We start from the raw sequence: 56000 nt of genomic DNA on the forward strand, positions 1-56000 counted from the left end.
GCGGCGTCATCGCGACCGCGGCGGCGACGTCGCCACCGGCGCGATCATCGGCGGCATCGTCGGGCTGGGCGTGGGCGCGGCGATCGCGTCGGCCAACCGCGACCGCTGGGACGACCGCCGCTTCCGGCGCGGTTGGCGCGGCGGCTACGACCCGCGCTTCGGCTACGACCCACGGTTCGGTTACGACCCGCGCTTCGGCTATGATCCGCGCTTCCACGACCCGCGCTTCGGCTGGAACAACGGTTGGGGCGGCGGCTGGGGCCAGCGCTGCTATACGGTGCGCGACCGGGATCCCTGGACCGGCCGTCGCATCCGCTACCGGGTCTGCGACTAAGCATCCGGACGGCGCGGGGGCTGAGGCTTCCCGCGCCGTTCTTTTCATGGCAGGGGCGTGGCGATGACCGACACCATGCCCGACCGCCTCTCGACCGACCCGAACAGCCCCTATTTCGACGAGGAGCTGCTCCGCCGCGGCATCGGCATCCGCTTCAAAGGCCAGGAGCGCCGTGACGTCGAGGAGTATTGCATCTCCGAGGGCTGGATCCGCGTCGCGCTCGGCAAGAAGGTCGACCGCCACGGCCGCCCGCTTACCCTCAAGCTGACCGGCCCCGTCGAGGCCTGGGTCGAGAACCCGGCTCCGACCGAGGGCGGTCCGAGCGAGGACGAGGTCGAAGCCCACCCGTCCTAAGCCGCTTCCAGCGCTTCGCTCGCCTCCATCCAGCGCGCCTCCGCCGCGTCCAGCTTCGCCTGGACGTCGGATCGCCGCCGCATAAGCTCGCTCATGGTCAGCTTCGCGAAGCGTGGCTCGGCCCCGGCCGGGTCGAACGTCGCGCGGTCGATCGCGCTGCGCTCGGCGGTGAGCCGGGTCACCTCGGCCTCCGCGTTGCGCACCGATTGGCGGAGCTGCTTGTCCCGCTCGCGTGCTTCGGCGACGGCGCGCTTGTCTTTCTTCCGGTCCGATTTGGATCCGGGACCGCTTCCGGCCTTGCTCCCGTCACCGCGCAGCACCAGCGCGATGTAGTCGTCCAGGGACCCGTGGAACTCGCGCGCGGTGCCGTCGTCGACCAGCACCAGCCGGTCCGCCGTCAGCTCCAGCATGTGCCGGTCGTGGCTGACCAGCACCACCGCGCCGGTGTAGTCGTTCAACGCCTGCACCAGCGCCTCGCGCGCGTCGACGTCGAGATGGTTGGTCGGCTCGTCCAGGATCAGGAGGTGCGGCGCGTCGCGCGTAATGAGCGCCAGCGCCAGCCGCGCCCGCTCGCCGCCCGACAGCTTGCCGACTTTGGTCGTTGCTTTGTCGCCTGAGAAGCCGAACCGCCCGAGCTGCGCGCGCACCGCGGCGGGCGTGCTCCCGCGCATGGTGCGCGTCATGTGCTCGAGCGGCGTGTCCTCGGCATCCAGTTCCTCGACTTGGTACTGGGTGAAGTAGCCGACCTTCATCTTGCCCGAAGACGTCATCCCGCCCTCCATCGGGGCGAGCTGCGCGGCGAGCAGGCGCGCCAGCGTCGTCTTGCCGTTGCCGTTCCGCCCTAAGAGCGCGATCCGGTCGTCGGGGTCGAGCCGCAGATTGAGGCGCTTGAGGATCGGCGTCTCGTCATACCCCACCGCCGCCATGTCGAGCGTGATCAGCGGCGGCCGGAGCTCGGACGGGTTAGGGAAGCCGAAGGACAGAGACGGGTCGTTCGCCAGCTCGGCGATAGGCTGCATCTTGGCCAGCAGCTTGAGGCGGCTCTGCGCCTGCTTGGCGGTGGACGCACGGGCGGAGTTGCGCGCGACGTAATCCTGCAGCTTGGCGCGCTGCGCGTCCTGGTTGGCCTTGGCGGCGGCGATCTGCGCCATGCGCTCGGCGCGCTGCCGCTCGAACGCGTCGTAGCCGCCGGGGTAGAGCGTCGTCTTGCCGGCCTGGAGGTGCAAAATGTGGTCGACGACGTTGTTGAGGAAGTCGCGCTCGTGGCTGACGACGACGATCGTCGCCTTGTAGCCGCGCAGAAACTCCTCCAGCCACATCACCGCCTCGAGGTCCAGGTGGTTGGACGGCTCGTCGAGGAGCAGCAGGTCGGGTTGCGAGAAGAGAAGGGCGGCCAACGCCACGCGCATCTTCCAGCCGCCGGAGAAGCTGTCGAGCGGACGGCCCTGCATCTCCTCGTCGAAGCCCAAGCCCACCAGGATCTCCGCCGCACGCGCCGGGGCGGTATAAGCGTCGATCGCGATCAGCCGCTCATAGATGTCGCCGAGCTTGTCGGGATCCTGCTCGGTCTCGCTTTGGAGCATCAGGCTTGCGCGCTCGGCATCGGCGGCGAGCACCGTCTCGAACGGCGTCGCGGTCCCGTGCGGCGCCTCCTGCGCGATGTAGCCGATGCGCGCACCCCGCGGCATCTCGGCCGAGCCCTCGTCGGGGTCGAGCTGTCCCGCGATCACGCGCACCAGCGTCGATTTGCCCGCCCCGTTGCGCCCGATCAGCCCGACGCGCGATCCCGGCGGCAGGCTGGCGGAGGCGCGATCGAGAATGGTGCGCCCGCCGAGGCGGACGGTGACGGCGTCGAGGGTGAGCATGACGCGGCCCTCTAGCAGAGGCGCATTGTCCGGCCAACGCGCCGGACCATGCGCGCATGACACGCCCGCGTCGCCGCAGTAGGACCCGCCACGTGTCCACCTACTCCTTTTGCCGCGTCGCGCTCGCGCTGCCGCTCGCTCTCGCGGCGACGCCCGCGCTTGCGCAGCAGCAGGACGAGCAGCTCTGGCTGCAGGTCAACACCAACGTGCCGGTCGCCCCGCGGGTGCGCCTGACGCTGGAGCAGATCGCGAGGCTGGGCGACCGTCCGGACGGACTGTACCAGACCGAGTTCGGCGGCATCCTCGGCTATCGCGTGTCGCCTGCGGTCGAGCTCGGCTTCGGTTATCGCAAAGTCGGCGCACACAACGGCAACGCCGCCGCGAACGAGGACCGGCTGCGCCAGCAGGTCGTCGCGACCTTCGGCCCGGTCGCCACCCGCTTCCGCGTCGACGAGCGTTTCCACCCGCGAGGCGACGAGATCGGTTTCCGCATACGCCCGCTCGTCCGCTACAACCACAGGCTGGCGTCCAAGGGCTGGGCCGTGTTCGCCAGCCATGAGAGCTTCTACCTTCCGAACGGCACCGTCTGGGGTCAGCGGCGCGGGTTCGAGCGGATGCGGAACATCGCCGGCCTGACGCTGCCGCTAGGCAGGACGGTGAGCGCCGATATCGGCTACCTGAACCAGTACCGCTTCGCGCGCGGCGGAGCGCGGGCGCAGATGGATCACGCGCTCAACGTCCAGCTGACGGTCAACGCCGGCTCGTCGCCCGCCTTCGACGACTGACCGCGCCGGTCCACCGGCGCGGCGTCAGGCGCGGTCGTGCCGGCCGGAGGCCGCCCTGATCGCGCCCTCCGTGTCGCCGCGCTCGACCGCGCGGTCGATGGCGGCGAGCAGGTCGTCGAACTGCGCGTCCGGATCGATCGGGAACGCCCGGCGAAAGCCGGTGCCCAGCATCTCCAGGTCCCGCGCGGTCAGCAACCCGACCGCGACGATGCGATCCGACATGCCTTCTCCTTCCAGTAACGCAGGCTAACGCATCCGGTCGGGAAAGGTGCCGGGCTAGTCGGACGCGGGGTAATCCTGTGATGGAAAACCGAGCGCGTTCCGGACTTTAACGCTCCTCGACCCAGCCGAGCGGCAAGTGGCGGGCGGCCACACGCTTGATCGCTGCGGCGTCGCCGGCGCGCAGCGGCACCAGCACGGCGCGGGCCGCCGCCTGCAGGTGGCGATCGAGCCCGGTCGGCGCCGAGCCGCGCGCGGCGGCCTCGGCGAGCGCGCGGGCCCCGGCGTCCTTGGGATCCTGCTGCAGACGCAGCAGCGCCGCAAGCCCGGAGAATAGCGCCCGGTCGCCGCCCAGCGCCACAGCACGGTCGAGCGCCGACAGGCCGACGGGCTTGCTCGCGCCCAGCACCGCGCGGCCCATGATGCGGCCAAGTCGGTGCACCGCGCCCATGTGCCACGCGCCGAGCAGGAGGTGGCGTTCGGGATCGCGGGGATGCGCGGAGACGAGCCGCTCCATCGCCCGGCGCGCGGCCACGGCGTCGCCGCGGCTGCCCGTCAGCTTGGCGCGATAGCCGAGCGCGGTAGCCTGCATCAGCGCCGCCTCGCGGTCGTTGGGGTTGCGGGCGAGCGCGGCGGTCGCGAGCCCGTGCGCCTGCACCACGCGCCTGAGCGCCGCCGCCTTGTCACGGTCCTGGAACGACGCATGCGTCAGCATCTCGCGCGGCGTCTCTGCGAAGGCGGGCGCCGCGGCGAGCACGAGCAGCGGCGCTGTGAAAGCTAGTATTTTCATGCGTTTACGCGACCTCTCCGTTTGCGGGGAGGCTAGCTGGTCCGCGCGTCGATGTTTAGCCCCGAAATGGCGTCAATGGACGAAGCGCGCCACCACGTCGCGATAGGAGCGCGACACCTTCACCTGCGCGCCCGACCCCAGCACCAGGAAGCACTCGCCGTTGGTGTGCGGCTTCACCTGCTTGACGAGGTCGAGATTGACGATGGTCGAGCGGTGGACGCGCTGGAAACGGCGCGGGTCGAGGCGCTTCTCCAGGTCCTTCATCGTCTCGCGCAGGATCAGCGTGTTGTCGCCGGTGTAGATGCACATGTAATCGCCGGCGGCATCGATGCGCTCGATCGTGTCGACGTCCACGCGGAAGATCTGGCCGCGATCCTTGATGTTGATGAGCTTCTCGAAGCGCCCGGCCGAGGGCTCGGCGTCGCCGGTCGCCATGCCTTCGGCCGCGTCGGGAGCGACCTCGGCGAGCACCTCCTTCAGCTTCTCCGTCTCTTCCGCGCCGCGCTTCTGCGCGATGCGGCTGCGCACGCGGTCGAGCGTGTCCGCCAGACGGGCCTCCTCCACCGGCTTCATGAGGTAATCGACGGCCTGCGCCTCGAAGGCGCGGAGCGCGTGGTCGGAATAGGCGGTGACGAAGACGAACAAGGGCGGTTCGACCTCCATCAGGCCCTGAACGACGGAGAAGCCGTCGAAGCCGGGCATCTGGATGTCCAAGAACACCAGGTCGGGCTTATGCGTCTTGATGGAACGGATCGCCTCGCGCCCGTTCTGGCATTTATCGACGATCTCGACGTCGGGGTGGCTCATCAGGCGGAGCTCCAGCCCCTGGATCGCGAGCGGCTCGTCGTCGACTAGGATGGTACGGATGGTCATGCGGCCTCTCTGTTCACGTCCTCCAGCTGGAACGGGATCTCGATCTCGACCGAGAAGCCGCCGGCGGGCGCGGATCGTGTCTCGAAACGGTGGTTCGGCCCGTAAGCCTGGGCCAGTCGCTCCCTGATGTTGGCGAGCCCCACTTGGGTCGACGGGGCGTGCACGGCAAGGCTCTGCCGATTGCCGCCGTCCTGCAAGCCGGGTCCGGTGTCGGATACGGCGATCCGCACCCGATCCCCGGCGAGTTGCGCGGAGACGCGGATCTCGGCACCCTCTTCCTGCGGCGTCACCGCATATTTGATCGCGTTCTCGACGAGCGGCTGAAGGAGCAGCGAGGGGAGCCGGGCGCGCTCGATGCGGGCGTCGATCTCGAACTCGGGCCGTAGCCGCTCCTCGAAGCGCATCTTCTCGATCTCGAGATAGAGCTTCAGCGTCTCCACTTCTTGGGCCACGGTGACGTGCGCGGTGGGCTCGTTCGCCAGCGTGTAGCGGAGGAACGAGGACAGGCGCGACAGCATCGCGTTGGCGCGTTCCGTCTGCTTCAGCAGCACCAGCGTCGAGATCGAGTTCAGCGTGTTGAACAGGAAGTGCGGGTTGAGTTGGTAGCGCAGCATGGCGAGCTGCGCGGAACTCGCCTGCATCTCGAGCAGGCGCAGCTCGTCGATCTGGTCCTCGACGATCAGGTAGAAGTTGATCGCGAAATAGAGCGCCGACCAGCCGGCGAGCACCACGAAGTTGAGGAACAGGTAGCCCACCACGGGCCCCAGGCTCAGCCCCGGCTCCGGCGCGTTGATGAACGAGAAGGCGAAGGCGGTCAGCGTCGCGTAGAGCAGGGTCGCGCCGAGCAGCGTCAGGATCGAGAGCAGCACGCCCCACACGCGCGGCAGGCGGCGGCAATAGCCGTACAGCGTCGAGAGCAGCAGCGTGATGCAGTAGCCGACGATGGACTCGATCACCACGGGCACGAGCACGTCGAGCTGCACGCCGTTGCCCATCGACGCCACGCCGCGCAGCAGGAGATAGCCCGTCCAGCCCGCCGCCTGGAGCGTCCAAAAGGCGCGGGCCTTGTCCTCGAAGAAGGGGCGGACGTTGAGCGCGGCGGCTCGGCTCGGCTGGGCGGTCGGGGAGAGAAGGGTCGCCATCCTGCGGCGGGCTTATAGGCAGGCCGGCGCGCCCGCGAAAGGCTCCCGCCCCGAAACGACGAAGGCCGCCGCCCCGATAGGGCGACGGCCTGGCCGTGATCGCTGGGGAAGCGCGCTTAGAAGGAGAAGCGCGCGCCCACGCGGATCAGGTACACCGAACGGTCGAGCTGGGGCACGGCTTCGTTAGGCGTGGTGAAGGTCGAGTAGCGGTACTGGGCGCAAGGCTGCGACGTGTTCGCCGTGGTCTGCGCCGCCGTCGGGGCGGTGCCGGTCGCGACCGGGGCCTGCAAGCACTGCACGTTCACCACCGACGCCGACTGCGGGAAGCCGAGCTGGCGCAGGCCGCCCCAATCCTTGTCGATCAGGTTGGGCAGGTTCTCGATGTCGGCGAACAGCGACACCTTGGAGTCGCCGATGCCGGTCGGCACTTCCTGCTCGACGTGGAGGTCGATGCGGGTGAAGGCGCGGCTGCGGGCGATGTTCTTGCCCGCGACGCGACCGCGATAGTCCTTCAGGCTGGTGTTCTGGATCAAGCTCTCCAGCGAGTCTCGCGTCGCCGTGCTGTCATAGCTGACGCGCGCGTCGTCGATGCCGGTCGGCACGTACAGCAGGTGCTGCGACTGGTTCAGGATCGTGCCGAACACCGAGGAGCGCGTGTTGGTGTTGTCGCGCATCGTGAAGCTGTAGCGACGTCCCGCGCGGGTTTCGCCGAACAGCTGAATGATGGTGCGATAGTCGCCGAAGAACGCGCGGTTGAGCCCGACGGCATACTTGAACTGCCAGGTGATCTCGTCGTTCGACGTGCCATAGGCCGGAAGGTCCGGGTCGGCGCCGAAAATCTGGTTGCCGTAGTTCGAGTTGATCGTCGACGAGCTGGCGTTCGACACGTCCTTCACGTCTTGGAGCGTGTAGCTGCCGAAGATGTTGATGCCGTTGTCGAAGTCGCGGTTCACGCGGACCACGCCGATGTGCGAACGGCCCCGCGTCGCGTTGGTGGTGAGGATGTCGTAGTTCTGGTCGCCGAACCCGGCCGCGGCCGAGGTATAGCGCGGGCGGCCGTCCGGGGTCCGCAAGCCCGTCCGGACCGCGCGCTGGTCGGTGAAGATGACCGAGTAGATGTTCTCCGTGTACAGGTAGTCCGCGCCCACGGTGAAGCCGAACAGGTCGTACTCGGCCGACAGCGTCGCCTTGAGCGAGGACGGCAGCCGGAAGTCGGGGTCGAGCGCCCCCGTGATGGTGTTGGCGAGCTGACGCGTGTCCGACTGCACGAAGTTCGCCACCGCCGCCGGGATCTGGCCGGTGACGTTGTCGAGCGCCGCGGAGACCACGGCGGCCGGAATGCCGGCGTTGGCGAGGCCGCGGGTGATGACCACCTGGTTCGACAGCACGGTGTTCGAGAAGCTGTTCGACAGGTAGATGTCGGGCGAGCCGCCGCCGAACACGCCCACGCCGCCGCGCAGCCGGACGCCGTAGGGCGAGTTCCAGTTGAAGCTGATGCGCGGCTGGAAGTTGTCCAGGCCCTTGTAGGTCTGCGTGTTGGCGAAGCCGTAGCGCTGGAGGAAGAACGGGTTCAGCGTCGGCGTGTCGCGCATGCCGAACAGGTCGTAGCGGACGCCGTAGGTGAAGTTGAGGTTGTCGGTGATCCGCCAGTTGTCCTCGAAGCCGAGCGTGAACTGGCCGTACTTGAAATCCGCCGCCGCGCCGTTTGGCTGTCCGTTGACCGGCACGCGCAGCGTCAGCTGGGTCGCGCGCCGGTTCTGATAGTCGGCGAGCGAATCGAAGTAGAAATTGCCCAGCGAGTTCTGGAGGAAGTTGTTGAACGTGCGGTTCTCGTTGTACTCGCCGAGCAGCCGGACCTCGTGGTCGCCGAGCTCGATGCGCGCGAGCAGCGAGCCGCCCCACGTGTCGAAGAACAGCTCATTGGTCTGGCGGCTGATGTCCGGGCCGAAGAACACGCGCGGCGCGGTGCCGCAGCTGGTCGCCGTGTTGTTGCCGCCCGTATTGACCGAGGTCGGCTCCGTGCAGACGCCGAACTGGGCGAAGCCGCGGCCGCGCAGCGGCTCTTGGCCGCGCTCGCTTGATCGGTACAGGAAGCGCGCCTCGGTCGAGAAGTTGTCCGTCCAGTCGGAGTTGAGCTGGACGATACCCGCGCGGAGCAGCTGGCTCAGCGCATAGGCGTTCGACTCGAGGCCGTACTGCGGCGTCGCGTTCGACTGGGACGTGTTGTTTTGGCTGTCCAGCGTGTCGAACGCGTTGATGTAGCTCAGCGATAGACGCTGGCCGTCGGTGACGTTCCAGTCGAGCCGGCCGACGATCTTCTCGTCCTTGCGGTTGTTGATGACCAGGATGTTGCCCGGATCGAAATTGTAGGTGCCGGTCGCGGTTGCGACGATCTGGTCGATCGTGGACTGGGTCAGGCGCGGGATGTTCTGGAGCTGGGTCCCGAACGGGCGGGGATCGGTGTTGCGCTCGGCCGACACCATGAAGAACAGCTTGTCGGGGATGATGGGCCCACGGATCGTCGCGCCGTAGGTTTCCGACAAGTAGTTCGGGACGGTGAGGCGGTCGTCCTTGGTGCGCTTGCCCTGCAGCTCGTCGCGCGACTGCGAGTAGAAGCCGGTGCCGTGGAACTCGTTGGTGCCCGACAGCAGCACCGCGTCGATCACGCCGCCCTGGAAGTTGCCCTGGCGGATGTCGTAGGGCGCGATGGAGACCGAGACCTGGCCCAGCGCGTCATAGGGCACGGGGCCGCGGCCGGTGGGGCTCGCGTCCTGGTTTAGGCCGAACGTGTCGCCCACCTGCACGCCGTTGATGGTGAAGCGGTTGAAACGCGGATTGACGCCTGCGAACGACACGGCGCCGCCGCGCTCGCCGTTGTTGGACAGGTCGAGCGACGCGAACGGGTCGCGGCGCTGGATGTCGCGGATGTCGCGGTTGACCGACGCCACGCCGCGGATGTCGGCCTGGGTCAGCACCGTCTGCGGGCCGTCGGACGACGTGCCCGCGCCCGCGATGGACGAGGCGGTGACGACGATGTCCTCGCCGACCGCGCCCGCGTCGGCGGCGCCGGTCGCCGACGCCGTCAGGTCGATCGGCAGCTGGAACTCCTGCTGCACCACCGTGAAGATGTCGGTGACGGTGGTGTTGCCCTGGGGGCTGGTGACCTCGACGGTGTAGGGGCCGCCGGGGCGCAGGCCGCTGAAGTTGAAACCGCCGTCCGCTTCGGTGGTCGTCTGCGACCGGGTGCCCGACGCGACGTCGGTGGCGACCACGGTGGCGCCGACGACCGGCTGGTCGTTGGCGGTGACCGTGCCGCGGATGCGGGCGGTGGTCTCCTGCGCGCTGACGGCAGCCGGAGCGATGAGCGCGACCGCAGCCACGCCGGCGAAGAGCATGTTACGCATGTAATTCCCCTAGGAGCAGGTAAGCTCAAACGCGGCGCACTTCCTCGGCACCGTCCGAGCGCGCCCCTGCGCTGCTAATATGTCGCTTCCATGACAACCAGCGGCCAGGTTCCCGCCCGGCTAAACTCTTTGTCGGGCGTTGCAAAAAGGCATCACCGCGCGGCGGCTACGATCCGCGCCCACTCCGCTTCGTCCACCACGCGGACGCCCAGCTCCGCGGCCCTTTTCAGCTTGGAGCCCGCGCCGGGACCGGCGACGACGAGGTCGGTCTTGGCCGAAACCGAGCCCGAGACCTTGGCGCCGAGCGCCTCCGCCTGCGCCTTGGCTTCGTCGCGCGACACCGTCTCCAGCGAGCCGGTGAAGACGACCGTCTTGCCCGACACCTCCGAGTCGCGCGTGTTCGCGGCGAAGGGGAGGGGGCGCACCTCGCTCAGGAGGTCGGTCCAGGCGTCGCGGTTGTGCTCCTCGCGGAAGAAGTCGGTGAGCGCCTCGGCGACGATGGGACCTACGCCCTCCACCGCCTCGATCTCGGCGCGCGCGGCCGGGTCGTCCACCGCGGCGGTCGCGACCTCGGCCAGCCGTTCCACGGTGCCGAACGCCTTCAGAAGGTCGCGCGCGGTGACCTGGCCCACATGGCGGATGCCGATCGCGAACATGAAGCGGACGGGGTCGGGCTCGCGCCGGGCCTCGATCGACTCGATCAGCTTGGTCGCCCAGACCTGCCCGTCCTTCTTGCGCGGCGCGAGCTTGTCGCGCGTCAGCCGGAAGATGTCGGCGGGGCTGCCGATCAGGCCGTCGCGGAAGAAGTCCTCGATCTGCTTCGCGCCCAGCCCCGCTATGTCCATCGCGTTGCGGCTGACGAAGTGGCGCAGCCGCTCGACGCGCTGCGCGGGGCAGATGAGGCCCCCTGAGCAGCGGCGGTCGACCTCGCCCTCCTCCTGCTCGACGAGCGAACCGCACTCGGGACAGTGGTCGGGAAAGGCGTACGGGTCGCGCGGCTCGTCGGGGGTGAGGTTCTCGACGATCTGCGGGATCACGTCGCCCGCGCGCTGCAGGAGCACGCGATCGCCGGGGCGCACGCCCAGCCGCTCGATCTCGTCGGCGTTGTGGAGCGTGGCGTTGGTGACGACGACGCCACCCACCGTCACGGGCTCTAGGCGAGCCACGGGGGTGAGCTTGCCCGTGCGCCCGACCTGGATGTCGATCTGCCGGAGCGTCGTTTGCGCCTGCTGCGCGGGAAATTTGTGCGCGATCGCCCAACGGGGCGCGCGGCCGACGATGCCGAGGCGCCCCTGCCAGTCGAGCCGGTCGACCTTGTAGACGACGCCGTCGATGTCGAAGGGGAGGTCGGCGCGGATCGCCTCGATGCGGCGGTACACCTCCAACGCGGCGTCCACGTCCTCGCAGCGCGCGAAGCGCTCGTCGACGGGGAAGCCCCAGGCGCGCCAGCGCTCGACGAGTTCGGCTTGCATCTGCGCGGGCACATCCGACGCTTCGCCGAGCCCGTGCGCGAGGAAGTGGAGTGGGCGGCTCGCGGTGACGTCCGGGTCCTTCTGGCGGAGCGACCCCGCCGCGGCGTTGCGCGGGTTGGCGAACTGTCGCGCCTTGGCGGGGTCCTCGGCCTCCGCGAGCAGGCGGCCGTTGAGGTCGGCGAAGTCGGGCTTAGTCATATAGACCTCGCCGCGCACCTCGAACACGTCTGGCGCATTGCCGTTGAGCGTGTTTGGGATGTCGGCGATCGTGCGGACGTTCCCCGTCACGTCCTCGCCCACCGCGCCGTCGCCGCGGGTCAGCGCCTGGACGAGCCGCCCGCGCTCGTAACGGAGCGAGCAGGACAGGCCGTCGATCTTGGGCTCGGCGGTCAGCGCGACGGGCTCGTCGTCGGGGAGCTTGAGGAAGCGGCGGACGCGGGCGACGAACTCGCGCACGTCGTCGTCGCTGAACGCGTTGTCGAGGCTCGTCATCGGCCGGGCGTGCGGCACCTTGGCGAGGTGTGCGGCGGGCGCGGCGCCGACGCGATAGGAAGGCGAGTCCTCGCGGACGAGGTGGGGGTACTTGGCCTCGATCGCCCCGTTACGGCGGACGAGCGCGTCGTAGTCGGCGTCCGAGATCTCCGGCGCGTCCTCCGTGTGGTAGAGCCGGTTGTGGTGCGCGATCTCGGCGGCGAGCGTCGCGAGCTCGGCGGCCGCCTGGTCCTCGGTTTCGGGCAGCGGGGTCATGGCGCCCACGCCTAAGCGGCGGGCCCGAGTCGCGCCAGCCACCATCCCGGAAATAGCGCGGCCACCGCCGCCCAGATCGCCAGCGCGTCGAGAAGCCTGCGCCACCAGAGCTGGCCCAGCGCCTCGATCGAGACCCAGGCGGCGCGGAACATGGCGAGCGCGCCTATCACGCCCCACGCCGCCATCCACAGATCCCGGTCGTTCGCGCGCCACACCAGCCGGATCACGCCGAAGCCGCCGAGCAGCGGCACCGCCAGCGCCGAGGCCACGAACATCACGACGCCCGCGATCAGCGTCCACCAGGCGGAGCGCGTCTCCAGCCGCCCGCGCCAATCCATCCGGCCCTTAGGCGAGGGCGGCATCCGCGCCCATCAGCTTGGGGAAGAAGCCTTCGTGCGCCTCGCGCAGCTGGTCGAGCGTGACGACGTAGTCACCCTGCGGCAGCTCGAAGATGATGCGCTTGCCCGCGGTGCGGCCGATGGGGATCACGTCCACGCCCGCCGCGTCCGTCGAGAAGAGGAAATCGAGCAACGCCGTGTCGCGGATGGTGACGACGTAGAGACCTTGGTCCTCGGCGAACAGCGCCTCGTGGACGGGCCGGATCAGCGGCTTGTCGATGATCGCGCCGATGCCGCCCGCCAGCGCCATCTCCGCAAGGGCGACTGCGACGCCGCCGTCCGACACGTCGTGGACGGCGGTGAGGCACTTGGTGTTGATGCGGTGGCGGATCAGGTCGCCGACGCGCTTCTCAATCGCGAGGTCGACGGGCGGCGGCGGGCCGGCGTCGCGGCCTTCGATCCCGTGCACCTCGCGAAGCCAGAGCGACTGGCCCAAATGCCCGCCGCGGTTGCCGACGAGCAGGATCACGTCGCCCGGCTGCTTGAAAGCGATGGTCGCCGAGCGCTCCCAGTCGTCGAGCAGGCCGACGCCGCCGATCGCGGGCGTGGGCAGGATCGCGGAGCCGCCGCCGGTCGCCTTGCTCTCGTTGTAGAGCGACACGTTGCCGCTCACGATGGGGAAGTCGAGCTGGCGGCAGGCGTCGGCCATGCCCTCGATGCAGCCGACGAACTGGCCCATGATCTCCGGCCGCTGCGGGTTGGCGAAGTTCATGCAGTCGGTCGCCGCCAGCGGCTTCGCACCGACCGCGGTCAGGTTGCGCCACGTCTCCGCGATCGCCTGCCGCCCGCCCTGCACCGGGTCGGCATAACAGTAGCGCGGCGTGCAGTCGGTGGTGATCGCCAGGCCCTTGCTCGTCCCGTGCACGCGCACGACCGCCGCGTCGCCGCCGGGGCGTTGGACGGTGTCGGCGCCGACCATGTGGTCGTACTGCTCCCAAATCCAGCGCCGCGACGCGAGGTCGGGCGAGCCGATCAGCTTGAGGAGGTCGGCCGCGGGATCGGCGCATTCGGGGATGCTCGCGAGCGGGGCCGGAGGCTCGGTCGGCACGTGCGGGCGGTCGTACATCGGGGCGTCGTCGGCCAGCGGCCCGAGCGGGATGTCGCACACCGTCTCGCCGCGCCAGCGCAGCACCATGCGGCCCGTATCGGTAACGCGCCCGATCACCGCGAAGTCGAGCTCCCATTTCCGGAAGATCGCCTCCGCCTCCGCCTCGCGGCCGGGCTTCAGGACCATGAGCATGCGCTCCTGGCTCTCCGACAGCATCATCTCATAGGGCGTCATGCCCTCCTCGCGCTGGGGCACGTCGTCCATCACCAGCTCGATGCCTACACCGCCCTTCGAAGCCATCTCGACGGACGAGGAGGTCAGGCCCGCCGCGCCCATGTCCTGGATCGCGACGATCGCGTCGGACGCCATCAGCTCCAGGCACGCCTCGATCAGCAGCTTCTCCGTGAAGGGATCGCCGACCTGCACCGTGGGGCGCTTCTCGTCGGCGTCCTCGCCGAAATCGGCGGACGCCATGGTCGCGCCATGGATGCCGTCGCGGCCCGTTTTGGAGCCGACATAGACGATCGGGTTGCCCACGCCGCTCGCGGCCGAGAGGAAGATCTTGTCCTGGTCCGCAACGCCCACGCACATCGCGTTGACGAGGATGTTGCCGTCGTAAGCGGGGTGGAAGTTCACCTCGCCGCCCACCGTCGGTACGCCCACGCAGTTGCCGTAGCCGCCAATCCCGCGCACCACGCCGGAGATGAGGTGGCGCATCTTGGGATGGTCCGGCCGCCCGAACCGGAGCGCGTTCATGTTAGCGACGGGCCTGGCGCCCATGGTGAACACGTCGCGCATGATCCCGCCCACGCCCGTCGCCGCGCCCTGGTACGGCTCGATATAGCTGGGGTGGTTATGGCTCTCCATCTTGAACACGACGGCCTGACCGTCGCCGATGTCGACCACGCCCGCGTTCTCGCCCGGTCCCTGGATCACCTGCGGCCCCGTCGTCGGCAGCTTCTTCAGGTGTATGCGGCTCGACTTGTAGGAGCAGTGCTCCGACCACATCACCGAGAAGATGCCGAGCTCCACCAGATTCGGCTCCCGCCCGAGCGCGTGCAGCACGCGCTCATATTCTTCGGGCGACAGGCCGTGCTCGGCGACGATCTCGGGGGTGATGGGGCTCATGGGCGCGCAGATAGCGACGCCGGACGCGCAAGTCAGCCTCGCGCGAACAATCGATAGTCGAGCTCGGTCCTGATCCGAAAGCCGAGCGACTCGTACAGCGCGATCGTGGCGCCGTGGCCCGCATAGGCGTGAAGGAACGGTCGGTCGCCAGCGGCGGCGATCGCGCGGGCGACATGGGCCGACAGGATGCGGGCGTAGCCGCGCCCGCGGTGCTCGGGATCGGTGCATACGCCGCTCAGCTCGACGTGACCGGGCACCGCCAACCGCCTGCCGGCCATCGCGACGAGCCTGCCGCCCTGCTTCACGCCGACAAAGCCTCCGAAGCGGTGCGTCGCAGCCCGGAACGGGCCGGGTTCGGTGCGGGTAGCGAGGTCCAGCATGGCGGGCGCGTCGCTTTCGTTCAGCGGCACAATGTCGGCGCTCGCCTCGAATACGGGCACTTGGTCCGCGACCATCTGCACGCATCGTGCATCCCGTATGGGCGTGAGGCCGGGCGCCGCGGGCCAACCGGCGGGTTCGACGGTGCCGACGATCTCGCCGGGGCCGACGAGCCGGGCGAGCGCCGCGAGCGCGGGCTGCGACGCGTCGGCGGCGGCGGCGAACAATCCCATATCCGGCGACAGCCGGTGCGCGAGCGGGCCGCCCGTCGCGAACTCCGCCCGTCGCGTGGTCAGCGCCGACCAGACCGGCCGGTCGAGAAGGTGCCGGTCACCCACGCGTGACGGTTCGCTCGCTCAGGGCGCCTCGACGAACTTATACTCGTGCTGGCTGTCGCGGACGATCAGCGCGCGCTTGCCGCCTTCGGTCGCGACGACGAAGGGGAAGCCCAGCACCGTCGGCTCCAGCGTGACGAAGCTCGTGGTGCCGTCGTCGTTGCGCCTGGTCGCCATCGGCGATCCGAAAGAGGCGAAGCGGAACGAGGGTCGCCCGTCCGATCCGCGCGCCACCGTGATGCGCCCCAGGTCCGGGTTGACATAGGCCGGCGCGAGCGCGGCCACCGCGGCGGGGTCGGCGGGCAGCGTCAGCTTCTTGCGCTCGGTCGCGTATTCCGCCTTGATCCGCGCGGCCGACGCGGCGATGTCGCCCGCGGCCTCCGGCTTGCCGTCGTACAGGATCTCGAGCAGCCGCCGCATAAAGGGCCTGAGCAGCATCTGGCCCTGGTCCGAGTTGGTCAGGATCACCGCGCCGACGCCCGCGTCGGGCACCAGCATGATGTCGCTTTTGTAACCGCCCATGCTGCCGCCGTGATGCACGACGGGCACGCCCCAGTAGCTGTTGGTGAACAGCCCCATGCCGTAGGTCGAGTCCTCCCCCGTGGGCACGAAGGGCTGGCGGCGCGCGAGCAGGTTGGGCTTGGACACCCACTGACGCCCGTCGTCGAGCTTGCCCTCGTTCAGCTCGAAGCGGACATATTTGATCAGGTCGTTCGCAGTGGACCACGCACCGCCCGCCGGGCGGTAGGGGTGGATGGAGCGGTTGAACGCCATCGCCTCCGTGACGGACGCGACCGGCCTGCCGTCGATGTTATAGGCGTGCGGCCGGGCCCAGTTGCCCGCCATCGCCCGATCGAAGTCGAAGGTGGTGGCCGTCATGCCGAGCGGGCGGAACACCTTCTCGTCCATCGCCCGGTCGAACGCCGTCCCGACATCGGTCCCGGGATAGGCCAGGTGCCCCCCGACATAGCCCGCGGCGGTGGCCATGAGATTGTTGTACTGGAACACCTCGCCGAAGCCGCTGGTCGGCTGTGTCGCCGCGAGCTGCACGAACGTGTCGGCGGCGGGCGTCTTCGGCGTGCCGGTGAACAGCCATTGCAGGTCTTTCCGCGGCAGGCCCGTGCACGCGCACACCAAGTGCCGAACCAGCGTGCTGTTCGTCGTTTCCGGGCTCCCCAGCTTAAAGTCGGGATAGACTTGCGCGACCGGCTGATCCCACCTCAGCTTGCCCTCGTCCACCAGCTTGGCGAGCAGCAGCGTCGCCATGCCCTTGGTGTTGGACGCGATCATGAACTGCGTGTCGGCGTCGACCGGCTCCGGCCTGCCCAGCTCGCGTACGCCCAGCCCGGCCGAGTAGATGGTGCGGTTCCGGTCGGTGATCGCGAAGGACGCGCCCGGCACGCCCAGCTCGCGCATCGAAGTCTCCACGAAACTCCGGAGCATCGCGATGCGCTCGGGGGTCATGGCGTGCGCTTGTCTGCCCGCGAAGCTCTCGCGCGTATAGCCGGCCGGGCGCAGGCTCTGCGCGACGAGGTTGGCCGCGGCCGCGCGCTTCTCCGCGGTCGCCTCCGCGCCGTCGAACAGCAACACCGTCCAGCGGTCCTTGGCGCGCAGCGCGGTGGCGAACAGCGCGCGCTTCTCGTTCGGCGAGACCTCGTAGTCGACGACGTGGCGCTCGTCCCAGCCGTTGCGCGGCGGCCTGGCGGTGACGAGCTTGGGCGGCCGCGTCATGGCCGGCGCGTAAGCCGTCCAGGCGGACGCGACCGCGGCCTTGGCGTCGGGAGCGGGGCCGACGTCCACCAGCGCGATCTTGAGGTCGCCCTCCGGCGCGCCGAGCTCGGCGAAGCGGGGCGCCTCACGCAAGCTCCACGCCTTGGGCGCGGTGAAGGTCGAGCCGCCGGGCGTCTTGGCCGGCCGATCCGCCTGCGCGTCCGCCGCAGCGGCCGGGGTCTGCGCAGCAACCGGCGCCGTGCCGAGCAACAGGGCCAAAGCAGTCAGAGTCGCGCGCATGATGACCTTCCCGTCCGTTCGCCGGGGGAGGCTATGTCCGATCCGGGGCCCCGGCTAGGGCCATTCCGTACAAATCACAGGTAGGGCGGCGCGTGCCAGCCCTTGGGGCTGAGCGTGAAGATCTCGCAGCCCTGCTCGGTGATGCCGATCGAGTGCTCGAACTGCGCCGACAGCGAGCGGTCGCGCGTCACCGCCGTCCAGCCGTCGTCCAGCAGCTTCACGTCCGGCCGGCCGATGTTGATCATCGGCTCGACGGTGAAGATCATGCCGGGCTTCAGCTCCGGGCCGGTGCCGGGCTTGCCCACGTGCACCACCTCCGGCGCGTCGTGGAACAGGCGGCCGAGCCCGTGGCCGCAGAAGTCGCGCACCACGCCGTAGCGGTGGCGCTCCGCGTGGCGCTGGATCGCGTGCGCGACGTCGCCGAGGTGGTTGCCGGGCTTGGCCTGCTCCAGCCCCAGCATCAGGCACTCGTACGTCACCTCGACCAGGCGCTTCGCCTTCAGCGGCACGTCGCCGATCAGGTACATGCGGCTCGAGTCGCCGTGCCAACCGTCGAGGATGGGCGTCACGTCGACGTTGACGATATCGCCCGACTTCAGCGTCTTCTCCGACGGGATGCCGTGGCAGACGACGTGATTGATCGAGATGCAGGTCGAATGCGTGTAGCCGCGATAGCCCAGCGTCGCCGGGACGCCGCCGCGCGCGGTGATGAAGTCGTACGCCAGCCGGTCGATCTCGGCGGTGGTGACGCCCGGCACCATGTGCGGGACCAGCATGTCCAGCGTCTCGGCGCAGAGACGCCCGGCGCGGTGCATGCCGTCGAACGCGGCGCGCCCGTGCAGCTTGATGGCGCCGGTGCGGCCCTCGGGCGCGTCGGAGGTGACGGTGACGTAGTCGGTCATGGGCGGGCATATACGCTTGCGGCCCGGCCATTGCGAGGGCAACGCGGACGCCATGGAGCAGACACGCATCTGGACCGCCGGGCTCGTCGTGATCGGCGACGAGATCCTGTCGGGCCGCACCCAGGACAAGAACGTCTCCCAGATCGCCGCCTGGCTCAACGTCCAGGGCATCCAGCTCGCCGAGGCGCGGGTGGTGGGCGACCGGACGGAAGCGATCGTCGAGGCGGTGGGCGCGCTCAGGGCGGCGTACGACTATTGCTTCACCACCGGCGGCATCGGGCCGACGCACGACGACATCACGGTGGACGCGATCGCCGAGCTGCTGGGCGTGCCCGTCGTGCACCACCCGGACGCGATGGCGGTGCTGGAGCGCTACTACGCCGGCCGCGGCGGCATGAACGAGGCCCGCGCCCGCATGGCGCGCGTGCCGGAAGGGGCGGAGCTGATCCCCAACCGGGTCTCGGGCGCGCCGGGCATCCGGGTCGGCAACCTGTTCATCATGGCGGGCGTGCCACACATCACGGCGGGCATGCTCGACACGCTGACGGGGCAGCTCGAGGGCGGGCGTCCGGTGGTGTCGAAGTCGATCGGCTGCTGGGTCGCCGAGAGCGAGGTCGCCGACCTGCTCCGCTCGACGGAGAAGGCGTTCGAGGGCGTGGCGATCGGCAGCTACCCCTTCTTCCGCGAGGGCAGAGTGGGGGCGAACTTCGTCGTGCGTTCGCCCGACGAGGCGCTGGTGGACGCGTGCCTGGCGCACCTGACGCGCGAGCTGGAGACGGCGGGACGTGAGGTGGCGCAGGGCGGGATTTAGGGAAGCAGCCCCGCCCACCACTCCGCATACGGCGTCCCCGCCGCCATGCGCCGGTTCCAGTCCGGTGCGCCGTCGCTCCACCAGACCGGCCCGCGCTCACCCAGCGCCAGCTTCGCCCGGTGTACGTCCGCTCGCGCCGCGCGCTCCGCCTCCGCGTCGCCCGCGCGTTTCGCCGCGCCGACCCGCCGCCGCGCGTGCATCAGCTCGCGCACCAGCGCCTCGCGCCGTTCGGGTGGGAGCGACGGGTCGGAGCAGCGCCACAGCCGCCCACGCACCACGAAATAGCGGCCGTCGGGCGTGACCGGGTACATGGCTTCTCCAACGCGCGCGGAGCCGGTAGGAGCCCCGGCGCGTTCCGCTTGTCTGCCTCACCATCAAGGTTCCCGCATGATCCGCCTGTTCCACGTCAGCGACGTCCATTTCGGCGCGGAGGACGTCGCCGCGCTCCGCTGGTTCGAGGAGCGCGTGGCGGACGAGAAGCCGGACGCGGTGGTGATGACGGGCGACCTGACGATGCGCGCGCGCCGCCGCGAGTTCGAGGCCGGCGGCAAATGGCTCCAGGGCCTCGCCGCGCCCGTGACCGTGGAGGTCGGCAACCACGACATCCCCTACTACTGGGACCCGATCGGCCGCTTCCTGAACCCGTATCGCCGCTACAAGGCGCTGGAGCGGATGATCGAGCGCGAGCTGCAGCTGCCGGGCGTCACCATCGTGCCCTTGAAGACGACGGCGCGCGCGCAGTGGCGGATGAACTGGTCCAAGGGCATGGTCGACCAGCGCTCGCTGCGCCAGGCGCTCAAGCAGATCGCCCAGGCGCCCAAGGGCAACACCATCCTCGTAGCCGGGCACCACCCGCTCGTCGACGTGGGCACGCGCGGCACCGCCAAGACGTTGGGCGGCGAGGACGCGTTGCGCCGACTGGCGGGTGCGGGCGCGCATGCGGTGCTGTCGGGGCACGTGCACGACCCGTTCGACGTGCCCGTCACGCGCGGCGGCTGGACGGTGCGCATGATCGGCGCGGGCACGCTCTCCAAGCGCACGCGCGAGACGCCGCCGGCGTTCAACGAGATCCGCGTGGAGGGCGGCCGATTCGAGACGCTGATCCGGACCTTCTCGAAGCAGCCGAAAATCCCGATCAGCGAGACGACCAGGGCGGGGGCGGCCGCCTAAAATCCTCCCCCGCCCACGGCGGGGGGAGGGGGACCAGCGAAGCTGGTGGAGGGGGAGCTACGGGATGCGGCATCGCCCACGGCCTGCGTCCCGCAGGCCGGCTCCGCGCGGCGACATGCCCCCGGCATGTCGCTCGTCGCGCTACGCCCCACCACCACCACGCCGCAAGCGGCGCGGTCCCCCTCCCCCGCTGTAAGCGGGGGAGGAATGGTCGAGTCACATCCCGAACGGCCAGGTGTCGTCCGCACTCGCCTCCGTTCCGTCCGCCGCACCCGGCAGCGGCGTCACCGCGCCCGTCTCGTCGAACCAGACCCAGCCGTCATACTGCCGCGCGAGGCTCGCCTCGGCATAGTGGCTCCACCGCTCGGTGTCGGGGCGGTAGATGACGCCGATGAACCGCTCCAGCCGGTCGGGGCCGAGGTCGATGCGCTCCCGCAAGTCGAGCAGGAACCGCTGGTGGCCCGCGTCGTGGCTCGCGCGCTCCCACGAATCCGGGCGCGAGGGGTTGACGCGTTTCACCTCCATCGGCCCGTCCCAGTCGGTCGCCGCCGCGACGGTGCCCGTATGCGTGCCGAAACCGATCAGCCGCGCGTCGCTGCCGTGCCGCTCGCGCATCAGCTGGCCCAGGTTCAGCTCGCCCCGCTCGCGGCCCATGTCCGTATCGCGCGCGTCGCCGATATGACTGTTGTGCGCCCAGACGACCGCCTTCACGCCGGGTCTCGCCTCCAGCATCAGGTCCAGCGTGTCCGCCATATGCGTGTCGCGCAAGTTCCAGCTTTCCGCCGAGCCCTGGTACATGACGCGGTAATAGGCCTCCGCATTCGCCACGAGCCGAGCGTTCTGCGCGGCGTCCAGGAAGTCGGGGTCGTCGGCGCGGCCCTGCTCGAGCAAGTCGATCAGCATGGCGACGACCTTCTCCTCGCACTCGGCATAGCCCTGCGTCCACGCCTTACGGCCGTAGTGCGCGGGGTCGTCGCGCCAGGGCGTCAGACACCCGTAGCGGTCGCGCGCGACCGCCGCGGCCTCCGGATCGGTACGGTCGAGATAGTCGATCACCGCCCGGGTCGCGCCGCCCATGTTGTAGAGATCGAGGCCGTAGAAGCCGACCTGGGCGTCCGCCGCCCGGTCCCGGTTCCACTCGGTCATCCAGCGCACCAGCGCGTTGACGTCGGTGTTGCGCCACATCCAGGTCGGGAAGCGGCGGAAGGGCCGGCCCAGCTCCGGGCGCTCGGGAGCCCCGCGCACGCGCCGGTTGATGACCGCCGCGTCCGGCCAGTCCGCCTCGACGGCGACGACCGTGAAGCCGTGCCGCTCGACCAGCCGCCGCGTGATCGCGGCGCGGGCGCGGTAGAACTCGCTTGTCCCGTGGCTCGCCTCGCCGAGCAGCACCACGCGCGCGTCGGCGTAGCGGTCGAAGGCGGCGGCGAACTCCGGGTCGTCGAGTGGCGGCAGCGGCTCGGCGCGGTCCCGGATCAGCTCGGCGGCGTCGGACAGTGTCTGTGTGGCCATGGGCGTCCTCCTGCGCGGGAGAACGCATGGGCCGGGTGGCCGGGGGCGGGCGACGTCGTTAACTTGTGTGGGTCGCGGGGCGGCTCACGACCAGCATCGGCCCGAGCTGCGAGTAGCCGTCCCGACGTCCCGCGCCCGGGTCCCACAGGCTCGACACGCTGCCGTCGAGGAACAGCGCGTCCCGGCAGCCGAGCGCGTCGCGGAACAGCCGGGCGAAGCGGCCGAACGAGACCGGGTCCTCGCTGATGACGAAGTAGGCCGTGCGCCCGTCGCGCACGCCGACGCCGTTGCGGACGAGGCGGGACTCGCCATCCTCGTCGAAGGCGGGGTGGAGCTCGCCGTCGATCACCAGCATCGGCCCCGACTGGGTGGCGAGGCGCGGGGAGGGAACGCGCTCGCGGAAGCGGCGGCTCTCGGTCACCGACATGCGGCCGTCCCCGTCCACCGCGAACACGCCGTTGGGCAGGAGGTGGAAGTTGCCCGGCCCCTGCCGCAGGTTGAGCGGCCGCTCCTCCTCGCCGTCGTCAACGTACAGCCCGATCGGCCGCCCCGCTTCGTCGTACATGCCCGCGTTCATCGCGAAGCGCACATCCCGCGCGCGCGGCCCCAGCGCCTGCTCCAGTGCGGCGAGGCTGCGTAAGGGCGCGCCGTCCGGCCCGTCCACCACCAGCTCCAGCCGGTCGCGCCGCGCGTCGACGGGGCAGACGGTGAAGTCCGTCTCCTCGAACACGCGCGCCTCGCAGGCCGCGCGGCGGGGTGCGGTGATCATCTCCACCGCCGCCGGGTCGGGCTCGGGCTCCCGCTCCGCGCCGCAGCCGGCGAGAAGCAGCGCCGCCGCGAGGAGGCGCTTCACCGCCGACGGCTACGCGACTTTGCCCGGATCGCGCCCCACTCCTGACCGCTACGCCATTCGGGCCAGCGGCCGCCGTCCGCCACCTCGCGGGCGAGCGCGTACACCAGCGCGCCGTCCTGCGCGGCGGCGGCCATGTCCCACTCCTCGCGGAACTCGTCGCAGCGCTGGTGATAGCACTGCGAATTATACTGCTCGACGACCGCATCGGCGCGTCCGCCGGTAGCCAGGTCGCGGCCCGCGCGGAAATAGAGCGACGGCACACCCGCCTGCGCAAAGGCGTAGTGGTCGGACCGCTGGTACCAGCCCGCCTCGGGTGCCACCTCCGGTTCGATGCGGCGGCCCTGCGCCCCCGCCAGCCGCTGCAGGTCGTCCTCCAGGTCGACGCGCCCCGCGCCGATCAGCTCGACCGACCGCGTCGCGGGCAGCGCGAGGTGCGGGTCGAGGTTGAACACCGCCGCCGTCGTCTCCAGCGGCCGGAGCGGGTCGGCGACGTAATGGTACGCGCCGAGCAGCCCGTCCTCCTCCGACGTGTAGCCGATGAAGAGCAAGGTGCGCTTGGGCCGCGGCCCTCGCGCGAAGGCGCGCGCGACCTCGATCATCGTCGCGGTGCCGACCGCGTTGTCCACCGCGCCGTTGCGGATCGTGTCGCCCGTCGCGTCCGCCGGGCCCGCGCCGTACGCGTCCCAGTGTGCGCCGAACACCACCGTCTCGTCGGCTCTGCCCGCGCCGTCCAGCTTGGCGACGAAGTTGCGCGTCGTCATGGGCGAAGCGGTCACAGTGGCGGAGCCGCCGATGCTGACGTTCGGCACCGCGACCGCGCGGAAGCCGGGCCGCTGCGCCTGGGCGATCAGCGCCTCCAGATCGAGGCCCCCGCGCGAGAACATCGCCGCCGCGAGGTCGCCCGAGACATAGCCCGTCAGCCGCGCCGGGCCGGTCGGCGCGGGCGCGGAGGCGAGGCGGAAGGTCGGGTTGGGGTCGCTGTTCCACAGCTGCTGCCACGGCCAGCTCGTCAGCGCCTGGCGATGGATCTGCAGCACCGCGACAGCACCCCGCGCGAACGCCGCCTGCGCCTTGCCGCCCGCGTAGCGGCTGCGCTGGCGACCGCCGAACGGCCCCGTCTCCTGATCGAAATCGGGGTCGTTGGGCAGGATCAGCACGACCTTGCCGCGGACATCCGCGCCCGCGTAATCGTCCCAGCCGAGTTCCGGCGCGTGGATGCCGAAACCGGCGAACACGACGGGCGCGTCCGTCACGCTCGCCGTGCCCTCGTGGCTCGTGCCGATCGACCAGTCGCGCGCGCGGGCCGTAGGCAGGCGGCGGCCGGCCGCCGTGACCTGAAGGTCGAGCGCGCCCTTGTCCATGCGGATCAGCGGCACGTCCTGGAACCAGGACCCGTTCGGCCCCGCCGGCTGGAGCCCCGCCGCCTCGAACTGCTGCTTGAGGTAAGCGAGCGTCATCGTCTCCCCGCGCTCGCCGGGGCCGCGGCCCTGGAAGGCGTCGGAGGACATGACGCGCACGTCCTCGCGGATCGCGTCGGCCTGGACGGGGGAGGGGGTCTGCGCGCCCAGCGGGGCGGCGGCCAGGAGCAGGGCGGAAACGACGGGGAAGCGCATGCCCGACCGCTAGCCCCGCCCGCGCCGCCGCGCCAGATCAGTTCGTGAAGTAGCCGCCCCAGCCCTTGATGCGGCGGCGGTTGCGCGTGGCGAACGCCCGGGCGCTGAGCGCGCCGCCGAGCAGCAGCAGGAGCATGAGCGAGCCGAGGCGCGGGAGGGTCGCTTCGGCCGCGACCGCCAGCACCGCCGCGACCGCGATCGCGGCGACATGGGCGATGCAGGCCCACAGCACCCGCCGGCGCTGCGGCGGGTCCGGCGCGTCGAAGGGCGCGACCACCGCCAGGCACGCCGCCCCGACGGCGATCGCCGCCACCACGGCGACCGGCGCTCCGCCCAGGTGCATCCAGGCGGCGACCAGCAGCGACAGGATCGACAGGAGCGCGGCGAAAATGCGGAGCTGAGACATGGTGACCCTCGGTATCGGCGTTACGCGACGGGGGTCGCGGCCGGGGCCGAGGTGGGCGCGCAGGCCCGCGCCTGCAGGAACTCCACCGTCGAGTCCGCCAGGCGGACGGCCGTCAACACGCCCGTCGCATATGCGCCCGTGTCGATCCCGATCCTGTAACGCGTCACCTCCGGCATGTCGTCCGTCCAGCTATGGCCGTGCACGACGATCTTCTCGAAACGGTACTCTCCTTCCAAGAACTCGTCGCGGATCCACAGGAGGTCGTCCTCGTCCTGCCTTGCGAGCGGGACCCCCGGCCGGAGCCCCGCGTGCACGAAGACGTAGTCGCCGCACGTCACCTGCGTCGGCAGGGCGCGCAGGAACTGGAGGTGCGAGGCCGGGAGCCGGTCCATCAGCGCGTCGCGCACCGCCCAGCACCGCTCGGCCAGGTCGTCCCCGGGCACCGCGACGTCGTACGCCGCGAGCGTCTCCGCGCCGCCGAACTGGAGCCAGGGCAGCGCCTTGTCGGGCTCGGCGAGGAAGGTGAGCAGCATCTCCTCATGATTGCCGCGCAGGAACGCGACCTCGACCGTGGCGTGGCGGGACAGCCAGACCAGCGTCGACACCACCTTCGCCGACGCCGGGCCGCGATCGACGTAATCGCCGACGAAGATCAGCAGCGGCTTGTCGGCGGGCGCGAGCGTCGCGACGTCCGCCACGATCGCCTCCAGGAGCTCGACCAGCAGGTCGTAGCGCCCGTGGACGTCGCCCACCGCGTAGACGACCCGGCCCCCCGTCTTCGCCGAGGTCGGCCCGCCGGCGGGCGCGGCGCGGCGCACCACCTCGACGCCGCGCGAGGGGCCGTCCGTGTGCGCCGTCATCGGCGCTCGCCGCGGCTGGAGCGGTCGAGAAAGTCGGCCAGCCGGTTGTAGCGCGCGATCGCCGCGTCGGGCTCGTCGTCCGCGACCTTGCGCGCGCGCGCCCAGCGCGCCCGAACGCCGAACAGATATTCCGCCGGAACGCCGCTGCGCTTGGCCCGCTCATAGGAGGCGGACAGGCGGTTATGGGCGGCAAGCACGTCCTGGTAGATGCAGTGATCCTCCGGGCTGCCCGGCGCGCAGCCTCTCCGCCGAGGCGCGGTCGCCCGTTGCGTCCGGCGCTCGGGAGGCGCGGCCGCGAGGACCCTCGTCGCGGAAGGACGCGGCGCGGGCGTCGCCCCCCGTGCGGCCCGCTCGCGCGCCTCGCTCGAGCGGGCGGCCGTCGCCGGGGCGACGTCTTCCGACCGGCGCGCCTCGCCCGAACGCGGCGCCGCGCTCGGCGCGGCCGCAGGCGGGGAGGAGCGCGGCTCGGGCGACTCGTCGGCGCGGGGCGACGCGCCGGCGGTGGCGTCCGGAACAGGGCGATCCGGCTGCAATTTCAGGTCGGCGACGGCGTCCGGGGTCGGTGGCGCGGTCGGATCGGCCGAGGGTGGTGCGGCCTGCGCGGCCGGACGCTGCGCGACCCGCACTTCCGGGGCCTGCGTCGCCGTCGGTCCGCCGACGCCCGCCGTCAAACGGTGTACTGCGAACGCCAGGAGGAACAGGAGCAGCAGCGCGGGCGCCGCCACCGTGATCCACCGACCGCCCTTGCGTGCGCGCGCGACCCCGCCGCCGCGCTCCTGCGGCACGAGCGCCTGGGAACCGGACGGGCGCGCGCCCAGCGGCCGGAAGACGCGCTCCATATCGGCTCTGACGATATCGTCTCGATCGGACCCGGCCGCCATCATCACTCTTTCCGCGACCTCATTGCCGTGTCCTGCATGAAGATCGCGTTTATTGCCAGACCGACGCTCGACGCGGGACCGGAAGGCACGCCGTCCGGGCGCAAAAAGAAACCGCCGCCCGGGTCTCCCCGGACGGCGGCTCCTTCACCTCACGCCTGGCGCGGCGATCACTCGCCGTGGGGCAGGAACTCGGTCGCGTCGGGGCCGCGGTCGAGATACTCGCCCGCGTCCTCGTCCGTGCCGTGGCCCGAAGGCACCACGGCCGCCAGCGGGTCGTCGCCCGTGCCCACGTCGTCGCGCACCGAGCGCTGCTCCTCGGCGGCGCGGAGCTCGGCAGCACTTTCGGGGGCGACCAGCGCCGCCGCGAGGCTGCGCTGCTGCGCCCGGAGCGCCGCGTCGCGGCTGGACGCCGCCACGCGCAGGCGGTTCATGCCCGCGCCCGTGCCCGCCGGGATGAGCCGGCCGACGATGACGTTCTCCTTCAGGCCCATCAGCTCGTCGCGCTTGCCCTGGACCGCGGCTTCCGTGAGGACGCGGGTGGTCTCCTGGAACGACGCGGCCGAGATGAAGGACCGGGTCTGGAGCGACGCCTTGGTGATGCCGAGCAGGATCGGCTTGCCCTGCGCGCGCGCCTGGTTGGGCGCGAGCTTGTCGTTGATGGCGTCCATCTCCTCGCGATCGACCTGCTCGCCCGCCAAGAGCGTGGTGTCGCCGCCGTCGGTGATCTCGACCTTCTGCAGCATCTGGCGAACGATCACCTCGATGTGCTTGTCGTTGATCTTCACGCCCTGCAGTCGATAGACCTCCTGGATCTCCGACACGAGATACTCCGCCAGCGCCTCGACGCCGAGCACCTCCAGGATGTCGTGCGGATCGGGGCTGCCGCCGATCAGGTTGTCGCCGCGCTTGACGTAGTCGCCCTCCTGCACGTCGATGACCTTCGACTTCGGGATCAGGTACTCCACGACCTCCGAGCCGTCCTCGGGCTGGATGCCGATCTTGCGCTTGGCCTTGTAGTCCTTGCCGAACACGACGCGGCCCGAGACCTTGGCGATGATCGCGTTCTCCTTGGGCTTGCGCGCTTCGAACAGCTCCGCGACGCGCGGCAGACCGCCGGTGATGTCGCGGGTCTTGGCGCTCTCACGGCTGGCGCGCGCGAGCACGTCGCCCGCCTGCACCTGCGCCCCGTCCTCGACCGACAGCACGGTGCCGGGCGCGAGCAGGTAGCGCGCGGCCTCGCCCGCCTCGTCGGTGGTGAGCGTCAGGCGCGGACGCAGGTCCTCCTTCGACTTGCCCGTCTGGCGGAACTCGGTGACGACGCGCTGGGCGATGCCAGTCGCTTCGTCGACCTGCTCCGTCAGCGTGCGGTTCTCGATGAGGTCCTGGAACTTCACCACGCCCGCGGTCTCCGTGATCACCGGCATGGTGAACGGGTCCCACTCCGCCATGCGGTCGCCCTTGGACAGCATGTGGCCGTCGTCGAACGCCACATAGGCGCCGTAGGGGATCCGGTGCGAGGAGAGCTCGCGGCCGTCCATGTCGACGATCACGATCTCGCCCGAGCGGCTCAGCACGACGCGGCGGCCGCGCTGGTCCACGATCACGCGCAGGTCGCGATACTGGGCGGTGCCGTCGACCGGCGCCTCCAGGTTCGACTGCTCGTTCAGCTGCGCCGCGCCGCCGATGTGGAAGGTGCGCATCGTCAGCTGCGTGCCCGGCTCGCCGATCGACTGGGCGGCGATGACGCCCACCGCCTCGCCGATGTTGACGGGCGTGCCGCGGGCGAGGTCGCGCCCGTAGCACTTGCCGCACACGCCGATCTTCGACTCGCAGATGAGCGGCGAGCGGATCTTCATGCCCTGGAGCCCGATCGCCTCGATCTGCGCCACCATCGGCTCGTCGAGCAGCGTGCCCGACGGGATCACCACCGCGTTCGACTTCGGATCGACCACGTCCTCGGCCGTGGTGCGGCCCAGGATGCGCTCGCCGAGCGAGGCGATGGTGGAGCCGCCCTGGACGATGGCCTTCATCTCCAGCGCGCGCTCGGTGCCGCAATCGTCCTCGATCACGACGCAGTCCTGGGACACGTCGACGAGGCGGCGGGTCAGGTATCCCGAGTTCGCCGTCTTGAGCGCCGTGTCGGCCAGACCCTTGCGGGCGCCGTGCGTCGAGTTGAAGTACTCAAGGACGGTCAGGCCTTCCTTGAAATTCGAGATGATCGGCGTCTCGATGATCTCGCCCGACGGCTTGGCCATGAGGCCGCGCATGCCGGCGAGCTGCTTGATCTGAGCCTGCGAACCGCGGGCGCCCGAGTGCGCCATCATGTAGATCGAGTTGATCGGCTTCTCGCGGCCGGTCTCCTCGTCGCGCTTCACCGCCTTGATCTCGTTCATCATGGCCGCGGCCACCTGGTCGCCGCAGCGGCTCCAGGCGTCGATCACCTTGTTGTACTTCTCCTGCTGCGTGATCAGGCCGTCCTGATACTGCTGCTCGAAGTCCTTCACGAGCGCGCGGGTCTCGTCGACCAGCGCCACCTTCTCGTTCGGGATGATCATGTCGTCCTTGCCGAACGAGATGCCGGCCTTGAACGCGTGCCGGAAGCCCAGCGCCATGATGGCGTCGGCGAACAGCACCGTCTCCTTCTGGCCGGTGTGGCGGTACACCTCGTCGATGACGTCGCCCACGTCCTTCTTGGTGAGGAGGCGGTTGACGATCTCGAAGGGCACCTTGTGGCTCTTGGGCAGCGTCTCGCCGAGCAGCATGCGGCCCGGCGTCGTCTCGACGCGCTTCAGATACTCGACGCCGTTCTCATCGACCTGCGGCACGCGGCTGGTGATCTTGGTGTGCAGCGTCACCGCACCCGCGTTCAGCGCCTGGTGCACCTCCGACATATCACCGAGCAGCATGCCCTCGCCGGGCTCGCCCTGCTTCTCCATCGACAGGTAGTACAGACCCAGCACCATGTCCTGCGACGGCACGATGATGGGCTTGCCGTTGGCGGGGCTGAGGATGTTGTTGGTCGACATCATCAGCACGCGCGCCTCGAGCTGCGCCTCGAGGGACAGCGGCACGTGCACGGCCATCTGGTCGCCGTCGAAGTCGGCGTTGAACGCCGAGCAGACGAGCGGGTGCAGCTGGATCGCCTTGCCCTCGATCAGCACCGGCTCGAACGCCTGGATGCCCAGGCGGTGCAGCGTCGGCGCGCGGTTGAGCATGACGGGGTGCTCGCGGATCACCTCGTCCAGGATGTCCCAGACCTCCTTGCGCTCCTTCTCCACCCACTTCTTCGCCTGCTTGAGCGTCATGCTCAGGCCCTTGGCGTCGAGGCGCGCGTAGATGAACGGCTTGAACAGCTCGAGCGCCATCTTCTTCGGCAGGCCGCACTGGTGCAGCTTGAGCTCGGGGCCCGTCACGATGACCGAGCGGCCCGAATAGTCGACGCGCTTGCCGAGCAGGTTCTGGCGGAAGCGGCCCTGCTTGCCCTTGAGCATGTCGGACAGCGACTTCAGCGGACGCTTGTTGGCGCCCGTGATCGTGCGGCCGCGGCGGCCGTTGTCGAACAGCGCGTCGACGGCCTCCTGCAGCATGCGCTTCTCGTTGCGCACGATGATGTCCGGCGCGCGCAGCTCCATCAGCCGCTTCAGGCGGTTGTTGCGGTTGATGACGCGGCGGTACAGGTCGTTCAGGTCCGACGTCGCGAAGCGGCCGCCGTCGAGCGGCACCAGCGGGCGCAGCTCGGGCGGGATGACCGGCACGACCTCCAGAATCATCCACTCGGGCCGGTTGCCCGACTCGATGAAGGACTCGACGACCTTCAGCCGCTTGATGATCTTCTTGGGCTTCAGCTCGGACTTGGTCGTGGCGAGCTCCTGGAGCAGCTGCTCCTTCTCGCCCTCGAGATCCAGGCTCTCGAGCATGATGCGCACGGCTTCCGCGCCGATGCCGGCCGAAAAGGCGTCCTCGCCATACTCGTCCTGCGCCTCCAGCAGCTCGTCCTCGGAGAGCAGCTGGTACTTCTCCAGCGGCGTCAGGCCCGGCTCGATGACGATGTAGTTCTCGAAATAGAGCACGCGCTCCAGCTGCTTCAGCTGCATGTCGAGCAGCAGGCCGATGCGGCTGGGCAGCGACTTCAGAAACCAGATGTGCGCGACGGGTGCTGCGAGCTCGATATGGCCCATGCGCTCGCGGCGGACCTTGGAGACGGTCACCTCCACGCCGCACTTCTCGCACACGATGCCCTTGTACTTCATGCGCTTGTACTTGCCGCACAGGCACTCGTAATCCTTGATCGGACCGAAGATGCGCGCGCAGAACAGGCCGTCACGCTCGGGCTTGAACGTGCGGTAGTTGATCGTCTCCGGCTTCTTGATCTCGCCGAAGCTCCAGGAGCGGATCTTGTCGGGCGACGCGATGCCGATCTGGATCTGATCGAAGGTCTCGGGCTTCGCGATCGGATTGGCGAAGGGGGTCATCTCGTTCATGCGCAATTCCCTTAGAGGGGTTTGTTCTTTGCAAGTGCCGCAACGGCACCGATGAAAGTCAGCAGTATTAGGACGATAGCAATGCTTCGGGACGACGGGCTAGTAACGAGTTCATGCAGTAAGTAGCCGGAAGCGACGAGCCCCGCGATCCAGTACTTCAGAGGAACAGCCCGAGATAAAGTAAGCGACTCTCTTGCCAAATGAAGGATATTCCTTTCTTCCGGCAACCAAGACTCCTTCATCCCAATTGATCGTTGAAACTTGCGCAGCTCCGCCATTCCGCGATGCCGTTCGTTCCGAACGTCGGTACGGAACGTCTGACTATCAAGGTACGACTTGATCGCTTTGGCTTGGCCAGCTGCCTCAATGAGGTCTCGACCATCGCCCCTAGGAACGAGCCCCACCTTAGCCATGACTTGCTGGAGATTTGCCCAGCGGCCATTTACGCTAGCGGCAAAGTACTCCTGCACCGACCAATGCCCGTCATAAGTGAGTACGAGGCCGTCCTTCTCCAGGTGAAGGACAGTGTCCGAACCGTTCGGCTCGGTCACCGTCCAACCCTGGTCAATAAGGCCTTCGTACTGCGACGGCACTGCGTCTGTTACTCCGCCGCCTCGGCGAAGCCGTCGTCCGTAGCCTCTTCCATCGACTTCAGGTCGACGTTGAGGCCCAGCGAGCGCATCTCCTTGACGAGCACGTTGAAGCTCTCGGGGATGCCGGCCTCGAACGTATCGTCGCCCTTGACGATCGCCTCGTAGACCTTGGTGCGGCCGACCACGTCGTCGGACTTCACCGTCAGCATCTCCTGCAGCGTATAGGCCGCGCCGTACGCCTGGAGCGCCCACACCTCCATCTCGCCGAAGCGCTGGCCGCCGAACTGCGCCTTGCCGCCCAGCGGCTGCTGGGTGACGAGCGAGTAAGGGCCGATGGAGCGGGCGTGGATCTTGTCGTCCACCAGGTGGTGCAGCTTGAGCATGTAGATGATGCCCACCGTCACCTTGCGGTCGAACTTCTCGCCCGTGCGGCCGTCGAACAGGTCCGACTGGCCCGACGGGTCGAGACCCGCCAGCTCCAGCATCTCCGCCACGTCCGCCTCGACCGCGCCGTCGAACACGGGGGTGCCCATCGGTACGCCCGGCTTCAGGTTCTCGGCCAGCTCGACGATCTCCTGAGGCTGACGCGACTGGATGTCGTCGGCGTAGTGCTCGCCATAGATGGTGAGCAGCCGCTCCTTGACCGCGTCGGGCATCGCGCCGCCCTGCGCGTTGGGGTTGGCCTCACGCCACTCCTCCAGCGCGTGCGCCACCTGCTGACCCAGGCCGCGGGCGGCCCAGCCCAGATGCGTCTCGAAGATCTGCCCGACGTTCATGCGCGACGGCACGCCCAGCGGGTTGAGCACGAGGTCCACCGGCGTCCCGTCGGCGAGGAACGGCATATCCTCCTGCGGCAGGATGCGGCTGATCACGCCCTTGTTGCCGTGGCGGCCGGCCATCTTATCGCCCGGCTGCAGCTTGCGCTTCACCGCGACGAACACCTTGACCATTTTGAGCACGCCCGGCGGCAGCTCGTCGCCCCGCTCCAGCTTCTCGCGGCGGTCCTCGAACTTCTCGCGAATGCCCTTGGCCGCCTCGTCATACTGCGCCTTGACGGCCTCCAGGTCCGCCTGGACGCGGTCGTCCTGCACGGCGAACTTCCACCACTCGTGGCGGTCGACCGAGTCCAAGAGGTCCTGGTCGATCGTGGAGCCCTTCTTGACGCCCTTGGGCGCGGCGGTCGCGACTTGGCCGATCAGCATCTCGCGCAGCCGCGACCAGGTCGCGCGGTTCAGGATCAGCCGCTCGTCGTCCGAGTCCTTGCGCAGGCGCTCGATCTCCTCGCGCTCGATCGCCAGCGCACGCTCGTCCTTGTCGATGCCGTGGCGGTTGAAGACGCGCACGTCGACGATCGTGCCCGACACGCCCGGCGGCAGGCGGAGCGACGTGTCGCGCACGTCGGACGCCTTCTCGCCGAAGATCGCGCGGAGCAGCTTCTCCTCCGGCGTCATCGGGCTCTCGCCTTTGGGCGTGATCTTGCCGACCAGGATGTCGCCCGGCTCGACCTCGGCGCCGACATAGACGATGCCCGCCTCGTCGAGGTTGCGCAGCGCCTCCTCGCCGACGTTCGGGATGTCGCGGGTGATGTCCTCCGGCCCGAGCTTGGTGTCGCGGGCCATCACCTCGAACTCGTCGATATGGATCGACGTGAACACGTCGTCCTTCACGATCCGCTCGGAGATGAGAATCGAGTCCTCGTAGTTATACCCGTTCCACGGCATGAACGCGACCAGCGCGTTGCGGCCGAGCGCCAGCTCGCCGAACTCGGTCGAGGGACCGTCGGCCAGCACGTCGCCCTCGCGCACCACGTCGCCCACCTTCACCAGCGGGCGCTGGTTAATGCAGGTCGACTGGTTGGAGCGCTGGAATTTCATCAGGCGGTAGATGTCGACGCCCGACTTGCCCGCCTCGACCTCGCCGGTCGCGCGGATCACGATGCGGGTCGCGTCCACCTGGTCCACCACGCCCGCGCGGCGGGCGGCGATGGCGGCGCCCGAGTCGCGCGCGACCGTCTCCTCCATGCCCGTGCCGACGAACGGCGCCTCGGCCTTGACGAGGGGGACCGCCTGGCGCTGCATGTTCGAGCCCATCAGCGCGCGGTTGGCGTCGTCGTTCTCCAGGAACGGGATCAGCGACGCGGCGACCGACACGAGCTGCTTCGGCGACACGTCCATCAGCGTGATCGTCTCGGGCAACGCGTTCAGGAACTCGCCCGCTTGGCGCGCGGAGACCAGCTCTTCGGCGAAGCTGCCGTCCGGGTTCAGCTCGGCCGACGCCTGCGCGATCGTGTGCTTGGCCTCCTCCATCGCCGACAGGTAGACGACCTCGTTGGTCACCTTGCCGTCGATGATGCGGCGGTACGGCGTCTCGATGAAGCCGTACTTGTTGACGCGGCTGAACGACGCGAGGCTGTTGATCAGACCGATGTTCGGGCCTTCCGGCGTCTCGATCGGGCAGATGCGGCCGTAGTGCGTCGGGTGCACGTCGCGGACCTCGAAGCCGGCGCGCTCGCGGGTGAGGCCGCCCGGCCCGAGCGCCGAGACGCGGCGCTTGTGCGTCACTTCGCTGAGCGGGTTCGTCTGGTCCATGAACTGCGACAGCTGCGACGAGCCGAAGAACTCGCGCACCGCGGCGACCGCAGGCTTCGCGTTGATCAGGTCGTTGGGCATCACGGTCGACACGTCGACCGAGCTCATGCGCTCCTTCACCGCGCGCTCCATGCGGAGCAGGCCGACGCGATACTGGTTCTCGAGCAGCTCGCCCACCGAACGCACGCGGCGGTTGCCGAGATTGTCGATGTCGTCGATCTCGCCCTTGCCGTCCTTGAGGTCGACCAGCGTCTTGATGACGGCCAGGATGTCCTCGGTCCGGAGCGTCGTCACCGTGTCCGGCGCGTCGAGGTCGAGGCGCATATTGAGCTTGACGCGGCCCACCGCCGACAGGTCGTAGCGGTCCGGATCGAAGAACAGGCCGGCGAACAGCGACTCCGCCGTCTCCAGCGTCGGCGGCTCGCCGGGGCGCATCACGCGGTAGATGTCGGACAGCGCCTGCTCGCGCTCCTCCGCCTTGTCGGCCTTCAGCGTGTTGCGGATCCACGGACCCGTCGAGACATGGTCGATGTCGAGCAGCTCGACGGTGGTGATCCCCGCACGGTCGAGCTTCTCGAGGTTCTCCGGCGACATCTCGTCACCGGCCTCGACATAGATCTCGCCCGTCGCCTCGTTGATGAGGTCGTAGGCCGAGTAGCGCCCGTAGATCTCCTCGGTGGGGATCAGCAGGTCGGTGAGGCCGTCCTTGGCCGCCTTGTTCGCGGCGCGCGGGCTGATCTTCTGGCCGGCGGCGAAGACCACCTCGCCCGAGTTCGCGTCGACGATGTCGTAGGACGGCTTGGCGCCGCGCCAATTCTCCGCCTGGAACGGGATCTTCCAGCCGCCCTCTCCGCGGACGAAGGTCAGGCGGTTGTAGAAATAGTTGAGGATCTCCTCGCCGTTCATGCCCAGCGCGTAGAGCAGCGCCGTCACGGGGAGCTTGCGCTTGCGGTCGATGCGGACGTTGACGATGTCCTTGGCGTCGAACTCGAAGTCGAGCCACGAGCCGCGGTACGGGATCACGCGCGCGGCGAACAGGTACTTGCCCGACGCGTGCGTCTTGCCGCGGTCGTGGTCGAACAGCACGCCCGGCGAGCGGTGCATCTGGCTGACGATGACGCGCTCGGTGCCGTTGATGAAGAAGGTGCCGTTCTCCGTCATGAGCGGCATGTCGCCCATGTAGACGTCCTGCTCCTTGATATCGATGACCGACTTGGCCTCGGTATCCGGATCCACTTCGAACGCGGTCAGACGCAGCGTCACGCGCATCGGGGCGGCGTAGGTGATGCCGCGCTGGCGGCACTCCTCCACGTCGAACTTCGGGTCCTCGAGGACGTAATCGTCGAAGTCGAGATAGGCGGTTCCGGCGAAGTCCTGGATCGGGAACACGGAGCGCAGCGTCTTCTCCAGGCCCGACACGTGGCCGGTGGCCTTGTCGGAGCGGAGGAACTGCTCGTAGCTCTCGCGCTGGACCTCGATCAGGTTCGGCATCTGCACCACTTCGTGCACGTTGCCGAAGACCTTGCGGATGCGCCGCTTCGCGGTGCCGCCCTTCGCTTCGACCCGAGCCGTGCCGCCGTCGATCGCCTTGGTCGCCATAGATGTATTTGCCTCGCCAGCCGTAAATCTCTGTCCCGGAGCCCCGGAACCGGACGCGACGAAAGACGCCGAAAGGCCGACCGCATCGTGGTGCGTCGGCTTCGGGCGTCCTGGAACCGATGATCCCCCATCCGTATGATGCGCTGCGCGACGGCGCGTCATTTCCCGGGAACCGCGGTGAGGGGGCTATCTAGGCGCTTGCACCCCCCTGTCAACACCCGCGCGCTTGATCGCGGCCGCCGGCGCTACTACTCGTCGCGCCCGAACGGTCGTCCCGCCGCACGGCCGCTGGCGCGGCGGGGACGGACGGGCGACGGCCGGCCCTTCATCTCGAGGAACGATCCCATGACCTCCCCGCGACGGCGCGCGCTCCTCGCCACCGCCGCCCTGATCCTGCCGGCGACCGCGCCCGCGCAGACCGCGCCGCAAACGCCGCCCCAGACCATCCCCGGGCTGGAGGATTACAGCCTTCCCGGCACGCCGACCCCGACGCCGACGCCCGTACCCACCCCGATGCCCGCGCCGACGCCCACTCCCGCACCCGTGGAGATGCCGACGCCCGCGCCGACGCCCACCGCCCGCGCGACCCCGCGCGCCGTGCCGACGCCCGCACCGGCCCCGGTGGCGAGCCCGACACCCACGCCCGTTCCGGTTCCCACGGCCGAGGCCGCCCCCGCGTCGCTCCCGAGTCCGACGCCCGAGCCCAAGCCGGTCCCGGCGGAGCGGGAAGGGGAGGGCGGCCTGCTCTTGCCGATCGGCGGCGCGGCGGTCGTTGCCGCGGCGGCCGCGGCCTGGTTCCTGCGCCGACGCCGGCGCGAAACGCCGCTCGTGCCGGAGGTGCCCGCCGCTGCGCCGCCCGAGTCCGTCGCCCGACCCGAGCCGCCCACGTCCGCCGTCACCCCGTCACCGCCGCCCGCGCCCGCCGCCACCCCGCCCGAGCCCGAGCCGCAGTTCCTCGCCCGACCCGCGCCGGCCGGCCCCCGCGCGCGGCTCGCGCTGGAGCTCCGCCCGTCGCGCGCGGGCGTCAACATGGTCACCGCCACCGTCGAGGCGGAGGTCGCGCTGACCAACACGGGCGACGCGCCCGCGGAAGGCGTGCGGCTCGGCGTCGCGCTGCTCAGCGCGCATGCCGGCCAGGACGCCGAGCTCGCCGACTTCTACGCCCGCCCGATCGCCCGCCCCGCGGCCGCGCCCTTCGCGCTCCAGCCCGGCGAGACGCGCCGCGTCCGCGCCGTCGCCGTGCTGCCGCACGAGGCGATCAAGGTCATGACCGCCGCGGGACGCGAGATGTTCGTGCCCGTGGTCGCCGTGAACGCGCTCTACCGCGCCGGATCGGGCGTGGACGGCCAGACCGCCCAGGCCTTCGCCGTCGGCGTGGAGCGCGTGGACAGCCCCAAGCTCGCGCCCTTCTGGCTCGACCGCCCGACGCGCACCACCGACCAGGTCGCGGCGCGGCCCCACGCGGCGGCGCTGGAGCGCTAGGCGCGCCGCGGGAGAAGAGCCGGTCGCCGCGCCGATGCCGACCGACGGGCGCCCGCCGGCATCCGCCAAGGTTGGAGGGCCCACTTGGAGGGATCGGCCGCAACTCGACGAGCCGGCATCCGCCCGCGCGCCTTCGGCCGCCGCACCCCGTTAAACCTTTGTTCGCCATGACGGTGCGATGTGGTCGCGGACCAACAGCCGGGCGAGCAAGTCGGTGCCGATACCCGTTCGAGCCGCCGCCGTGCGGCCGATCCGAGCCAGATGCGGGGCCGCGCTCGCGTGCGGAGCGCTGCTGCTCGCGTGCGCGGCGTTCATGTTCGTGGACCGCACGGTTCCGCCGATCATCATCTGGGACGAGTCCCGCCTGGCGGTGAACGCCCTGGAGATGCACCAGCGCGGCTGGGGCCTGGTGACGACCTTCGGCTTCGCGCCCGATCTCTGGAACACCAAGCCGCCGCTGATGATCTGGCTGATGACCGCGTCGATCCGCCTGTTCGGCGCCTCGGAGCTCTCGCTGCGGCTGCCGGCGATGGTCGCGGCGCTGGGGACGCTCGCGATCGTCTTCGCGTTCGTACGGCGCGCGACGCATTCCGTCCCGACGGCGGCGCTCGCCGTCGCGCTGCTCGCCGCCAGCGTCGGCTTCTACGGCGAGCATGGCGCGCGCACCGGCGACTACGACGCGCTGCTCTGCTTCTTCACGACCGCCTATCTCGCGCTCCTCCACGCCGCGGTGCACCGTCCCTGCCCGCGCCGGCGGACCCTGCTCGCGGTTGGCGTCCTGGTCGCGGGCGCGACGATGACGAAGACGGCTGCCGGGTTGATCCCCGGCTTCGGGGTGGCGCTCTACCTGCTCGCCTGCGGCAGGCTCCGTCGCGCCTTCACCTGGCGCTACGTCCTGCTCGTGCCGCTGGCGCTCGTGCCGCTGGCGGCCTTCTACCTGCTGCGCGAGCGCCTGGCGCCGGGCTATCTCGAGGCCGTCTGGTACAACGACTTCGCCGGCCGCTTGAGCGGCGAGGTGATGCACCAGGACGACTCGCCGTTCTACTACTTGCGGGTGCTGCTCCTCGGCGGCCTGTTCAGCGCGGGGCCGCTCGCGCTGCTCGCGCCGGCCGGGTTGGCGGGACCGAGGGGCCGGGCGCGCCAGGCGCTCGTCTTCGCCTTGTGCTGCGTCGCGGGGCAGCTCCTGCTCGTGACGGTGATCGGCACCCGGCTTCCCCAGTACATCCTGCCCGCCCTGCCGTGGCTCGCGGTCGCGTGCGCCATCACCGTAGGGCGGCGGCTCCCGCGCTTCCTGGGCTTCGTCGGCGCGGGGCGACCGACCTGGGCGCAGCTGGCGCTGCCGTCGGCCTTGGTGGCGGCCGCGGTGGTCAACATCGGCGTGCGCACCGCGGGCATGCGGTACGACCTGCTCCTGGACCGCGCCTATTACCCCCAGGCGAGCTACGGCGTCCTGCTCGCGTCGCTCTTTGAGCGCGGCGTGCGCCGCGTCGCCGTCGTGGAGCCGGGGTTCGACCTCGGCGTGCTGCGGGCCTACCAGCCGCAGCTCCACTTCTACGCCCTGCTCTGGCGCGAGCGGGGATTGGAGGTCACCCGGTACGAGGCGCCGCCGCAGCGGGAGGGCGGGGAGGTCATGGCCAGCTGCGATCCGGACCTGGGCCGGGCGCTGCTGTCGCGGGGAGGGGGTTTGCTCGAGGTGTCCGGCTGCGTCGCCAGCATGCCGCCGACGGCGGGCGGCGCACCCACGCCGCGAAAGAAAAGCGGCCCCGGCTGACCGGAGCCGCTTGTTCTCTGCTCAAGCCGTCATGGGAGAGTGGAAGGTCGATCATGCCCCCGGCATGATCTGAACGATGCGGGGCATCGTTCACCTTCCGCCCCCGTGACGTCGGACGGTGCGCGGGGCGCACCGCCGGCCGGCCTTGGGCGGGTGCGGTTCGGCGGGGCTGAACCGTCTCCCACCCTGCGGCTTACTTCAGCTCGACGGTCGCGCCGGCATCCTCGAGCTGCTTCTTGATCTTCTCGGCCTCGTCCTTGTTCACGCCTTCCTTGACGGCCTTGGGCGTGCCCTCGACCAGCGCCTTCGCCTCGGTCAGGCCGAGACCGGTGATCGCGCGGACCTCCTTGATGACGTTGATCTTCTTGCCGCCGTCGCCCGTCAGGATGACGTCGAACTCGGTCTTCTCTTCCGCCGCGGGAGCGGCCGCGCCGCCACCACCGGCGGCCGGAGCGGCGGCCACGGCCGCGGCGGCCGAAACGCCCCACTTCTCTTCGAGCATCTTGGACAGCTCGGCCGCCTCGAGGACGGTGAGCGTGCTGAGCTGGTCAACCAGCGAGTTCAGGTCTGCCATTTTCTACTTCCTCTAAAATCGTCCCGACGAAGGCCGGGATGCTTCGGTTCACATCGGTCCTAAAACCTGCAGCGAAGTACCACTTCGCTGCGAGAACTAGGCGGCTTCCTTGTCCTTCTCGGCGTAGGCCGCGAGCACGCGGGCCAGCTGCGCCGCCGGCGCCTGGGCGATGGTCGCGAGCTTGGTCGCGGGCGCCTGCACGAGGCCCACGATCTTCGCCCGGAGCTCGTCCAGCGACGGCAACGTCGCCAGCGCCTGCACGCCGGCCACGTCGAGAACGGTCGCGCCCATGGCCCCGCCGACGATTTCGAACTTGTCGTTCGTCTTCGCGAAGTCGACCGCCACCTTGGCGGCCGCGACGGGGTCGGTCGACGTCGCCAGACCGACGGGGCCGGTCAGCATGTCGCTGAGCCCCGTATAGTCCGTGCCGTCGAGCGCGATCCTGGCAAGCCGGTTCTTCGAGACCTTGTAGACGGCGCCCGCCTCCCGCATGCGGGTGCGCAGCGTCGTCGACTGCGCCACCGTCATTCCGAGATTGCGGGTGACGACCACCACGCCCACCTCGGAAAAGGTGCGGTTGAGCTCGGCCACGGCCTCGGTCTTCTGAGCACGATCCATGCCATTCTCCACACTTGGACCCGCGGCCGAAACCTCGGGTCCGGTTACGAACCGGGAGGCGGAAACACCCGCCAACCGGGTGTCCGAAGGGGCATGGGAACCGACGCGCTGCTTGAGAGCGCGGCAGACCGGCGGGCGAACCCTGCCGGCGAAATCCTATCCCCGTCTCGGCGGGAGATTAAGCTCGGGGCAGATCCCCGGGCACCCGCTGTCTCGGACGGAACTTCGACGGGCGAAACCCGTGAAGTGCGGGCGGGCCATTAGCCGAACGGAAGCGGCGGCGCAAGCTGCCCGCGCGGCTCGCCGTCACCGTCCCGTCACCGCGCCGTCACGCCCGCGTCCCCGATCCGCAACGGCCCCGTCGCTTTCGCGCCCCACAAGCCCGACCGGGGCCGGACGACCGGCGCGGGACATCTTAGAGGGGCAGGCACATGGCGGACCATCTCGGGCCTTCGTCGATGTATGACGACGGCGACAACGACGTTAACGCGACCGCCAACCCGCATCTCGGCGACATCGTCGCCCGGCGCTACTCCCGCCGGCAGACCCTGTTCGGCGGCATGTCGGCCATCTCGGCGGCGGCGATCGGGCCGATGCTCCTGGCCGGGTGCGGCGACGACGGCGACGACGGCGCGAACTTGAGCGTGACCGCCGGCCAGAACGCCGCCACCGCCTCCGGCCGCACTGTGATGCTGACGGGCACGACGTCCGACGGCGTCGCCACGGGCGTCTGGACGCAGCTCGACGGTCCGCCCGTCAGCTTCGGCCCGGGCGCCACCGCCAACGCGGTCACCTTCACCGCGCCCAGCGTCGCGGCCGCGACGTCGATGACGTTCCGCTTCGCCGCGCTCTCGTCGTCGGTGTTCGCGGACACCACCGTCACCGTTCAGCCCGCGCAGCTCGGCTTCACGGCGGTGGCCAAGAACCTGAACGATACCGTGACCGTGCCCGAGGGCTACACGGTGACCGTGCTCTACCGGCTGGGCGATCCGATCAACGCGGCGACTCCGGCTTACGCCAACAACGGCACCGATACGGACTTCGCGGCGCGCGCAGGCGACCATCACGACGGCATGAGCTTCTTCGGCCTGGCCGCGACCGGCAACGCGCCCGACCCGTCCAACTCGTCGCGCGGCCTGCTCGCGCTCAACCACGAGAACATCACCCAGCGCTATCTCCACCCCAACGGTCCCACCGGCACGCGCGCCGGCGAGGTCCGCCCGGAGGCCGAGGCAATCAAGGAGATCGAGGCGCACGGGCTGTCGATCATCGAGGTCAGCCGCGCCGCGAACGGCACCTGGAGCTACAACCAGGCCTCCGCGCTCAACCGCCGCATCACGCCGCTCACGCCGACGCAGATCAGCGGGCCGGTGCGCGGCAACGCGCTGGTCCGCACCGCCTTCTCGCCCGACGGCACGGCGGGCCGCGGCACCATCAACAACTGCGCCAACGGCTACACGCCGTGGAACACCTACCTCACCGCCGAGGAGAATTGGGCGGGCTACTTCCGCCGCGACGCGAGCGACACCGCGCTGCGGAGCAGCAAGGTGAACGCGCTCCTCGCCCGCTATGGCGGCGGCGGCGAGCGTCCCGGCAGCTACCGCTGGGCGTTCGTCCAGCCCGCCGCGGGCGTGTCCGACACGCGCTTCGCGAAGTGGAACATCACCTCGCAACCGGGTGCGGCCGCCGACGGCACGCAGGACTTCCGCAACGAGGTGTTCCAGTACGGCTGGATCGTCGAGGCCGACCCGTTCAGCCCGACCTCGACCCCGCGCAAGCGCACCGCCTTGGGCCGCATGAACCATGAGGGCGCGTGGCCCGGCCGCTTCGTCGCCGGCGTGCGCCCCGCCTGGTACATGGGCGACGACGCGCAGAACGAGTATATCTACAAGTTCGTGAGCGCCGCGACCTGGAGCGCCGCGGACGCGACAGCCGCCGACCGGCTCGCCACCGGCGACAAGTATCTCGATTCCGGCACGCTCTACGTCGCCCGCTTCGACGCCGACGGCACGGGCGTGTGGCTGCCGCTCGTCTTCGGCCAGGGTCCGCTGACCGCGGCCAACGCGACCTACGCCTTCGACAACCAGGCGGACGTGCTGCTCGCCACGCGCATCGCCGCCGACCTGCTCGGCGCGACGCGCATGGACCGGCCGGAATGGACCGCGGTCAACCCGGCCACCGGCGAGATGTACTGCACGCTGACGAACAACAGCTCGCGCCGCCCCGCCAACGTCAACGCCGCCAACCCCCGCGCGTACCTCGACGTGAAGCTGCCGCAGGGCGATACGGTCAACGCCGACCCGCCCACCGCCTCCCAGGCGACGCGTGGCAACGCTAACGGCCACATCGTCCGCCTGCGCGAGCAGGGCGACACCACGGAGGCGACGCGCTTCACCTGGGACGTCTACGCGTATGGCGCGGGCGCGGACCTCGACCGCCGGAACGTCAACCTGTCCGGCCTGGACGCCACCAACGACTTCTCGTCGCCCGACGGCCTGTGGTTCTCGCGCCCGACCAATGCGGGCGGCCTCGTCAACCCGCTCCTCTGGGTGCAGACGGACGACGGCGCGTACACGGACGTGACGAACTGCATGATGCTCTTGGGCCAACCCGGCCGCGTCGGCGACGGCACGACGGCCGACATCACCAACCGGGTGGTCGAGACGAACGGCACCGTCCTGACGGGCACCGCCACCGCCCGCGTCGGCGCGCTTCCCGGCCAGGCGCTCCGCCGCTTCCTGGTGGGACCGAAGGAGTGCGAAATCACCGGCATCGACTCGACCCCCGACGGCCGCTCGATCTTCGTCAACATCCAGCACCCAGGCGAGGACGCTGCCGACCCGAACCGCCCGACGAGCAACTGGCCCGCGAACCAGGGCACCGGGACATTGAACCCAACAGGCCCGCGGCCCCGGTCGGCGACGATCGTGATCACCAAGAATGACGGTGGGGTGGTCGGCCTCTAACCCCGCCGTTCCTCCCCGGAACGGGGAGGGGGACCATGCGAAGCATGGTGGAGGGGCGGTTGCGAAGGGCGGCTCCCGTCGCAACCGCCCCTCCACCACTCGCTTCGCGAGCGATTCCCCTCCCCAGCAAGCTAGGGAGGATCAGGCTAACCCATATCAGCCCGTGAACCCGCACCTCTCCCCTTCGTTCGCTTGCCCACGAACAGGGAGAGCCCCCATGCGCATCCACCACCTCAACTGCGGCAACGACTGCCCCGTCGGCGGCGCCATCTTCGACGGCAAGTCATTAGGCCCGCTCGGCCACCTCGTCGGCCACTGCCTCTTGATCGAGACCGACGCGCACGGCCTCGTCCTCGTCGACACGGGCTTCGGCCTCAAGGACGTGGCGCACCCGCACGACCCGCCCGCGCGCATCCCGCGCTTCTTCCGCGGCCTCCTCAACATCCGCCTGCGCGAAGAGGACACCGCCGCCCGCCAGATCGAAGCCCTGGGCTTCAAACGCGACGACGTCCGCCACATCGTCATCACGCATCTGGACTTCGACCACGCCGGCGGCATCGAGGACTTCCCAGGCGCCGCCGTCCATCTCATGGCCGACGAATATTCGGCGGCGAACGGCCCCAAGCGCGGCTTCATCCCCAACGAACGCTACCGCCCGCGCCAGTGGAACGAGGTCACCGACTGGCGCACTTACGCGGCCAAGGCGGGCGGGGAGGGGTGGTTCGGCTTCGACGCGGTGCGCGACCTGGACGGCCTGCCGCCCGAGATCCTGCTGGTGCCGCTGCCCGGCCACACCTGGGGCCATGCCGGCGTCGCGGTCCGTCGCGACGATGGCCACTGGCTGCTCCACGCCGGCGACGCCTATTTCTACCGCGGCGAGGTCCGGAGCGACCGCCGCCGCTGCACGCCGGGCCTGCGCGCCTACCAGACGATGATGGAGGTCCACCGCGAGCAGCGATTGGAGAACCAGGCCCGCGTCCGCCGCCTGTCGGTCGAGCGCCGCGACGAGGTGCAGGTGGTCTGCGCACACGATCCGGTCGAGTTCGAGCGGTGCGCGGCGCAGGGCGGCTTGCGCCAGCGCAGCTGACGCAAGACTCGCCCAAGCCCGGCCGGCGGCTTGCGCGCAAGCCGTTCGGCCTGGGTCCCCGCAAAGTAATACTTTGCGGGGTGGCTTAACGTCAGGGGCGAGGCCGCCCTCGCCCCGTCCGATATTCGCAAAACCTCCTCCGCATCCGCGCGTTGTCGCCCGCGAAAGGAGACCGCCATGCCCGACCCGACCACCCCGCCCGCCGACGAGGACCGCCCGCAGCGGCCGGAGACGCCCATGACGCCCTCGCCCGCGCCTGAGACGGAGCATGTGGAGGAGGAAGGCGACCCGCTGGGCGCCAACTTCGCCTGAGGCGAGGCCCGTGAGCGCTGCTTACGGACCGGTGCGCACGGCGCACGCCGAAAGCTGGCCGGCCTCGGGCCAGCCCGAGGACCGACGACGCGGGATTTGCTCCCGCGTCCCCGGCCGGCGGGCGGCGAGGCCGACCCGTCCGACGGCGCGGGGCCGCCCCCCGCGCCGTCTCCCGGGTTACGCCTTGAGCAAGCTCAGCTGCCCCTGCTGCCCAGCGGACATCGCCGCCTGCACGTACGCGCTCCCCGCGACGATCTCGGCAGCGGTGGGGCGCTTGGCCGTCGCCGCCTCGGCCCGGACCTCCTCGGTCTTCGCCTCGACCGAGGGGACGCGCGTCGCCGTGCCGTCGTCGGCGGTCGAGCCGGCACGGACGGCGGCTTGGCCGCGCGCGGCGAACACCGGGTCGAAATAGTCGCGGACCTCGCCCACGACCGACGCGGCCGCGCGCTGGACCGCGCGGTTGCGGATCACGCTCTCCGTCGCGGTCCCGACGCCGGTCACGAGCTGCTGGAGCGGGCTCGGCTCCGACGGCGCGGTCGGTCCGGTCGTCGGCTCGGCGGGCGGGCTCGTCGGCGGCTCGGAGCCGGACGGCCCGCCCGAGGGCTGCGGCTGCGGCTGCGGCGCGGGCTCGTTCGACGGCGGCGGCGCGGGCGGCGTCGGTTCCTTCTTCTTGTCCTCCTCGGCCTTCTTGGCGTTGTACGCGTTGACCAGAGTCTGCCAGACGCTGGTGGAGCCGGACGTGCCGGAGACGGTGCTCATGTTCGTTCCCCTGGTTGCCTGCCGAGTCGTTTACGCTTCAGGACTGAAGGGAAGCCGAGCGAACGCGTTTACTTTTCGATTAGGCATGCCGGCGTATGGCTGGGCCGCCTGGGAAGGGGACGCCGCGCCGACCCCGGTCAGATCACCTGGAAGCTCCCGCTGGTGATCGCGGTGCCCGGCGCGACCAGCGCGAACGGCACGGCCGCGCCCGCCCCGTCGCCGTCGGCGTCGTACAGCAACCGCCCCGTGCCCGCGTCGTAGAGGATGCGGTCGTCCGCGTCGGCTGCGGCCGTGCCCGCCACGAACTCGCCCGCCTCCAGGCTCGGGCCGACCGCGAAGATGGCGGACGCCAGCCCGACCCGGTCGCCCGCCCCGAAGTCGCTGATCGCGTCCGCGTTGTCGGCCGCCGGCGCGGCCGTGAAGTCCAACCGGTCGGCGCTCGCACCCGAGCCGCCGTTGAGCACGCTGCGGCCGTAATTGGCCACGATCGCCTGGCCGACGAAGTTGCCGATCAGAAACGAAAAGGGCCGGGATCGCTCCCGGCCCTTCCCGTCTCACAACCTGGGGCTGGGCACGTTACGCGCCCTGCACCTGGCCCACGTCGATGCGGATGCCCGGGCCCATCGAGGACGACACCGCGATCTTCTTGACGTACTTGCCCTTCGCGCCAGACGGCTTGGCGCGGACCACCGCGTCGACCAGCGCGTCGAAGTTGGCGCGCAGGTCCTCCGCCGGGAAGCTCGCCTTGCCGATGCCGGAATGGATGATGCCCGCCTTCTCGACGCGGTACTCCACCTGGCCGCCCTTGGCGTCTTTGACAGCCTGGGCGACGTTCATGGTGACGGTGCCGAGCTTGGGGTTCGGCATCAGGCCCTTGGGACCCAGCACCTTACCCAGGCGACCGACGACGCCCATCATGTCGGGCGTCGCGATGCAGCGGTCGAAATCGATCGTGCCGCCCTGGACCAGCTCCATCAGGTCCTCCGCGCCCACCACGTCGGCGCCCGCCTCGCGCGCCTCGTCCGCCTTGGGACCGCGCGCGAACACGCCCACGCGCACCGTCTTGCCGGTGCCCTTGGGCAGGTTGACGACGCCGCGGACCATCTGGTCGGCGTGCCGGGGGTCGACGCCCAGGTTCATCGCGACCTCGATCGTCTCATCGAACTTGGCGGTGGCGAACTGCTTGGCGAGGCCGATCGCCTCGTCGACGCCGTGCAGCTGCTCCGGCGACACGTTCCACGTCTTCTGCTTCTTGGTCAGCTTGGCCATGTGCTTAGCCCTCCATCACTTGGAGGCCCATCGCGCGCGCGGAGCCTTCGATGATCTTCGTCGCCGCCTCGATGTCGTTGGCGTTGAGGTCCTTCATCTTGACCTCGGCGATCTGGCTGAGCTGCGCCCGCGTGATGCGGCCCGCGCTCGTCTTGCCCGGCTCCTTGGAGCCCGACTTCAGGTTCAGCGCCTTCTTGATGAGATAGGTCGCCGGCGGCGTCTTGGTCTCGAAGGAGAAGGAGCGGTCGGCGTAGACGGTGATCTTGGTGGGCAGCGGCGTGCCCTTCTCCATGTCGGCCGTCTGCGCGTTGAACGCCTTGCAGAACTCCATGATGTTGACGCCGCGCTGACCCAGCGCGGGCCCGATCGGCGGCGCGGGCTTGGCGTCGCCGGCGGGCACCTGCAGGTTGATATAGCCCGTGATCTTCTTTGCCATAGGTCACTCTGTTCCAAGTTTAGCGGTCCAGACGGACGCGAAGCGTCCTCCCGCATGGTTTCCGTAGCGAGGCTAGGGAGCGCGCGCACATAGCTGCGGCCGGCCCCGCTTGCAATGTTGGAGATCCCTTGCTCCACCCTGGCGATGCCGCGCCGAACCTGCCCCCGCACGCAAGCGCTCGAGAACCAGTCCTTCCTCCGAGCCCTGCGCGAGACCGGCAACGCGCGCGAGGCCGCCAGGGCCGTCGGCCTGTCGCGCACCCGCTTCACCAAGCGCCGCGCCGCCGACCCCGCCTTCGCCGCCGAGTGGGATGCCGCGCTCGTGCTGGCGCAGGCCGGCCTCAAGGGCCTGCGCATGGCCGCCGCCGCGAGCCCAAGCGCGCTCCGCCCCACGCCCGTGCGCGTCGGCGGGCAGGGCAAGGTCCAGCTCCGCCGCCCGGCCGCGAACGCCAAGCTCACCCGCGATCACGAGCAGCGCTTCCTGCTGGCGCTGTCCGCGTCCGCCAACGTCCGCCTCGCCAGCGCCGCCGCCGGCCTCAGCCACGCCACCTTCTACGCGCGCAAGCGCCGCTCCCGCGCCTTCGCCCGCGAGTGGCGCGCGGCGCTTGAACAGGGCTATGCCCGCGTCGAGATGGCCGCCGTCGCCGCCGCGGACCCCGACTCCTATCGGGACGACGCGTGGTCGCACAATCACCCGCCGGAGCTCCCGCCCATGACGGCGGCCCAGGCGCTCCAGCTCCTCTACCTCCACCAGAAGGAGGTGCGGCTCGCCCACGAGCCCGCCGCGGTCAAGCGCCGCCGCGGCGAGCCCGACGAGGTCTATTGGGAGCGCGTCCATGCCATCCGCGAAGCGCGCGCCGACGCCGCGCGCGAGGACTTCCGCCGCGCGGAGGCGATGCGCCAGGTGCATGGGGAAGGGTCGCCGTATCACCGGTGGGTGGTGATGCCCGATTTGTCGCAGGTGGGCGGGTGGTCAAAGGCGGACCCTGACAAGCCGGCGCACGATCCGGGGCGGGCGCTGTTCGGCGGGTGGCGGATACGGGATTGGGAGGAGGGTCAGTGATAATCTTGACCCATTTGCAGCCGCTCAGAGGAGTTGGAGCGCTCCCCGAAAGCGGACACAGGTTCAGCTTCTCGTTTTCTGCTCAGGTAGGCCGCGGGAGCGACTCGCGCGCAGCAGTCAACAGACGAGCAGAGAGGACGACGTGCCACAGTCATGAAGCAGAGCGGGTATCCGCCAAATTACACAGAAAAGTTCGGGTTTGTAGCGTGCTTCGCCGTCAATCCCCGGTCTGCTCTTCCAAACGGAAAGCCTGAAAACCGCTGTTGGTCTCTTTGCTCGTTCGGCCTAAACTACGCAGCTGGCGGTGGCGAGATGAGGCGCAGGATGTTCGACGGCTTCCCAAAATCCAAGTTTAACATCGTAACGTCCGAAGGCGTGTTGCGCGGAACCACGGAGGCCATTGCCACTGGCAAGGAAATCATCGTTCCTGATCAGAACGTGATCATTCAACCGGGTGACGAGATGCGTAGGACGCTGCCGAATGGAACGGACGAGACATTCGACGTGATTGATCCTGTGTTCATGCAGGAGACGTTTGGCATCCCAGGCCACTTCCAAGTGAAGGTTCGCAAAAAGGGAATGTTTCCCCACGGCACGGGAGGAAACTACACAATAAGCGTCACGGGGCCGAACTCGCGCGTCAACATCGGATCGACCGATCAATCTACTAACATAAACATTGACCAGAGTGTCATCTCGAAAGTACGCCAGGCTATTACTGCACAAGTTGAGGATAACGCAGAGCGGGCTGCGCTTCTCAGCGCTTTGGCGGACATGGAAAGTGCGGGGGACAAGTCCGCTTTGAGTGCTGCTTACCAGCGGTTCATCTCCTCGGCTGCCAACCACATGAGCGTCATCGCGCCGTTCCTGCCCGCGCTTGGCCAGATGTTCGGCGGCTGAGATGGACCTCAAGACATTCGTGTCGGAAACGCTGACGCAGATCGTGTCGGGCATAAGTGAAGCTCAGCGAAACATTGCCAATCTGCGCACCAATGCGGCGGTGAACCCCGCTAGCGTATCGTCCGCATCGAGCCGCCAGCTTACGGGTGCGAGACCTGTGGAGTTCGACGTGGCGCTCACTGTGGTGGAGCGATCCGCTTCCACGCAGGAGGATAGTGAAGCTCGTTCTTCCGGCATGATCTCCGTCGTGCGCTCTTCCGCTGAGACCGGCACCGTGGCCACGGACCATGAAGCGACCAGCCAAGAGGCGGTTAGCCGAGTACGCTTCTCGGTTATGCTATCTCAGCCCGGCGACGTGGACGTCTATCAGGAGCCAAATTTCGCCGAATTAGGCAGGCGGCTCGCGTAGCGAGAAGTTCCATATTCGTTCTGGCATCCTCGACCTGATTGTGCCAGCTTTCGCGTATGAGCGTGGCAGACAACTTCCGAGCTTTCAGAGCGAACTACCTGATCCCATCGGCGACGGTGTCGAACATTTCTTATCGCTACAAGCGGATCACCAGGCAGCTCAATAAAGACTTCTGGAACACCGAATCAGAGACGGCGCACAGCCTCTACGTCGGCTCTTATGGACGCGACACCGCTGCCAATGGCGTGAGCGATCTAGACGTGGCGTTCACGCTGCCGAATTCTGTTTATCAGAAATACAATGGTTACGCTGGCAACGGTCAGTCTGCGCTTCTCCAAGCCGTCCGTGATTCAATCGGCCGCACCTACGCGAACTCGTATGTCGGAGCGGACGGGCAGGTCGTTGCGATTAACTTCACAGACGGAATACGGTTCGAGATTTTGCCTGTATTCGTGAACACAGAAAACACGTTCACGTTCGCTGATACCAATAACGGCGGTAGTTGGAAGGTGTGCGACCCGCGTGGAGAGATGAGTTTTTTCTCTGCACGCGACAGCGTGACAGCCAACGGAAACTTGAAGGCGATTGGTCGAATGGCTCGTATCTGGCGCGATCGCCATTCAGTGCCCATGAGCGGGATGCTTATCGACACGCTCGCGTACCAGTGGATCAGCGACTGGGCCCACCGGGACAAGTCGTACCTCTACCATGATTACCTAGTTCGCGACTTCATGCTTTATCTCTCGCAGATACCTTCGACCCAGACCTACTGGCGCGCGCCGGGTAGCGGATCATACGTTTACAAGAAGGGCAACTTCCAAACCGCTGCGGCGACCGCGTACCAGGCCGCGCTGAGCGCTATCGACCACGAGGCCAATGAACGGCCTGCGACTGCCCGGAATAAGTGGAGGGAAATCTTTGGCCCAACTTACCCCTGAGATGGCCGCCCTTGATGCACTTGAGGGGCAAATCCGCGAGTGTTTTGGGCGCGTGGTATATTCGCACAAAACCCATGAGAAGCAGGGCGACTTGTGCGCTGCGACGCTGCGTCGTTTCAAGATCGCTCAGATAGCTCTCGCGGCTTTCACTACCTCTGGAACCCTGGCTATCCTTTTCACGGATGACTTCAGGCTGAAATTGATTACCGCGTTGGTTTCTCTGATCACACTTTTCGTCTCGGGTTACATGAAGGGGTTCGACCCCGGCGCGGCGGCGCAGAAGCACCGCGACACGGCTGCCGATCTTTGGGCAATCCGCGAGTCATATCTTTCGCTGCTCACTGATTTTGCGGGCGGTGCGATTAGCGAGGATTTAGCCCGCGAGCGTCGCGACAATCTCCAAGCGGCACTCGCCGCCATCTATAAGTCAGCGCCAGGAACTACACCGAAGGCTTACGGGAAGGCGCAGAAAGGCCTTCAGCAGCAGGAAGATTATACCTTCAATCCAGGCGAGATAGACAAGTTCTTGCCGTCAGCGTTGAAACGAAGCTCGCCCACCGCGGCTGCTGAGCCAGACCGATGAGGATGAATACCAGCGCCGGTGAGACTCAGCTCAACAAACGTCTGTGATTGCTTGCGATCTGCCCGGAAGCAGCCGTGCTGCAATCCACCAGTAACGCCCTCGTAGTCACATGGTCGAATAAAGCGCTATAGAACGAGTTTACCCCAGTTAAGGTGACACGGACGGTTTGCCCGCCCTGCACGGCTTACTCCGCCGCGACCCCGAAATACTCTGCTAGCTTGATCAGCTCCACGTCCTCGCTCCACAGCATCACGCCCGGCCGGAGCCGCGCGGAGGCGAGCAGGTTGGCGTCCACGTAACCGATCTTCCGCTCGTATAGGAACTCGGTCTCAATCAGCGCCAGCACCGCGTCGGGCTCCGCGACCGGGGCTCGGGGCAGGGCGCGCATGGCGTCCAGCAGCTCCCATCGGTCGTCCAGGCGACCCAGCATCAGCTCCGCGGTGACGAGCGGGTGGGTGAGCACCCGCCGATCGCGGAGCAGGTTCCTCAGCATGAGAGAGGGGCGGCGCAGGTGCTTGGCCCAGACCGAGCTGTCGACGATGACCGGCCCCATCTCATTCGGGCCTGCGGCGCGGCCCCACGCTGGCCTCCGGGTCCGTCCCGCCCAGCGCCACCAGCCGCTCGATCGAATCGTGCTCGAACGGCAGCCGCAACTGGTCGCGCTCGGCTTCCAGCGCTCCGTGCAGCGCCGTGTGGATGTGCCGCGCCACCTCGCGCCGGGCGTCCTCCCGCAGGCGCGGCGACGGCACGGTGAGCGCTACCTTCGCCCAGGTGGGCGCGCCGTCCAGCGCGTCGGCGATCAGGTCGGGGGTGATGGTCATGGGCGTGTCTCCTCGTTCCGCAGGCTAGAACGAAAGGAGAACGAAGATCAAGGGTGAGGGTTGCGGGGTGGGGAGGGGGCGGCGCGGCTAAGCCGCGCCGTGCGGCGGCTGTGCTTTGAGCGGCGGCGGTGACAAGAAAGCAAAAGAAAAGCCCCGGCTTTTGCCGGGGCCGTGACGTCGGACGGGTTCGGCTGCGCCGACCCGCCGGCCGGTGGGCGCCGTCTCGCTTCTAGCTTCGCTAGGCGCGTACGGCCAGCAAGTAAGCGCTGGCGCTTACTTGCTTCGCTCCACTTGGTCGAAATCCAGTTCCACCGGCGTCGCGCGCCCGAAGATCGACACCGACACCTTCACCTTCGACTTGTCGAAGTCGAGCTCCTCGACCACGCCGTTGAAGCTCGCGAACGGGCCTTCGAGCACCTTGACCGCGTCGCCGATCTCGTAATCGACGCGCACCTTCTGCTTGGGCGCCGCCGCGGCCTCCTCCTTGGAGTTGAGCATGCGCGCGGCTTCCGTATCGCTGATCGCCTGCGGCTTGCCGCCCGGTCCCAGGAATCCCGTCACCTTGGGCGTGTTCTTGACCAGGTGGTAGACCTGGTCGTTCATGTCGAGCTTGGCGAGCACGTAGCCGGGCATGAACTTGCGCTCGACGTTGACCTTCTTGCCGCGCCTGGCCTCCGTCACCGTCTCGGTGGGCACCTCGATCTGCTCCACCAGCCGGTCGAGGCCCAGCCTGGTCGCCTCCGCCATGATGGAGTCGCGGACTTTGCCCTCGAAGCCCGAATAGGCGTGGATGATGTACCAGCGCGCCATGTGTCTATCGTCCCTGTTCGTTTACTGCGCCAGCTTCAGGAGCTGCGTCACCACCGCGTTGAAGAAGCTGTCCACCCCTAGGAAGAAAATCGCCAGGATCGTGGTCATGATGGTCACCATGACGCCCGTCATCATCGTCTCGCGGCGCGTCGGCCACACCACCTTGGCGGTCTCGGCGCGCACTTGGCGGAAGAACTCGGTGGGGCTGGTCTTCGCCACGGGAATAGCTGGCCTCTAGGCTTCGCGCGCAGGCGCGGGTGGGGGAGCGGGTGCGCCGACCGCCCATGGGCCCTCCCGGCCGCTCCTCCCGATGAGGAAACGGCGGGGCTTCCCGCGACGCTGTCGGATCGGCCGCCATGTAACGCCGGCGGCGCAGAGGCGCAAGGGTGAGGGAGGGGAGCGCCGCGCGGGCCGCAGGCAGAGCTCTACGCGGGCGCCGGTGGTCGCGGGAACGCCGGGACTCGCTGAACTCCGGTGCTTTCCGAACGTCGGCGCATGCTCGACGCCGGTGCCCGTGGCGGGTCGCCGTCCGCGGGCGCCCGGGTGCTCGCCGGGCGTCCGTGCCGGCGGCGGGTCGGCGTTTGGTCGATTTCCGTGCTTACGGAGGAGCCGGAGCTCAGTGCCCGTGGCGCTTGATGCCGCGTCGGCGGAGCTTGCGGCGGTGCCGCCGCCGCGCGCCCACCACCGCCGCGACCGACCCGCCCAGCGCGATCAGGCCGAGCAGGGCGTAGGCGACCATCTCACCCTCGGGACCGTACATGCGCGCCCCGCTAGGGGAACGGACGCGACCCCGTCAACCCGCCGCGGAGCTGCAGATGCACGCGGGAAACAAGCGCGTCGGGCGTCGAGCGATTCGCGAATCGGGTGCGGAAAGGATGGCAGGAGTGGAGGGACTCGAACCCCCGGCCCTCGGTTTTGGAGACCGATGCTCTACCAACTGAGCTACACTCCTACACCCCCGCCCTACCCCCTCCCTTGTTCAAGGGTCAAGTCGAAGCAAGAACGCCGGCGCACCGAGAAACGGTGCGGCCGGCGCTTTTCTGGCTGGTGTCAACTCGCGGGATTACGGGCTATCCGGACCCTCGAAGTCGTCCTCCGACGCGTCGATCGCGACAATGGCAATCACGCCCACGACGATGAGGGCGGCCAGAACACCACCGAACCCGCCACCGAACCCGGACAGTTCGCTGTCAGCCTGCATGGCCGAGTTAGCGCGGACCGACTTCGCGACGGAGAGTGGAGCGGCGGGGTTGGCGGCAGCGACGGGCGCCGCGGCCATCGACGCGGCGGCGGCCGCGGCGAGCAGATGTTTGAAGCGCATGATACGATCCCCTTCAGTTTGTCGCGAACGTTTTTGCGAACGCCGCCAACGTCCGTTCCTAATAACGAGTTCCGTTAATAACTAGTGACTCGTTGCCGCGCCGACGCTTTTTCGCCGCACTGTGGCGCGAAGGCCGCTCGCCCGCCCCGCGTTGACCGACGCGAGGCATCCATGTATAGGCGCGCCCGTTCGGCGGGACTCGTTCAGCCGGGCAAGCTTGAACATTGCTGGATGCGACAAGAGGGCAGGGCGCCCGGCCACGGCCGCCTGAGGCCCCTTTTTGTATTCCCGGTGCTTCATGGCTCCAGCAAAGTAACCTCTAGATAAGGTGAAGGCTTCAATGCCGACGATCAACCAGCTGGTCCGCAAGGGCCGCGAACCGCAGAAGGCCAAGTCGAAGGTCCCTGCGATGGAGCAGAACCCGCAAAAGCGCGGCGTCTGCACCCGCGTTTATACGACGACGCCCAAGAAGCCGAACTCGGCGCTACGCAAGGTGGCCAAGGTCCGCCTGACCAATAGCCGGGAGGTCATCTCCTATATCCCCGGCGAGGGGCATAATCTGCAGGAGCACTCGGTGGTGCTGATCCGCGGGGGGCGCGTGCGCGACCTGCCGGGCGTGCGCTACCATGTGCTGCGCGGCGTGCTCGACACGCAGGGCGTGAAGGACCGCAAGCAGAGCCGTTCGAAGTACGGCGCCAAGCGTCCGAAGTAAGGAGTAGCAGAGAATGGCTCGTCGTCGTCGTCCCGAGAAGCGGGAAGTGCTGCCCGATCCCCAGTATGGGGACGTGGTGCTGTCGAAATTCATGAACTCGGTCATGCTGGACGGAAAGAAGTCCGTTGCTGAGCTCATTGTTTATGGCGCGCTCCAGACGGTGGAGCAGCGCGCGAAGAAGGATCCGTTGGGCGTGTTCCACGACGCGCTCAACAACGTGAAACCTGGCATCGAGGTGCGCTCGCGCCGCGTCGGCGGCGCGACCTATCAGGTCCCCGTTGAGGTGCGCCCCGAGCGCGCCCAGGCGCTTGCTATCCGCTGGCTGATCTCCGCCGCGCGCAACCGGTCGGAGAACACCATGTCAGCGCGCCTGTCGGGCGAGCTGCTGGACGCCAGCAACAACCGCGGCAACGCGGTGAAGAAGCGCGAGGACACGCACCGCATGGCGGAAGCGAACCGCGCCTTCTCGCACTATCGTTGGTAAGCTGATCCGTCGGGCCAGGCCGACGGATTGGCGCTGGTAAACAGACCACTTACATAGTGGGGAGCCGGGCTGACCGGCTCCCCATATCTTCAAGGAAGCATTGATCATGGCCCGCAGCCATCCGCTCGAGCGTTACCGCAACATCGGCATCATGGCGCACATCGACGCCGGCAAGACCACGACGACCGAGCGCATCCTCTACTACACCGGCAAGTCCTATAAGATCGGCGAGGTTCATGAGGGCACCGCGACGATGGATTGGATGGAGCAGGAGCAGGAGCGCGGGATCACGATCACGTCGGCCGCGACGACCTGCTTCTGGAAGGCGGAGGAGGGTCAGGGTCCCGAGCACCGCATCAACATCATCGACACGCCCGGCCACGTGGACTTCACCATCGAGGTGGAGCGCTCGCTTCGCGTGCTCGACGGCGCGGTCGCGTGCTTCGATGGTGTCGCCGGCGTCGAGCCGCAGTCGGAGACGGTTTGGCGGCAGGCTGAGAAGTATCGCGTGCCGCGGATGTGTTTTGTGAATAAGTTGGACCGGACGGGGGCCAACTTCGACATGTGCGTCGGCACGATCAAGGACCGGCTCGGCGCGCGTCCGGCGGTGCTGTATCTGCCGATCGGGATCGAGAGCTCGTTCAAGGGCCTGGTCGACCTGGTCGAGAACCGCGCGATCGTGTGGCTGGAGGAGTCGCTCGGCGCGAAGTTCGAGTATCAGGACATCCCGGCCGACATGGCCGACGCCGCCGCGACCGCGCGGAGCGAGCTCATCGAGATGGCCGTCGAGCAGGACGACGACGTCATGGAGCAGTATCTGGAGGGCAACGAGCCCGACGTCGCGACCTTGAAGCGCCTGATCCGCAAGGGCACGCTCAACTTCTCGTTCGTGCCCGTGCTCTGCGGCTCCGCGTTCAAGAACAAGGGCGTCCAGCCGCTGCTCGACGCGGTGGTCGACTATCTGCCGAGCCCGCTCGACATCCCGGCCGTGCAGGGCGTCAAGCTCGACGGCGAGACGGAGGACACGCGTCCGGCCGACGACACCGCGCCCTTCTCGGCGCTGGCGTTCAAGATCATGAACGACCCGTTCGTGGGCTCGCTCACCTTCGCGCGCATCTATTCGGGCAAGCTCGCCAAG

The 56000-nt window shown here is 69.1% G+C and carries 52 protein-coding genes and 1 tRNA gene (2 of these 53 only partly in view); 18 read left to right on the top strand and 35 right to left on the bottom strand.

Annotated elements, in window-relative coordinates; genetic code table 11:
- Both CKY28_RS14895 and CKY28_RS14900 read left to right on the top strand, forming a co-directional pair.
- A protein-coding gene (locus CKY28_RS14895) for a hypothetical protein (protein WP_176473114.1) crosses the window boundary here: on the top strand, positions 1–334 show its 3' portion. Its footprint begins 89 nt before the window's first position; only the last 334 of its 423 coding nucleotides appear in the window; its start codon lies beyond the left edge, outside the window; its stop codon occupies positions 332–334.
- A 63-nt stretch (positions 335–397) separates the two neighbouring features.
- Positions 398–688, top strand: coding sequence for a DUF3297 family protein (locus tag CKY28_RS14900; RefSeq protein ID WP_095999266.1), 291 nt, complete (start codon positions 398–400; stop codon positions 686–688).
- Here CKY28_RS14900 and CKY28_RS14905 read toward each other — a convergent pair.
- Positions 685–2553: an ABC-F family ATP-binding cassette domain-containing protein gene (locus tag CKY28_RS14905; protein ID WP_095999130.1), complete on the bottom strand. Its 1869-nt coding sequence runs from the start codon at positions 2551–2553 to the stop codon at positions 685–687. The two genes, CKY28_RS14900 and CKY28_RS14905, sit on opposite strands and share 4 nt — an antisense overlap.
- A gap of 92 nt (positions 2554–2645) precedes the next feature.
- Between CKY28_RS14905 and CKY28_RS14910 the strand changes: the two genes are divergently transcribed.
- A complete protein-coding gene (locus CKY28_RS14910; protein WP_245841861.1) occupies positions 2646–3338 on the top strand; it encodes a DUF2490 domain-containing protein in 693 nt (230 codons plus the stop codon).
- Between the two features lie 24 nt (positions 3339–3362).
- Here CKY28_RS14910 and CKY28_RS14915 read toward each other — a convergent pair whose 3' ends face one another.
- The 11 genes from CKY28_RS14915 to map all read right to left on the bottom strand — a co-directional run bounded on the left by CKY28_RS14915 (position 3363) and on the right by map (position 18184).
- On the bottom strand, positions 3363–3560 hold the full coding sequence (locus CKY28_RS14915; RefSeq protein ID WP_095999132.1) for a hypothetical protein: 198 nt from the start codon (positions 3558–3560) through the stop codon (positions 3363–3365).
- 106 nt (positions 3561–3666) lie between these two features.
- Positions 3667–4347 carry a tetratricopeptide repeat protein gene (locus tag CKY28_RS14920; protein ID WP_095999133.1) on the bottom strand — a complete coding sequence of 227 codons (681 nt, stop codon included), beginning with the start codon at positions 4345–4347 and terminating at the stop codon, positions 3667–3669.
- A gap of 72 nt (positions 4348–4419) precedes the next feature.
- Positions 4420–5220, bottom strand: coding sequence for a LytR/AlgR family response regulator transcription factor (locus CKY28_RS14925; RefSeq protein WP_095999134.1), 801 nt, complete (start codon positions 5218–5220; stop codon positions 4420–4422).
- The gene (locus CKY28_RS14930) at positions 5217–6362 is read right to left on the bottom strand and encodes a sensor histidine kinase (protein WP_095999135.1); all 1146 of its coding nucleotides are present in this window, start codon (positions 6360–6362) and stop codon (positions 5217–5219) included. Before CKY28_RS14930 ends, CKY28_RS14925 begins: the two co-directional genes overlap by 4 nt.
- Positions 6363–6478: 116 nt before the next feature.
- Positions 6479–9766 (bottom strand): TonB-dependent receptor, encoded by a 3288-nt coding sequence (locus CKY28_RS14935; RefSeq protein ID WP_095999136.1) that lies wholly within the window; start codon positions 9764–9766, stop codon positions 6479–6481.
- 152 nt (positions 9767–9918) lie between these two features.
- Positions 9919–11985 carry an NAD-dependent DNA ligase LigA gene (ligA, locus tag CKY28_RS14940; protein ID WP_095999267.1) on the bottom strand — a complete coding sequence of 689 codons (2067 nt, stop codon included), beginning with the start codon at positions 11983–11985 and terminating at the stop codon, positions 9919–9921.
- Positions 11986–11996: 11 nt separating this feature from the next.
- Positions 11997–12347 (bottom strand): hypothetical protein, encoded by a 351-nt coding sequence (locus CKY28_RS14945; RefSeq protein ID WP_141243953.1) that lies wholly within the window; start codon positions 12345–12347, stop codon positions 11997–11999.
- On the bottom strand, positions 12331–14559 hold the full coding sequence (purL, locus tag CKY28_RS14950; protein ID WP_095999138.1) for a phosphoribosylformylglycinamidine synthase subunit PurL: 2229 nt from the start codon (positions 14557–14559) through the stop codon (positions 12331–12333). Before purL ends, CKY28_RS14945 begins: the two co-directional genes overlap by 17 nt.
- A gap of 32 nt (positions 14560–14591) precedes the next feature.
- Positions 14592–15275, bottom strand: coding sequence for a GNAT family N-acetyltransferase (locus tag CKY28_RS14955; RefSeq protein WP_095999139.1), 684 nt, complete (start codon positions 15273–15275; stop codon positions 14592–14594).
- 18 nt (positions 15276–15293) lie between these two features.
- Positions 15294–17282 (bottom strand): serine hydrolase domain-containing protein, encoded by a 1989-nt coding sequence (locus CKY28_RS14960; RefSeq protein WP_095999140.1) that lies wholly within the window; start codon positions 17280–17282, stop codon positions 15294–15296.
- A 74-nt stretch (positions 17283–17356) separates the two neighbouring features.
- Positions 17357–18184, bottom strand: coding sequence for a type I methionyl aminopeptidase (gene map / locus CKY28_RS14965; RefSeq protein WP_095999141.1), 828 nt, complete (start codon positions 18182–18184; stop codon positions 17357–17359).
- Between the two features lie 52 nt (positions 18185–18236).
- On the opposite strand from map, the gene CKY28_RS14970 reads away from it, so the two are divergent.
- Positions 18237–18995 (top strand): competence/damage-inducible protein A, encoded by a 759-nt coding sequence (locus CKY28_RS14970; protein WP_095999268.1) that lies wholly within the window; start codon positions 18237–18239, stop codon positions 18993–18995.
- Here CKY28_RS14970 and CKY28_RS14975 read toward each other — a convergent pair.
- The gene (locus tag CKY28_RS14975; protein WP_095999142.1) at positions 18992–19306 is read right to left on the bottom strand and encodes a hypothetical protein; all 315 of its coding nucleotides are present in this window, start codon (positions 19304–19306) and stop codon (positions 18992–18994) included. The two genes, CKY28_RS14970 and CKY28_RS14975, sit on opposite strands and share 4 nt — an antisense overlap.
- A gap of 76 nt (positions 19307–19382) precedes the next feature.
- Between CKY28_RS14975 and CKY28_RS14980 the strand changes: the two genes are divergently transcribed.
- Positions 19383–20165, top strand: a complete 783-nt coding sequence (locus CKY28_RS14980; protein ID WP_095999143.1) for a metallophosphoesterase family protein — start codon at positions 19383–19385, stop codon at positions 20163–20165.
- A gap of 216 nt (positions 20166–20381) precedes the next feature.
- On the opposite strand, the gene CKY28_RS14985 is transcribed toward CKY28_RS14980, so the two are convergent.
- The 9 genes from CKY28_RS14985 to rpoB all read right to left on the bottom strand — a co-directional run bounded on the left by CKY28_RS14985 (position 20382) and on the right by rpoB (position 35548).
- Positions 20382–21674 carry an erythromycin esterase family protein gene (locus CKY28_RS14985; protein WP_095999144.1) on the bottom strand — a complete coding sequence of 431 codons (1293 nt, stop codon included), beginning with the start codon at positions 21672–21674 and terminating at the stop codon, positions 20382–20384.
- A 58-nt stretch (positions 21675–21732) separates the two neighbouring features.
- On the bottom strand, positions 21733–22527 hold the full coding sequence (locus CKY28_RS14990; RefSeq protein WP_245841862.1) for a phosphodiester glycosidase family protein: 795 nt from the start codon (positions 22525–22527) through the stop codon (positions 21733–21735).
- Entirely contained in the window at positions 22524–24140 is a 1617-nt protein-coding gene (locus tag CKY28_RS14995) for a M28 family peptidase (RefSeq protein ID WP_095999145.1), read from the bottom strand. Before CKY28_RS14995 ends, CKY28_RS14990 begins: the two co-directional genes overlap by 4 nt.
- Before the next feature lie 37 nt (positions 24141–24177).
- Positions 24178–24546: a hypothetical protein gene (locus CKY28_RS15000; RefSeq protein ID WP_095999146.1), complete on the bottom strand. Its 369-nt coding sequence runs from the start codon at positions 24544–24546 to the stop codon at positions 24178–24180.
- Positions 24547–24566: 20 nt separating this feature from the next.
- Positions 24567–25406, bottom strand: a complete 840-nt coding sequence (locus CKY28_RS15005; protein ID WP_095999147.1) for a metallophosphoesterase family protein — start codon at positions 25404–25406, stop codon at positions 24567–24569.
- Complete coding sequence (locus CKY28_RS15010) at positions 25403–26245, bottom strand: hypothetical protein (protein WP_095999148.1); 843 nt, start codon at positions 26243–26245, stop codon at positions 25403–25405. The genes CKY28_RS15005 and CKY28_RS15010 overlap by 4 nt, the downstream gene beginning before the upstream one ends.
- 209 nt (positions 26246–26454) lie before the next feature.
- Positions 26455–30768, bottom strand: a complete 4314-nt coding sequence (gene rpoC, locus CKY28_RS15015) for a DNA-directed RNA polymerase subunit beta' (RefSeq protein ID WP_095999149.1) — start codon at positions 30766–30768, stop codon at positions 26455–26457.
- 11 nt (positions 30769–30779) lie between these two features.
- The gene (locus CKY28_RS18370; protein ID WP_141243954.1) at positions 30780–31319 is read right to left on the bottom strand and encodes a hypothetical protein; all 540 of its coding nucleotides are present in this window, start codon (positions 31317–31319) and stop codon (positions 30780–30782) included.
- Positions 31320–31369: 50 nt separating this feature from the next.
- Positions 31370–35548 carry a DNA-directed RNA polymerase subunit beta gene (rpoB, locus tag CKY28_RS15020; protein ID WP_095999150.1) on the bottom strand — a complete coding sequence of 1393 codons (4179 nt, stop codon included), beginning with the start codon at positions 35546–35548 and terminating at the stop codon, positions 31370–31372.
- Between the two features lie 345 nt (positions 35549–35893).
- Between rpoB and CKY28_RS18800 the strand changes: the two genes are divergently transcribed.
- A complete protein-coding gene (locus CKY28_RS18800) occupies positions 35894–37030 on the top strand; it encodes a hypothetical protein (protein ID WP_176473115.1) in 1137 nt (378 codons plus the stop codon).
- Positions 37031–37208: 178 nt separating this feature from the next.
- Complete coding sequence (locus CKY28_RS15030) at positions 37209–38801, top strand: ArnT family glycosyltransferase (protein WP_095999151.1); 1593 nt, start codon at positions 37209–37211, stop codon at positions 38799–38801.
- 193 nt (positions 38802–38994) lie between these two features.
- Here CKY28_RS15030 and rplL read toward each other — a convergent pair whose 3' ends face one another.
- Together rplL and rplJ are read right to left on the bottom strand one after the other, a co-directional pair.
- Positions 38995–39375: a 50S ribosomal protein L7/L12 gene (rplL, locus tag CKY28_RS15035; protein ID WP_095999152.1), complete on the bottom strand. Its 381-nt coding sequence runs from the start codon at positions 39373–39375 to the stop codon at positions 38995–38997.
- 96 nt (positions 39376–39471) lie between these two features.
- Positions 39472–39993: a 50S ribosomal protein L10 gene (gene rplJ / locus CKY28_RS15040; RefSeq protein ID WP_095999153.1), complete on the bottom strand. Its 522-nt coding sequence runs from the start codon at positions 39991–39993 to the stop codon at positions 39472–39474.
- Between the two features lie 431 nt (positions 39994–40424).
- On the opposite strand from rplJ, the gene CKY28_RS15045 reads away from it, so the two are divergent.
- The 3 genes from CKY28_RS15045 (at position 40425) to CKY28_RS19295 (ending at position 44358) form a co-directional block, all read left to right on the top strand.
- Positions 40425–42959 carry a PhoX family protein gene (locus CKY28_RS15045; protein ID WP_095999154.1) on the top strand — a complete coding sequence of 845 codons (2535 nt, stop codon included), beginning with the start codon at positions 40425–40427 and terminating at the stop codon, positions 42957–42959.
- 217 nt (positions 42960–43176) lie between these two features.
- Entirely contained in the window at positions 43177–44046 is an 870-nt protein-coding gene (locus CKY28_RS15050; RefSeq protein WP_095999155.1) for an MBL fold metallo-hydrolase, read from the top strand.
- Positions 44047–44223: 177 nt separating this feature from the next.
- Complete coding sequence (locus tag CKY28_RS19295) at positions 44224–44358, top strand: hypothetical protein (protein WP_281253254.1); 135 nt, start codon at positions 44224–44226, stop codon at positions 44356–44358.
- A gap of 177 nt (positions 44359–44535) precedes the next feature.
- Here CKY28_RS19295 and CKY28_RS15055 read toward each other — a convergent pair whose 3' ends face one another.
- From CKY28_RS15055 to rplK, 4 genes are all read right to left on the bottom strand, one after another.
- Positions 44536–45117 carry a hypothetical protein gene (locus CKY28_RS15055; RefSeq protein WP_095999156.1) on the bottom strand — a complete coding sequence of 194 codons (582 nt, stop codon included), beginning with the start codon at positions 45115–45117 and terminating at the stop codon, positions 44536–44538.
- Positions 45118–45254: 137 nt separating this feature from the next.
- A complete protein-coding gene (locus CKY28_RS18805; RefSeq protein WP_095999157.1) occupies positions 45255–45602 on the bottom strand; it encodes a hypothetical protein in 348 nt (115 codons plus the stop codon).
- A 91-nt stretch (positions 45603–45693) separates the two neighbouring features.
- A complete protein-coding gene (gene rplA, locus CKY28_RS15065; protein ID WP_095999158.1) occupies positions 45694–46386 on the bottom strand; it encodes a 50S ribosomal protein L1 in 693 nt (230 codons plus the stop codon).
- Between the two features lie 4 nt (positions 46387–46390).
- Positions 46391–46822 carry a 50S ribosomal protein L11 gene (gene rplK, locus CKY28_RS15070; RefSeq protein ID WP_095999159.1) on the bottom strand — a complete coding sequence of 144 codons (432 nt, stop codon included), beginning with the start codon at positions 46820–46822 and terminating at the stop codon, positions 46391–46393.
- 144 nt (positions 46823–46966) lie between these two features.
- Between rplK and CKY28_RS15075 the strand changes: the two genes are divergently transcribed.
- The 5 genes from CKY28_RS15075 (at position 46967) to CKY28_RS15095 (ending at position 50714) form a co-directional block, all read left to right on the top strand.
- On the top strand, positions 46967–47884 hold the full coding sequence (locus CKY28_RS15075) for a hypothetical protein (RefSeq protein WP_095999160.1): 918 nt from the start codon (positions 46967–46969) through the stop codon (positions 47882–47884).
- Positions 47885–48208: 324 nt separating this feature from the next.
- A complete protein-coding gene (locus tag CKY28_RS15080) occupies positions 48209–48784 on the top strand; it encodes a hypothetical protein (RefSeq protein WP_141243955.1) in 576 nt (191 codons plus the stop codon).
- 1 nt (position 48785) lies between these two features.
- A complete protein-coding gene (locus tag CKY28_RS18380; RefSeq protein ID WP_141243956.1) occupies positions 48786–49193 on the top strand; it encodes a hypothetical protein in 408 nt (135 codons plus the stop codon).
- 56 nt (positions 49194–49249) lie between these two features.
- Positions 49250–50131 (top strand): SMODS domain-containing nucleotidyltransferase, encoded by an 882-nt coding sequence (locus CKY28_RS15090; protein ID WP_095999163.1) that lies wholly within the window; start codon positions 49250–49252, stop codon positions 50129–50131.
- 1 nt (position 50132) lies between these two features.
- Positions 50133–50714, top strand: a complete 582-nt coding sequence (locus tag CKY28_RS15095) for an SLATT domain-containing protein (RefSeq protein ID WP_095999164.1) — start codon at positions 50133–50135, stop codon at positions 50712–50714.
- 184 nt (positions 50715–50898) lie between these two features.
- Here the strand turns inward: CKY28_RS15095 and CKY28_RS15100 are convergent, their stop codons facing one another.
- The 7 genes from CKY28_RS15100 to CKY28_RS15125 all read right to left on the bottom strand — a co-directional run bounded on the left by CKY28_RS15100 (position 50899) and on the right by CKY28_RS15125 (position 53666).
- Positions 50899–51267: a type II toxin-antitoxin system VapC family toxin gene (locus tag CKY28_RS15100; RefSeq protein WP_095999165.1), complete on the bottom strand. Its 369-nt coding sequence runs from the start codon at positions 51265–51267 to the stop codon at positions 50899–50901.
- Between the two features lies 1 nt (position 51268).
- The gene (locus CKY28_RS15105) at positions 51269–51535 is read right to left on the bottom strand and encodes a DUF6771 family protein (protein ID WP_095999166.1); all 267 of its coding nucleotides are present in this window, start codon (positions 51533–51535) and stop codon (positions 51269–51271) included.
- Between the two features lie 273 nt (positions 51536–51808).
- The gene (nusG, locus tag CKY28_RS15110) at positions 51809–52345 is read right to left on the bottom strand and encodes a transcription termination/antitermination protein NusG (RefSeq protein ID WP_095999167.1); all 537 of its coding nucleotides are present in this window, start codon (positions 52343–52345) and stop codon (positions 51809–51811) included.
- Positions 52346–52366: 21 nt separating this feature from the next.
- Positions 52367–52564 carry a preprotein translocase subunit SecE gene (secE, locus tag CKY28_RS15115; RefSeq protein WP_095999168.1) on the bottom strand — a complete coding sequence of 66 codons (198 nt, stop codon included), beginning with the start codon at positions 52562–52564 and terminating at the stop codon, positions 52367–52369.
- A 397-nt stretch (positions 52565–52961) separates the two neighbouring features.
- Positions 52962–53105 carry a hypothetical protein gene (locus tag CKY28_RS18810; RefSeq protein WP_176473116.1) on the bottom strand — a complete coding sequence of 48 codons (144 nt, stop codon included), beginning with the start codon at positions 53103–53105 and terminating at the stop codon, positions 52962–52964.
- A 116-nt stretch (positions 53106–53221) separates the two neighbouring features.
- Positions 53222–53297, bottom strand: a tRNA-Trp gene (locus CKY28_RS15120).
- A 111-nt stretch (positions 53298–53408) separates the two neighbouring features.
- Positions 53409–53666: a hypothetical protein gene (locus tag CKY28_RS15125; protein ID WP_095999169.1), complete on the bottom strand. Its 258-nt coding sequence runs from the start codon at positions 53664–53666 to the stop codon at positions 53409–53411.
- A gap of 340 nt (positions 53667–54006) precedes the next feature.
- Here CKY28_RS15125 and rpsL point away from each other — a divergent pair, with 340 nt between their 5' ends.
- The 3 genes from rpsL to fusA all read left to right on the top strand — a co-directional run.
- Positions 54007–54378, top strand: coding sequence for a 30S ribosomal protein S12 (gene rpsL, locus CKY28_RS15130; RefSeq protein ID WP_010545715.1), 372 nt, complete (start codon positions 54007–54009; stop codon positions 54376–54378).
- A gap of 13 nt (positions 54379–54391) precedes the next feature.
- Positions 54392–54862, top strand: coding sequence for a 30S ribosomal protein S7 (gene rpsG, locus CKY28_RS15135; RefSeq protein ID WP_095999170.1), 471 nt, complete (start codon positions 54392–54394; stop codon positions 54860–54862).
- A 106-nt stretch (positions 54863–54968) separates the two neighbouring features.
- Positions 54969–56000: the 5' portion of an elongation factor G gene (fusA, locus tag CKY28_RS15140; RefSeq protein WP_095999270.1), read on the top strand. 1062 nt of this gene lie beyond the right edge of the window; 1032 of the gene's 2094 nt are visible here — the first part of the coding sequence; the start codon lies at positions 54969–54971; its stop codon lies off the right edge, out of view.

Source organism: Sphingomonas lenta (genome assembly GCF_002288825.1).
Taxonomy (GTDB): Bacteria; Pseudomonadota; Alphaproteobacteria; order Sphingomonadales; family Sphingomonadaceae; genus Sphingomonas; species Sphingomonas lenta.

What these genes read in the sequence shown, in the direction of transcription:
- CKY28_RS14900 (WP_095999266.1), top strand. Translation starts at nt 398, where the DNA reads ATGACCGACACCATGCCCGACCGCCTCTCGACCGACCCGAACAGCCCC.
- CKY28_RS14905 (WP_095999130.1), bottom strand. Translation starts at nt 2,553, where the DNA reads ATGCTCACCCTCGACGCCGTCACCGTCCGCCTCGGCGGGCGCACCATT.
- CKY28_RS14915 (WP_095999132.1), bottom strand. Translation starts at nt 3,560, where the DNA reads ATGTCGGATCGCATCGTCGCGGTCGGGTTGCTGACCGCGCGGGACCTG.
- CKY28_RS14920 (WP_095999133.1), bottom strand. Translation starts at nt 4,347, where the DNA reads ATGAAAATACTAGCTTTCACAGCGCCGCTGCTCGTGCTCGCCGCGGCG.
- CKY28_RS14925 (WP_095999134.1), bottom strand. Translation starts at nt 5,220, where the DNA reads ATGACCATCCGTACCATCCTAGTCGACGACGAGCCGCTCGCGATCCAG.
- CKY28_RS14930 (WP_095999135.1), bottom strand. Translation starts at nt 6,362, where the DNA reads ATGGCGACCCTTCTCTCCCCGACCGCCCAGCCGAGCCGAGCCGCCGCG.
- CKY28_RS14935 (WP_095999136.1), bottom strand. Translation starts at nt 9,766, where the DNA reads ATGCGTAACATGCTCTTCGCCGGCGTGGCTGCGGTCGCGCTCATCGCT.
- ligA (WP_095999267.1), bottom strand. Translation starts at nt 11,985, where the DNA reads ATGACCCCGCTGCCCGAAACCGAGGACCAGGCGGCCGCCGAGCTCGCG.
- CKY28_RS14945 (WP_141243953.1), bottom strand. Translation starts at nt 12,347, where the DNA reads ATGCCGCCCTCGCCTAAGGGCCGGATGGATTGGCGCGGGCGGCTGGAG.
- purL (WP_095999138.1), bottom strand. Translation starts at nt 14,559, where the DNA reads ATGAGCCCCATCACCCCCGAGATCGTCGCCGAGCACGGCCTGTCGCCC.
- CKY28_RS14960 (WP_095999140.1), bottom strand. Translation starts at nt 17,282, where the DNA reads ATGCGCGCGACTCTGACTGCTTTGGCCCTGTTGCTCGGCACGGCGCCG.
- map (WP_095999141.1), bottom strand. Translation starts at nt 18,184, where the DNA reads ATGACCGACTACGTCACCGTCACCTCCGACGCGCCCGAGGGCCGCACC.
- CKY28_RS14970 (WP_095999268.1), top strand. Translation starts at nt 18,237, where the DNA reads ATGGAGCAGACACGCATCTGGACCGCCGGGCTCGTCGTGATCGGCGAC.
- CKY28_RS14975 (WP_095999142.1), bottom strand. Translation starts at nt 19,306, where the DNA reads ATGTACCCGGTCACGCCCGACGGCCGCTATTTCGTGGTGCGTGGGCGG.
- CKY28_RS14980 (WP_095999143.1), top strand. Translation starts at nt 19,383, where the DNA reads ATGATCCGCCTGTTCCACGTCAGCGACGTCCATTTCGGCGCGGAGGAC.
- CKY28_RS14985 (WP_095999144.1), bottom strand. Translation starts at nt 21,674, where the DNA reads ATGGCCACACAGACACTGTCCGACGCCGCCGAGCTGATCCGGGACCGC.
- CKY28_RS14995 (WP_095999145.1), bottom strand. Translation starts at nt 24,140, where the DNA reads ATGCGCTTCCCCGTCGTTTCCGCCCTGCTCCTGGCCGCCGCCCCGCTG.
- CKY28_RS15000 (WP_095999146.1), bottom strand. Translation starts at nt 24,546, where the DNA reads ATGTCTCAGCTCCGCATTTTCGCCGCGCTCCTGTCGATCCTGTCGCTG.
- CKY28_RS15005 (WP_095999147.1), bottom strand. Translation starts at nt 25,406, where the DNA reads ATGACGGCGCACACGGACGGCCCCTCGCGCGGCGTCGAGGTGGTGCGC.
- CKY28_RS15010 (WP_095999148.1), bottom strand. Translation starts at nt 26,245, where the DNA reads ATGGAGCGCGTCTTCCGGCCGCTGGGCGCGCGCCCGTCCGGTTCCCAG.
- rpoC (WP_095999149.1), bottom strand. Translation starts at nt 30,768, where the DNA reads ATGAACGAGATGACCCCCTTCGCCAATCCGATCGCGAAGCCCGAGACC.
- rpoB (WP_095999150.1), bottom strand. Translation starts at nt 35,548, where the DNA reads ATGGCGACCAAGGCGATCGACGGCGGCACGGCTCGGGTCGAAGCGAAG.
- CKY28_RS18800 (WP_176473115.1), top strand. Translation starts at nt 35,894, where the DNA reads ATGACCTCCCCGCGACGGCGCGCGCTCCTCGCCACCGCCGCCCTGATC.
- CKY28_RS15030 (WP_095999151.1), top strand. Translation starts at nt 37,209, where the DNA reads ATGTGGTCGCGGACCAACAGCCGGGCGAGCAAGTCGGTGCCGATACCC.
- rplL (WP_095999152.1), bottom strand. Translation starts at nt 39,375, where the DNA reads ATGGCAGACCTGAACTCGCTGGTTGACCAGCTCAGCACGCTCACCGTC.
- rplJ (WP_095999153.1), bottom strand. Translation starts at nt 39,993, where the DNA reads ATGGATCGTGCTCAGAAGACCGAGGCCGTGGCCGAGCTCAACCGCACC.
- CKY28_RS15045 (WP_095999154.1), top strand. Translation starts at nt 40,425, where the DNA reads ATGGCGGACCATCTCGGGCCTTCGTCGATGTATGACGACGGCGACAAC.
- CKY28_RS15050 (WP_095999155.1), top strand. Translation starts at nt 43,177, where the DNA reads ATGCGCATCCACCACCTCAACTGCGGCAACGACTGCCCCGTCGGCGGC.
- CKY28_RS19295 (WP_281253254.1), top strand. Translation starts at nt 44,224, where the DNA reads ATGCCCGACCCGACCACCCCGCCCGCCGACGAGGACCGCCCGCAGCGG.
- CKY28_RS15055 (WP_095999156.1), bottom strand. Translation starts at nt 45,117, where the DNA reads ATGAGCACCGTCTCCGGCACGTCCGGCTCCACCAGCGTCTGGCAGACT.
- rplA (WP_095999158.1), bottom strand. Translation starts at nt 46,386, where the DNA reads ATGGCCAAGCTGACCAAGAAGCAGAAGACGTGGAACGTGTCGCCGGAG.
- rplK (WP_095999159.1), bottom strand. Translation starts at nt 46,822, where the DNA reads ATGGCAAAGAAGATCACGGGCTATATCAACCTGCAGGTGCCCGCCGGC.
- CKY28_RS15075 (WP_095999160.1), top strand. Translation starts at nt 46,967, where the DNA reads ATGCCGCGCCGAACCTGCCCCCGCACGCAAGCGCTCGAGAACCAGTCC.
- CKY28_RS15080 (WP_141243955.1), top strand. Translation starts at nt 48,209, where the DNA reads ATGTTCGACGGCTTCCCAAAATCCAAGTTTAACATCGTAACGTCCGAA.
- CKY28_RS18380 (WP_141243956.1), top strand. Translation starts at nt 48,786, where the DNA reads ATGGACCTCAAGACATTCGTGTCGGAAACGCTGACGCAGATCGTGTCG.
- CKY28_RS15090 (WP_095999163.1), top strand. Translation starts at nt 49,250, where the DNA reads ATGAGCGTGGCAGACAACTTCCGAGCTTTCAGAGCGAACTACCTGATC.
- CKY28_RS15095 (WP_095999164.1), top strand. Translation starts at nt 50,133, where the DNA reads ATGGCCGCCCTTGATGCACTTGAGGGGCAAATCCGCGAGTGTTTTGGG.
- CKY28_RS15100 (WP_095999165.1), bottom strand. Translation starts at nt 51,267, where the DNA reads ATGGGGCCGGTCATCGTCGACAGCTCGGTCTGGGCCAAGCACCTGCGC.
- CKY28_RS15105 (WP_095999166.1), bottom strand. Translation starts at nt 51,535, where the DNA reads ATGACCATCACCCCCGACCTGATCGCCGACGCGCTGGACGGCGCGCCC.
- nusG (WP_095999167.1), bottom strand. Translation starts at nt 52,345, where the DNA reads ATGGCGCGCTGGTACATCATCCACGCCTATTCGGGCTTCGAGGGCAAA.
- CKY28_RS18810 (WP_176473116.1), bottom strand. Translation starts at nt 53,105, where the DNA reads ATGTACGGTCCCGAGGGTGAGATGGTCGCCTACGCCCTGCTCGGCCTG.
- CKY28_RS15125 (WP_095999169.1), bottom strand. Translation starts at nt 53,666, where the DNA reads ATGCGCTTCAAACATCTGCTCGCCGCGGCCGCCGCCGCGTCGATGGCC.
- rpsL (WP_010545715.1), top strand. Translation starts at nt 54,007, where the DNA reads ATGCCGACGATCAACCAGCTGGTCCGCAAGGGCCGCGAACCGCAGAAG.
- rpsG (WP_095999170.1), top strand. Translation starts at nt 54,392, where the DNA reads ATGGCTCGTCGTCGTCGTCCCGAGAAGCGGGAAGTGCTGCCCGATCCC.